Source organism: Rhodopseudomonas sp. BR0G17 (assembly GCF_010907025.1).
GTDB lineage: Bacteria > Pseudomonadota > Alphaproteobacteria > Rhizobiales > Xanthobacteraceae > Rhodopseudomonas > Rhodopseudomonas palustris_H.
This window is the reverse complement of record NZ_QUML01000039.1, coordinates 1-47,913: the sequence shown is the minus strand read 5'-3', so window position 1 is coordinate 47,913 and position 47,913 is coordinate 1. Positions and strand designations below refer to the sequence as shown.

The window sequence follows — 47,913 nt, the reverse complement described above, 5'->3', positions numbered from 1 at the left end:
CACTTGCACTGTGCCCGCGTCGCCCCCACCCCTGCCCTCTCCCGCAAGCGGGAGAGGGAGCAGTCTGTGTGCGGGGAGAGGCATTGCTCCGCGCATGCTCACGCCCCCACCGCCTTCAGCCGCTGCGCGGCGCCGCGGTGGTGGGCGTGGGTGATGGCGATCGCCAGCGCATCGGCGGCGTCGGCGCTTTTCGGATCGGCTTTGGGCAGCAGGATCTTCAGCATCATCTGGATCTGGGTCTTGTCGGCATGGCCGGCGCCGACCACCGTCTTCTTCACAAGATTGGGCGCGTATTCGGCGACCAGGAGGCCGCGCATCGCCGGCACCAGCATCGCGACGCCGCGCGCCTGGCCGAGCTTCAGTGTCGCGGCGCCATCCTTGTTGACGAACGTCTGCTCGACCGCGGCCTCAGCCGGCGCGTGCTCAGCCAGAACTTTTGTCAGCCCGTCATGGATCGCCAGCAGCCGCTCGGCCAGCGGCAACGTATCACGCGGTTCCACCGTGCCGCACGCGACATAGACCAGCCGATTGCCCTCGCTCTCGACCACGCCCCAGCCGGTGCGGCGAAGGCCGGGGTCGATGCCAAGGATGCGGATCGGGCTACGAATCGACGCTGGGGTCATGTTCATGTGATAGCGCCGAAAATCTTAAGAACAAAATAGCAACGGCGCGCTGAGCTGAGCTCTCCCCAGCGCCGCATCGAGAGTCCCCGGCAAACGCGGCGCCCCTGGTGCAAACCCGAGGTGAGCGGATTGTGTTTTACAACCTAAAGTTGTGATGATTGCATAGCGCTATCGGAGATAGCCGATAGGAGAGCATCATGAGCCGAGTTATCACTCACGGTCAGGTTAAACGGGTTGCGGAAACTGACGCCTACGCAGTGCCGGTGGAGAGCCTGACTTTTCCCACTCTCGCGCCGGTCGGCCCTTTGCCACCGGCCGGAACAGCGGGCGTGCTCATCACCCAACGCGTGCCGAACACGCCTTACACGCCGGCTCCGCCGCCGCCACCACCGGTGCCGGCGAACCAGACCATCATCTACGAGGACGGAAACAACAACAACACCATCTACATGCGAGTGGTGTCGGTGGTCGGGCCTGCGAAGTACAACATCGCGGTGCTTTAAAGCGACAAGTCATGGATGCGCGGCCGAGCGGCCGCGCAGTCCTGATCAGCCGGCCATCTTCGCCATCAGGGCGTCGGAGACTTCGAAGTTGGCGTAGACGTTCTGAACGTCATCGTGGTCGTTGAGAGCGTCCATCAGCTTGAACAGCTTCTCGCCGGTCTCGTCATCGACCGCGACCGTGTTCTGCGGCTTCCAGATCACCGCCGCCTTGCGGGCCTCGCCGAACTTGGCTTCGAGCGCCTTGGCGACATCACGGAAGGTTTCCTGCGAGGCATAGACCTCGTGGCCGGCCTCCGACGACACCACGTCGTCCGCGCCGGCTTCGATCGCCGCATCGAGCATATCGTCGGCCGAGGCCTTGTCGGCGTCGTATTCGACGATACCGACGCGGTCGAACATGAACGACACCGAGCCGGTTTCGCCGAGGTTGCCGCCCGACTTGGTGAAGAACGAGCGGATATCCGACGCGGCACGATTCCGGTTGTCGGTCAGCGCTTCGACGATCACCGCGACGCCGCCGGGGCCGTAGCCCTCGTAGCGGATCTCATCGTAGTTCTCGCTGTCGCCGCCGATCGCCTTCTTGATCGCGCGCTCGATGTTGTCCTTCGGCATGTTTTCCGCACGCGCCGCCAGCACCGCGGCCCGCAGCCGGGGGTTCATCGCCGGGTCGGGGGTGCCGAGCTTGGCGGCGACGGTGATTTCGCGGGCGAGCTTGCTGAACAGCTTGGACCGCTGTGCGTCCTGGCGGCCCTTGCGGTGCATAATGTTCTTAAATTGCGAATGTCCGGCCATGCGCTCTCTCTCGCGGGTCGATCCGTTGGAATTTCGGGCTGCGGCGCGGGGTTATAAGCGGCGCATCCGCCAAAATCAAAGACTTGCCGCCGCCGTCCGGCGCGAAATCCGTAATTCCACTGAAAGAAAATTTAACCGTAACTTCACGGGGCGCCGCGAGAGTAGCAGGCTATGTTCTAGTTCTGCGGGAGGAACCATGGCGTTCGGCCTATTTCGCAAGCGGTCGCCGGAAACGGCGGCCCTGAACGTCGTGGTAGCTTCGCCTCCGGCAGCCGCCGAACCGACGGTCGCGGAGGCCGATTCCGCCCGCGAAATCCTCGAATTGCTGGAGTTGGAGCTCGGCTCGCTGATTCGGCAGCTCGAACGCGCCGCCCATTCCGTGACCACCGGCGTGCAGTCGACCACCGCGACGCTGCACACCATCCGCGAGCGCACCGACGCCCTCACCGGCCGGACCAGCGCGGCCCAGGCGACCGCCAGCTCGTTCTCCGAGGCCGCCGACAAATTCACCCATTCGGCCCACGGCATCGGCGCCCAGGTCCGCCAGGCGTCACAGCTCGCCGACGACGCCAGCGCGGCCGCCAATGAGGCTACGGCCAATGTCGAGCGGCTGCGCGATTCGTCGGCCGCGATTGGCAACGTGGTCAATCTGATCTCCCAGATCGCCCGCCAGACCACGCTGCTGGCATTGAACTCGACGATCGAGGCGGCGCGCGCGGGCGCGGCCGGCCGCGGCTTTGCCGTGGTGGCGACCGAGGTGAAGGCGCTGGCGGTGCAAACCCAGGAGGCAACCGAGGAGATCAAGCGCAAGATCGACGCGTTGCAGCGGGATGCCTCCAGTTCGGCCGATGCCGTCCATCGCATCACCAGCGCGATCGCGGCGATCAGGCCGGTGTTCGACACCGTCAACGGCGCGGTGGCCGAGCAGAACGCCACCACCGGCGACATCGCCGGCAACGCCACCTCGGCCTCGACCTTCATCGCCTCGGTCGGCGACAGCGCCGCAGAAATCGACAGCGCCACCCGCGAAGCCGAACAGCACGGCGACGAGGTCGCCCGCGCCGGCCAGAACGTTACCAACTTCGCCGACAAGCTGCGGGCGCGTACCGCAGTTCTGCTCAAGCTCGGCGACCGCGAGGATGTTCGGCGGCGCGAGAAGCTGCCGTGCCATCTGCAGATCAATCTCGACACCCCGCGCGGCAGGATCACCGCGCCGGTGTACGAGATCTCGATGGAAGGCGTGCTGATCAGCGGCCCGGCCACCGACACGCTGGCGACCGGCCAACAACTGGCCGCTGAGCTTCAGGACATCGGCGCCTGCCGCGTCCGCATCGCCGAGCAGGGCAAGGCCGGCGCCCTGGCGCGCTTCGTCGCGCCCGACGCGGGCCTGCAGGAGCGGATCGAGGACCGGCTGTGGGCGATCCGCGACGAGAACACCGAGTTCGTCACCCGCGCGATCGAGGCCGGGCATGAACTTGCGAAGATCTTCGAACGCGGCATTGCGTCCGGCGCGCTGACGCTGGAGCAGATGTTCGACGAAAACTACGTCGAGATCGCCGGCACCGATCCGAAGCAATACCGCACGCAATACCTCGATTGGGCCGACCGCGCGTTGCCGCCGTTCCAGGAAAGCTTCCTGGCCAAGGATCCACGGATGGCGTTCTGCGTGATGATCGACCGTAACGGCTATCTGCCGGTGCACAACAAGCTGTATTCGCAGCCGCAGCGGCCGGGGGATGTCGCCTTCAACACCGCCAATTCACGTAATCGCCGGATATTCAACGACCCGGCCGGGCTTGCCGCAGGACGCAATACCCGCTCGTTCCTGATCCAGAGCTACGCCCGTGACATGGGCGGCGGCCAGACCGTGATGATGCGCGAGATCGACGTGCCGGTGCGCGTACGTGGCCGGCACTGGGGAGGCTTCCGCACCGCCTACAAGCTTTAAGCAAAGGGCGACGCTAGCCGGCGAGGCGGTAGCGACCGCTGATCACCGGGTCGCCCTCGGTGGCGACAACACCGCGCATGACCAGATCTTCCAGATGCGCCAGCACCGAGTAACCGGCGGCGCTGACGAGCCGCGGGTCGATGCCGATATAGATCGCCCGCACCATGCTGGGGATATCGGTCTCGCCCTTGCCGAGGCGATGCAGGATCGAAGCTTCCCGCGCCAGCCGGTGCCGCTTCAGGAACCGCGAGTAGCGCGGGCCCTCGGGGATCTCGGCGCCGTGACCGGAGAGATAGAGCTGCTCATCGCGGCCGATCAGCCGGTCGAGCGACGCCATGTAGTCCGGCATCGAGCCGTCCGGCGGCGCCACGATGGTAGTCGACCAACCCATGATATGATCGCCGACGAACAGCGCATCACCCTCGCGCCATGCGAACGCCATGTGGTTGGCGGTGTGGCCGGGCGTCGCCACCGACTCGATGGTCCAGCCGTCGCCTTCGATCATGTCGCCGTCGCGGATTTCGACGTCCGGCTTGAAGTTGCGGTCGGCGCCGGACTCGGTCGACACCGTCTCGCTCTCGAAATACGGCCGCGACGCCCGATGCGGCCCTTCGGCATAGACGGTGGCGCCGGTCGCCTGCTTGATCAGCGGCGTGCCGGGCGAATGGTCCTTGTGGGTGTGGGTAACCAGGATGTGCGTGACGGTCTCGCCTTTGACGGCGTCCAGCAGCGCATTGGCATGGGCCTCGTCCGCAGGACCCGGATCGATGATCGCCACCTTGCCCCGGCCGACGATGTAGCTGACGGTGCCGGTGAAGGTGAACGGCGACGGGTTGTTGCACAACACGCGGCGCAGGCCGGGACGGATTTCCTCGACGACGCCCGGCTGCAATCCGAACTCGCGATTGAACGGAACGTCGTCCTCGGGGCGATTCTCGTCGCTCATGGCGTTTCCAACCAAATTTGATTGTTATTGGTTCTTACCAACTTACCCGGAAAGTCATCCCCCGCATATGCGGGGGATCCAGTACTCACCGCCATCGCATATAGCGGACGCTCTGGGATACTGGGTCGCCCGCCTACGTGGGCGATGACGGCAGAGCGGGAAACAGTGGGCGCGGACTTACGCCCCGTCCTACGCGAATGCCTGCAGCCCAGTGATGGCGCGGCCGAGGATCAGCGCGTGCACGTCGTGGGTGCCCTCGTAGGTGTTCACCGTCTCGAGGTTCTGGGCGTGGCGCATCACGTGGTACTCGATCTGGATGCCGTTGCCGCCGTGCATGTCGCGGGCCATGCGGGCGATGTCCAGCGCCTTGCCGCAATTGTTGCGCTTGACGATCGAGATCATCTCCGGGGCCATCTTGCCCTCGTCCATCAACCGGCCGACGCGCAAGCTGGCCTGCAGGCCGAGGGTGATCTCGGTCTCCATGTCGGCGAGCTTCTTCTGCACCAGCTGGGTCGCAGCCAGCGGACGATTGAACTGCTTACGGTCGAGCGTGTACTGCCGGGCGCGGTGGAAGCAATCCTCCGCGGCCCCCATCGCGCCCCAGGAGATGCCGTAGCGCGCGCGGTTGAGGCAACCGAACGGACCCTTGAGGCCCGACACGTTCGGCAGCAGCGCGTCTTCCGGAACGACCACGCCGTCCATCACGATCTCGCCGGTGATCGAGGCGCGCAAGGAGAGCTTGCCGCCGACCTTCGGAGCCGACAGGCCCTTCATGCCCTTCTCGAGGATGAAGCCGCGGATCTGGTTGTCGTGCGCGGCCGACTTCGCCCACACCACAAACACATCGGCGATCGGCGCGTTCGAGATCCACATCTTGCTGCCGGTGAGGCGATAGCCGTCGGCAACCTTCTCCGCCTTGGTCTTCATGCCGCCGGGATCAGAGCCGGCGTCCGGCTCGGTCAGGCCGAAGCAGCCGACCCATTCGCCGGAGGCGAGCTTGGGCAGATACTTCTTGCGCTGGTTCTCATCGCCATAGGCGTAGATCGGATACATCACCAGCGACGACTGCACGCTGTTCATCGAGCGATAGCCGCTGTCGACCCGCTCGATCTCGCGCGCCACCAGGCCGTAGGCGACGTAGCTGGCATTGGCGCAGCCGTATTCTTCCGGCAGCGTGACGCCGATCAGGCCGAGCGAGCCCATCTCATTGAAGATCTCGCGATCGGTCTTCTCTTCGAGATACGCCTGATTGACGCGGGGCAGAAGTTTGTCCTGAGCATAAGCGCGCGCGGTATCGCGGATCATCCGCTCGTCTTCGGTGAGCTGGTCTTCCAGCAGCAGCGGATCGTCCCACTTGAAGCTCGCCGGAGCCGGCTTGTCCTTGGTTTGCGCGCGCACGCTCATCGATTGTCCTTTCAGACCTTGCCGCATCGGGCGACGTTGATGGGGAGGGTAAGACCTCGGTCAGGTGCCTTCAAGGTGCTCGTTGCCGACGATTTCGATGCCGAAACCGGACAGGCCCTTGTAGTCGATCTGCGACGTGGTGAGATGACGGATCGACGTCACGCCGAGATCACGCAGGATCTGCGCACCAACGCCGATCTCGCGCCATTGCCGATGCCGGTCGGCTTCGGCGGTCTTCTGCTCGTCGAGCGGAGCGACCGGCACACCCGCAGCGCCGTCGCGCAGATAGATCAGCACGCCGGAACCGTTCGCCTTGAAATGGTCGAGCACGGCCTGCATCCGCCGAGCCCCAGTGAACAGCTCCTTGACGATGTTCGGCTTGTGGAACCGGGTCAGCACATTCTTGCCGTCGCCGATCCCATTGTAGACGCAGGCCACATGGGCGATCTCGTCGAACGGCGAGCGGTAAGCATACCCCTGCATCGGCCCGATCGGACTGTCGATCGGAAACGTCGCGACGCGCTCGATCAGCTTCTCGCGCGCCTGACGGTACGAAATCAGATCCGCGATCGTGACCAGCTTGAGATTGTGCTTCTTGGCAAACTCGACGACCTGCGCACCCTTGGTGACGGTGCCGTCGTCGTTCATCAGTTCGCTGATGACGCCGACCGGCGGCAGCCCGGCGAGCTTGCAGAGGTCAACCGCGGCCTCGGTGTGGCCGGAACGGAGCAGCACGCCGCCCTCGCGCGCGATCAGCGGGAAGATGTGGCCGGGCCGGGCGAAGTCGTTGGCGCCGGCGTTCGGATTGGCCAGCGCGCGGCAGCACGAGGCGCGCTCGTCCGCCGAGATGCCGGTGCCGTTGTCCGGCTTGTAGTCGATCGAGACCGTGAACGCGGTGGTATGGTTGCTGTCGTTGTGTGCCACCATCGGGTCGAGCCGCAGTCGCCGCGCATCGTCCATGGTGATCGGCGCGCAGACGATGCCCGAGGTGTGGCGGATGATGAACGCCATCTTCTCCGCGGTGCACAGCGAGGCGGCGACCACCAGATCGCCTTCTCCCTCACGATCGTCGTCATCGGTGACGACGACAATTTCGCCGGCGGAAAAGGCTTGCAGAACTTCTTGGATGGGGTGCGCCATGGTCGGATCTCTGAGACAGGACCCGACCATATGACGCAGCGCGGGCGGCGACGCAAGGCGCGCGACGGAGCGGCCGCCTTGCGTGAAATTCCCTACCGCAGAGCGGAATTGAAGGGCCGCGCGCGGTTGGCGGTTACTCCGCAGGCGAAGCCGCTGCGGCCTTCTTCTTGACGAACTGATCGTAAGCCTCGACCGCCTGGGCGGCATACATCACGCTCGGGCCAGCGCCCATGTAGATCGCCATGCCCATCGTCTCCATCACCTCGTCGCGGGTCGCGCCGTGCTTCACCGCAGCTTCAGCGTGGAAGCCGATGCAGCCGTCGCACCGCGTCGCCACGGAGATCGCCAGAGCGATAAGCTCCTTGGTCTTGGTATCGAGCGCATTGGCCTTGAGCGCGGCCTGGGCGATCGCCGAGAAGCCCTTCATGACGTCCGGCGCGCCGGTGCGGACTTCGCGCAGCGCCACCGACAACTCGCCCGTCAGATCGATCCAGTTCTTGTGCATGGTTTCACCTATTCAACAAAGGCAACTCCCGGGAGCGGGCTGCGCCGCCCCGAGAGCCACACTTGGGTAGTGACGTCAAGACTTGGTCGAGCAGGTCTTGATGCCGAGCAGCGTGTAGGCCGGGCAGAAGCCGATGCCCGCGGTCAGCAGCGGGACGACGCCGATCCAGGCCCAGATCGGACCGCCGGTCAGCGCCCAGTAGATCAGGCCGGCGCCGACGATGGCGCGCAGCAGACGGTCGATCATTCCCATGTTCACAGTCATCTTCGTTTCCCCTCGCTCGGTTGAGTGACACGCTCGTTCTAGGGCGGGCCACCATCACGGTCTGTGACCAAGTCACCGGCGACGAAGGATCGGTCGAAAATCTGCGAATAGAGGTTCAGCGGGCGGCTTGCGCGGCAGCCCGCAGCGGGGCGGCATTGCGCAGTTCGACACGTCCGCGTCCGAGGCTGACCCAGCCGCGGCGCTCGAACGTCTTGAGATGACGGCTGACGACTTCGCGCGCCGAGCCGATCTCGGCGGCCAGTTGGGCGTGGGTGATCGACAATTCGCGGCCATCCGCCGCAAGTGCCAGCAGGCGTGAGGCCAGCCGCGTCTCGATCGAGGCGAACGCCACGTTTTGGATCACCGCCATCAGATCCGCCATCCGTGCCGCCTGGGCATTGAATACGAAACTGCGGAATTGCGCCGAGCGGCCCATCAGGTCGTGGAAGGTCGCAGCGGGCAGGCCCACCGCTTCCACCGGGCTTTCGGTCACCGCGAATGCGCTGTAGCTGTCCGAGGCGAGCAGCGCCAAGGTGGTGAGAATGCAGATGCTTCCCGGGCCGAGCCGGTACAGCACGATCTCGTTGCCGGCCGGATCGAGCTGAAACACGCGGACCGTGCCGCGGCACACCAGGATGAACATGCCGCAGGGTTGGTCCGGCGCGAACACCGAAGCGCCGGCAGGCAGGCTCATAGCCATGGCTGCCTGCGCAAGCGAGGTTCGTTCCGTCTCCGGCAGTTCCCCCAGGGCCGGGAAACCGCGCAACCAATCCAATGCAGGCAAGCTCATCGCGACCAACCAGGTTCACGCTCGACCTGCCGAAGATAGGGGCCAGGACCGCAGCGCCCGGTTGATCTTAATCAACCAGGCACTGTGGCGACCAGCCGCGGCCTGATGCGCGAAGTTGCTCGCGGACGTGTGAACGTCGATAGACGCTTACGGATTGTCCGTCGCCGTCGACGGGCCGGAGATGACGTCGCCGTCGCGATGGCGCCAATAGCGGGCCCGCAGGCGGGGAGCGATCCACCACGCAATCGGCGCAGCCAGAATGAAGCTCGCGATAACCGCCATCGGCACCCAGTCCATGGCGTTCCGCGCCAAAGCCGGTATCGTCATGATCGACACCATGCCAATGCCGAACAGCACGGCGTTGGTCATCATGTACACGAGCGAAGCGATACGCAATCGGTTGGACATTTGAACCTCCTGTTGCGGGTTCAATGTCCTCGTAGCGCCGCTTGTTCCGGCGGAACCGCGACCTCGCGGTCGCAGGAGTGCTCGTGAGCTACCGCGTGGGCTCGGAGGGCCGATCCCCGCCGCTATGCTGCGTTTGATTTCCCGGCCGCGAGGAGAACAGCCATCTCATCCAGTGCCGTAAAGACCTCCACGGAGGCCTTTTCCATCTTGTCGGCAGCGATCACAGCGGCCTCGAAATCGCCCGCCTGGAATCGCGTGACGGCTTCTTTCCCCGCAGCGTGGACAAGCAGATGCGGGTCGTGGATGCGACGGTAGGCCGGACTGTTCTTCAACGCTGGATCTTTCAGGCTCTCGTACCACTTGCCGAACCGGCAATCGTGATGATCCGGCAGGTCGCTGGCCTTCACCTCACCGCGTCGATTCAATGTGTCGATCACGCGCTTTTTGAAACTGGCGTGATCGGATCTGGCGAGTTGAACCTGCGTACGGTCGTCCACTTCCTGCGCGCGAGCCCGAAGCCGTGGCTGCACCACTTGGCCGACCCTATCCATGGTCACGGCGAGGCGTTCGATGGCCGACAGAGCATGGTTTGACATATTTGCCGTGGCGGTAATCGCCTGATCAACCTCCGTCGTCGCAGCCATCTGCTGCTGAACGACCGCTGCGACGGTTGCCATATTGTGCGAGACACGATTGACGGCCTCATTGATGCTCTTGATCATCGTCCCGGCGCCTTGAACGGAAGCGGATCCCGATTCGACGGTCTCGCCGCTTTCCCGCATCGCAGACACGATGTCCTTCATTCCGGACTGAAGCCCCAAGATCCGCTGCCGAATGTCCTCGGTCGCCTGCGCGGTCTGCGTCGAAAGAGCTTTGACCTCACCTGCAACGACCGAGAAGCCTCGGCCCGCTTCGCCGGCTCGGGCGGCCTCGATCGTGGCATTGAGGGCGAGGAGATTGGTCTGCCGGGCGATGGCGTCGATGGCCTTCACGATACCTGCGATGTCCTCGATCGAGCCATTCAAGGCGTCGACCTTGTGGCTGAGACCGCCTACCGCATCGGCCGACCGGCCAATCGAATCCACGGCCTGATCAGCCGCCACAACGCTCTCGTTCACGCGGTTGTGGACGTCGATGGCCTCATTCGCGACTTCCCCCGTCGCACGCCCGATCTCTGCGATCGATGACGAGAGCTCACTGACCGCGCCGGCGACCGCCTGCGTGCGACAACCAAGGTCCTGCATATCGGCATTCATCCGGGCGATGGCGAGCAGCGGCGTGGTCTGCGCGACCCATATATCCGCCAGCACAGAGAGCGAGGCAAAATGGTTGTCGTCGAGCATGGTGACGATCGGGAGAAGAGTCTTGGCGACCTCGTCCTCAGCCGCCTCTATCGGAGCGTGATCTCCATTGACGAGAAATCGGACAAGCTCCTGCAGGCGGGGCAGGACGTCGTCCTGCGGCTCGTTCTCGATTTCGGGCTGCGGTTTCTTGTTACGCCAATGATTGAACATGATGAGTCGTCTTCTGTGAGAGGCCGTGAGCGCGATCAGGTTCGGATGACCAAGAAGGGACGAGGCCGTTGTGAGTGTTATGCCTCGATATAAGCGGAGTGCTTTCGGGAGCTTAATGATCCCGCCCCGGTTAAGGCGCCCTCGTTGCACAGCGTCTCAGGACTTAGCACTGCGTCCAAATCGGACGTGACGCATCAATCGATGCCGCAAGTATCAACTTTTGGATAGTCGGCCTCTAACGGCTATCCACCGTCTATCCCGGCTCTGCTTTCAGTAGATTTATGATCAGAGGTCTCCGTCAGTACGGCCTCCGCCGCGATCGATTCGCGAAGGCTCTGATGGTGCTACGACGCCTGCCGGAAATCGCCTCGCGATCGCGGTGACGCCAGCCGATACTCCAGCCGGAATAAGCTCGCCGCAACCGGCGCCAAGTCTATGGCGTTCCGCGCTACAGCCTGATGTGATCATCGACATCATGCCGATACCGAACAGCACAGCGTTGGTTCTCATGGACCCGCGCGAGCGATGAGAAAACGGTTGGACATCTGAACCTCCTGTTGCGGGTTCAGCATCAATGATGCGAGAGTTGCCCCGAGAGGAACAGGACGTCCGCCTTCGACGTATCGCCACAGCGCGATAGTCAAAGGGCGGGTACTGGCATCGTCCGGTACGCGACTGACGTCGTACACCCAGCTCCGGCGCCCCTCAATCGCACGACGGTGCGATATTACTGACCGCTGTTGATTTTCGAAGTACTCGATGCTGTCGACAAGATCCTCAGGACTTCAACGCGATGTCTGATTTCCAGAGAATGCTGCTGGTCGGTGCCGCCGTGATGCTCGCCGACCCGGTGCAGGCGCAACTGTCGCCTAACCCGCGGGCGGTCAATGACTGCACGCTGCTGACCGACCCCACGGCGCTGCGCCGCTGCATCGAGAAGCAGCAGGGCGTGACGACATTCTCCGAGACGCCGCCGCCGCGGAGCGACGTTTCGCCGTTGCTGAAACGCGAGCGTGACTATTACCGCAACAGGGCCAACAAGCCGAAGCGCAGGCGCCACCGCATACCATGACGGCCGCATCGGCTGATCCGCACGACATCTTCGACCTGAAGCTTCAATACGCCGTCTGCAGAATGCAGCTGCGTCCGCCGGCCGCGACCGAGGCACACAGCTCCGCCTCGGCGGTCGGCTTCTTTGCGCCCTTGCGACCGGCCTCGGCGCGCGACGTTGCGCGCGGGACGGTCGGCGTTATCGCCGCGGCAGTCGCGCGGGGTGACGCGGCCGTTGCAAACGACGTGATCGGCGGCTTGGCAGGCACGGCTGCCGTGATAGCCGTCGCGTCGGCCCGGTTGGCGGCCCAATCCTCGGCACTGAAGCCAGTGATACGCAGCACGTAATCCTTGGTCTCGGCAGGCAGGTCGGAGCTGCCGCGCAGCCAGGCCGACACCCGACCGGCGCCGGCATTATAGGCGGCGGCGGCGAGGCCGAGATTGCCGAACTGGCGGCGCAAGTCGGCCAGGTAGCGTGCCGCAGCAGGGATCGCTTTGAATGGATCGAACGGATCGTCGAGCCCGCGCGCTGCGGCGGTCCCGGGCATGAATTGGGCGATGCCCATGGCGCCGGCGCGGCTCACCGCGAGCGTGAACATGGTGCTTTCCTGATTGAGCAGGCGGGTCAGGAATGCCGGCGGCAGGCCGTTGTCCTGCGCGGCTTGCGCGATTACGTGCGCCCATGGGGCGGTCGGGGCAACGGGCGCATCAAACGACGAGGCGCCGGCGCGCGCCGTCACCACCAAGCCGCCGGCATCGGCGACGCGCTGCTGCGCCATCGCACCGCCGCAACTCGCACCGATCGCGACCGCGGCAAGTGCCACTGTCCATAACCAGGCGAGACTGGCCCGCGCTGCCATGGTCAGCTCCGCGGCGCCCATTCCGGCGAATGATCGATCTTCTCCGCCTCGATCCGCTCCTCCTTGGTGAGATACGGCTTCATGAACGCCGGCTGCGGCTTGTCGCGGTCGAGATAGTCGCGGATCAACTTGGCTTCCATCACCGGATCGGAGAACCGCCACAGCTTGTCGCGCGCGCCCTCCATGATGGTAGAATACACTGCGAGGTCGATCGCCTGCCGCACAGCAAGCTGGGTCGGCTCGGTGCGGGTGATGCCGGCTTCGATCTGCAGCAGCTTGTCGAGCGCGACGTATTTGTACGTGTTGCCCTGCAACGACACCGAGTACACCGTCTTGGTGGTGGTGACGCTGGTCAGCACCTCGCCGGTCTGCACCGAGGCGACCCGCAGGGCAACGGTCACCATGTCGCGGCGAAACTTGGTGTCGGCGCCGATGCCGAGATAGTTGGCGCCGATGCCGCCGGTCATGTAGTTGGCATCGAACGCCACGATGCCGCCCTCGATCAGAAGTCCGGCGAAGCGCATCGGCGGCAGCGGCTTGGCGCGGTCGCGGTCGAACTCCTGGCGGGTGGCGCGCACCAATTGCCGCTCCTGCAGCAGATCGTTGAGGCCGTTACGCTCGACGACGCGGAACCAGGCGCCACCACCGGCGCGCTTCAACGCATCGATCGCCAGCCCGGCGCCGCCCTGGGTCACGGCACGCGAGAACACCGCCACGTTGTCGTTGGGCTCGTTCTTGCCGGTGAGATCGGGGAATTGATAGATCGCGATGTCGATCTTCTGCTTCGGCGGCGGCAAGGTCTCGAGATTGACACCAGTCGGCGACGGCGGCGTCACCACCGGCGGCTCCTCGAAGAACGCGTCGCGATGGCCGGGGCGCGTGCAGCCGGCGAGCAGAGCGGCCACTGCGGCGAGGCCAATGATCGATCTGAAATAACGTGTCACGCGAAATATCCTCAAACAACCTCCGGCCAACGCCGGCAGGTGAACACAGGGTCAATGCGTCACGGTCGGCAGACTGATCTGGGTGACGGTCGAACCGTCGTTGATCGTGATGTTGGTCTGACCGTCGACTTTGGCGAAGCTGATCGTGGTGCCCTGGAACGTGAAGGTGCCACTCTGCTGCGCGTTGGTGCCGAAGATCGCCTGGGTGACCTGGTTGGCGAGCGAGGCGTAGAGCTGGCTCTGCAGCTGCTGGGCAAAGATCTGCGACTGCGTCAGCTGCTGCGGCCCGCTGGTGGGCGCCGCGCGGTTGAAGTGATTGCCCGCGGTCGCCTGCTGCATCTGCCACGACCCGTTCAGCGGGCTGCCGCCGAACGCCGGATTGGTCGGGGTGTAAACCAGGCTGCCCGCATCCGCCCCGGCGGCACTGGCGCACAAGGCGAAGGCAGCGAGAATGCCGGCGTATTTCATCGATGACCTCCCATTTGTACGATGACGGCCCCGCCATTGTTGCCGACCTGGCTGAGGCCGTAGCTGAGATTGCTGCCGATCTGGGTGCTGCTGTAGGCGTTGCGGTTGCCGGTGACGTCAATCCTAGCGCTGTTGTTGTCGCCGATCTGACTGTTGTGCAGCACGTTCTGATTGCCGTTGACGGTGAAACTGGAGTCATTGCCGGAGCCGAGCTGCGACTGCAGCGTCACGTTCAACGAGCCGCGCACGTCGGACGTCGCGGAGTTCGCATTGCCGGTCTGGCTGACGATCGCCGTATTGTGGCTGCCGCTCGGCAGCGCGCCGTCGGCGACCGCCCCCTGCTGCGCCCGGTTCACAAGATAACCGGAAAAATCGGTGTAGAGATCGGCCGACTGCGCCGATGCCGTACCGACAAACGCCAAGCCCCCGAGCATCGCCGCGGCTACTCGCAGCACGGCTGTTCGCATCGCTCGCGTTGATGCGGTCATTTGACTGTCTCCGGATCGAGATCGCATTGAATGGTGATGTTGCCGAACGACACGTCCAGCTTGGCGGCGTATCGATTGGCGGTGCTGTAATCGAGCACGACGTTGCCGACGGTCACGCGCTGTTCGGCGACGGCGCTGAAGGCGCCAGCTTGTTTGATCCGCGAGGTCCCGGCTGCGCCGGTCTTGTCGACGGCCAGCGTGTAGCTGCCGCCACCGTCGCGCGCCGCAGTGATGACGCCGCGCAACGTGACATGGCCGCCACTGACCGCAGCCTCGACCTCACACTGAACAACCGGCGGGACTTGATCCACAGCCATGTGACTCTCCGCAACACGCCTACGGTTGTTTCAGTGCTGGGTCACCTTGATGACGTTGTGCACGCCGGTCTGATTGGTGACGGAGCGGTTGCCGTTGCCGGTCTGCGTCAGCGTCAGGCCGTTCAGGCTGCCGACCTGTGCGTACTGGGCCGTGTTGCCATTGCCGGTCTGTTCGGCGGTGACGGTGTTGAGCAGGCCGCCGGACTGCGACCCGTTGATGCTGTTGCCGTTGCCGTTCTGGGTCAGATAAGCGTCGTCGCCACCGCCGGACTGGCTACTGACAATGGTGTTTCCATACGAAGTCGATGTCTGCGAATAGCGGAGATATTCGCCGGCGCCGCTTTGGTTCGACGTCACGCTGTTGCCGATGCCCTTCTGCGTCCCGGTCAACTCGTTAACACTGCCCGATTGAATGTTGAGGGCGACGTTGAACGAACCGATCTGCGTCCCGTTGGCCGAGTTGCCGGTCCCCGACTGGAAGTTGCTGTAGCTGTTGTTGTCGCCGGTCTGCTTGATCGGCGTATCCGGCCCGAGCAGCGTGCGCTGTCCGGCGGCATTGCCGTTGTCGGTCTGCGACGAATAGAAGACGTTGCCGGAGCCGGACTGGTTGACGCCAGCGTTGAGCAGCGAGCCGTTCTGTCCAATCGTCACGTGATTGCCGTCGCCGCCGCCCTGCGCCACCGCAGCATAGGTCCAGCCCGACGTCGTGGTCTGGTTGACATCGATTGTACTGTTGTTGCCGGCGCTCGACTTGTAAGGCTTCGGGTTGCGGAGCGTCGTGTCGGGCAGACTGGTGTCCTGGCGGACATAGACCATGCCGTTGTTGCCGCTCTGCGACGCGTTGGTACGGTTGCCGGTACCGCCTTGGGCGATGTCGAACACGTTGTTCTTGCCGTTCTGCTGCAACGTGACCGCGCTGCCGTTGGCCGTGCCGTCCTGGCGAATGCCGTCGGTGATCGGGCCGTTGGTCCACGGAAGAAATGCGACGCCGTTCTTGGTGCCGGTCTGCTGCAGGTCGACGCTTGAATTATAGCCCGCCTGCGAAACCTCCGCCGAGTTCTGTTTACCGGATTGGAAGCCGGGCAGGCTCACGGCGAAGCGATTGTGATCGCCCGACTGCGTCACCGTCAGCGTGTTGCGGCCGCTGCCGCTACCGTTGTACTGACTGAACGGATTCGCCGCGGTGCCGACCTGATTGAAGCCGGCATGCGACTGGGTAATCGTCGCGTCCTGCGAGGTACCGGACTGATCGAGATAGACGACGTTGGAATCGGCCGAGGCCGAAACGGTCTGCAGCGCCAGCGCGCTGACGGAAATCAGGAAGATCGAACGTTTCACGGGCAATGCCCCCAAATCAAAATTCACCGAACGGTTCACGACGTCGAGCGGCCGGAAAATCCCGGCCGCCCTCGCGCCCGGACTGGAGCAAGGCGCGTACGCCTCACTCCGAAATCCGAACCAGGCGAAAATCGTCACTTCTGGATGATGGTCGCGATGCTGCCGATCCCGCTCTGAACGGTGTTCGACTGATTGTTATTGCCAGTCTGGGTCAGGTTCAGTTGGAGACCTGTGCCGCTCTGAGCGTAGTTCGCGTAGTTGTTGGTGCCGTACGCGACCCCATTCACGCCCTGATCGATGCTCACGGTGTTGCCACCACCATACTGGTAGCCGACGCTTCGGTTGTTGTAACCGATCTGGTAGATCCGAGCTTTCTCGTTGCCGTACTGAGTGCTGTCGATCTGGTTGTAGCTGCCGATCTGCGAAAAGTCACTCTTGTTCGCGTTGCCTGACTGCGTGGACTTGATCTGATTGTAATAGTACCCGTAGGTTCCGTCGTAGTAGAGCGCCTGCTGGATAGTCAACTCGTTCGAATTGCCCGACTGCGTGGCGGTGACGTTGTTCTGGTAGCCGCCCTGGCTGATGCTGAACAGATTGCTGTTCCCGCCCTGGCTGAGCGTGACATTGCTCTGATAGGCAGTGCCGTTCTGGGTGATCACATCGCTCGGCCCCACGTTCGACGTGGGCCGACCGTTGTCGTTCCCGTACTGCTGCAGCACGATGTTGCTGGCATAGCCGCTTTGGGTCAGGTGCGCCGTATTGTTGCTGCCGTACTGATAGCCGTTGGAAGTGCTGGCATTCGACGTGGACGTCTGGCTCACCGAGAGATAGTTACCAGCGTCACCGCTGGCGAGGGCTGCCTGGATGAACCAGCCGTTGTTGCCAACTGAGCTGGCCGCCCCTTCCTGGGTGATGTCGGCCTTCTGCTCCGTGCCGGATTGATTGAGATACACCGTGTTGTCGCTCGCCATCGCGGCGGTTGCGGACAGGGCCAGCACACTGGCCGTTACAAAAAACAGATTACGCTTCATCGACAAATACTCCCCTGTTGAAAGATCAATGCCGTATGTCCAGCAGGCCTTTGCCCGTCTGGAGCCCCGAATTGTTAGGGGGAAGCCAAAGGTTAAACAATGATTAAGTTGTGTCATTATGGGGCAAAACATGCTTTTAGCGATGTACACTTCATGAGTGAACTATACACTTCTAAGTAATTATCTCCTATTTCCCGAAATAGAACAGTTGATATTATCAGCCACACATCGATTAGCTGCTACTAATCAAGTAATAATTGTTGAGACCACTAGACGGCAGCAAGATTGGACTCGCGCCCTTCGAAGTTTCGGACTAGAAATTAACTAAGCGCCCAACCATGGGTGGTATCAAAATGATCCGTTTGATCTATGCGGCAGTGCTGGCTTCGAGTGCGGTCGGGGCGGCTCATGCACAGTCTTCACAGCCCGCTCCGGCGTCGAAGCCGGGGGCTGTCAACGTTGGTGGTAATCAATCACCATCGAGCCCCGGGCCGGCGGCCGCCGATTCGCCGAAATGCCCGGAAGCGTGCGTGCGCGCCAACAACGAGAAGGCCTCGGCGATCTGCGCCCGCAAGATCGAGGCGCAGGCTCCCGGCGACTTCGAGTGGATCAGCAGGCCCTTCTCCGGCATTTTCCAGCAGGCCGACCCATCCAAGCCGGACAACGCAATCGTCAATTATCGTGGCGACTCGATCCGCTTCCTGTCACCGCAGAAGGAGTGGGTTCGGGTCTCGTATGAATGCGCGTTCGATGCAGAGCGAGGCGCCGTGGTCGGCGTCCGCGTCCGCCCCGGCCGGCTCGACCAGCCAATGGCGCTGCAGGCCCCGCCGAGCGCCAATGGCCAGCCGCAACAGACTGGCCCGGTCAAGGCCGGTCCGTTGGCCGAGGCGATCCTGAAGGCCGCCAAGCAGCGTGGCGCACAACCGCAAAAGCCGCCGCCGCCCAAGGTCGGCGAACCAAGCCCGATCGACTTCACCCAGATCGATTCCCGCCGCGGCAGTTGGTGAATGCTGCGTCGGCGCAGCGATGCGCTCGTCCGCGTAAAGCAGCGGCCGCGTCGTGATGCTGAGAAGCGAAGAAGGGATCGGGAAAAGCGAGGGGAAATCGCTGGAAATCTTGGTCGGAGTGGCAGGATTCGAACCTGCGACCCCTGCGTCCCGAACGCAGTGCTCTACCGGGCTGAGCCACACTCCGACAAGAGGCCCGGCTTATAGCGTCCGCCTTCCGGCTTCGCAAGCGTTCCAATGGGGATAATGAGAGGATTTTTATCCAACCGCCGCCCTCCGGTCAGGGGCGGCGGTCGCGGGCCTGAAAGCTCAGCCCTGGAGGGGCTTGAAGCCGTAGAGACGATAGGCGTTGTCGGTGAAAACGCGGTCGCGCGCGGCCGCATCGGGCACCCAATCGGCGAGCAGATCGAGCAGCTCGCCGACATTCATCATGTGCTGCCAGGTCGCGACATGCGGCCAGTCGCTGCCCCAGACGCAACGATCCGGCGCCGTCTCGTGCAGCAGGCGGGCGAACGGAATGGTGTCGCGATACGGAAATCCCGCGACCGTATTCCGATAGGCGCCCGACAACTTCACCCAGGCGCCGTCGCGCACCAGCGACACCAGCGTCTGGAAGCCTGGATCGTCGATCCCGCGCGACACCGGGAAGTGCCCCCAGTGATCGACGATGAACGGCACCGGCAGATCCCCGAGCTGCGGCGCCAGCGGCACCAGATCCTTGGCGTCAATCAGGAACTGCAGATGCCAGCCGAGCTCCTTGGCCATCGCCGCATATTCGCCGACGCGCTCGAACCCGATGCCGCCGCCATACAGGATGTTCAGGCGGAGGCCGACGACGCCGGCATCCTTCAGCGCCGCCAGCTCCTTGTCCGGCAGCCCGAGCGGGATCACCGCAATGCCCTTCAGCCGATCGCGATGGGCCTGCAGCGTCTCCAGCATCAGCCGATTATCGGTGCCGTGCACGCTGACCTGCACCAGCACGCCGTAGGTCATGCCGGTGGCATCGAGCATCGCCAGATACGATTCCGGCGTTGCGGCGGGCGGGGTGTAACTGCGGGCGCCGACGAATGGATAAGTCGGCGGCAACCCGATGACGTGGGCGTGGGTATCGACCGCGCCGGGCGGGACGACGTAACGCGTCGGCCGTCGCGGCGCCGGATCCGGCCCCGGACATGCCGGAGCCGGTTCCTTGGAGGTATCAGCCTTACTCATCGGCGCTCAGCACCGTGCCGCGGGTCTCCGGCAGCGCATAGGCGGCGGCGAAGAACAGTACATAGGCGAACACTGCGAACAGGCAGATCGCATTGGCGAGTGTCGTGACCTGCGACAGATAGCCGACCAGGAACGGGAACAGCGCGCCGACGCCCCGGCCGAAATTGTAGCAGAAGCCCTGCCCCGAGCCGCGCAGGCTGGTCGGGAACAGCTCCGTCAGGAACGCGCCCATGCCCGAGAAGTAACCCGAAGCGAAGAAGCCGAGCGGGAAGCCGAGCACCCACAGCATCTCGTTCGACAGTGGAAGCTGGGTATAGGCGAGCACCACCACCATCGCGCCGAGCGAGAACGCCAGGAACAGGCTCCGGCGGCCGAACCGATCGGCGAACCATGCGCCGACCAGATAGCCGACGAACGAGCCGACGATCAGCGTCGCCAGATAGCCGGTCGAGCCGACGATCGAGAGCTTGCGCTCGGTGGTGAGGAAGCGCGGCACCCAGAAGGTGATCGCGTAGTAACCGCCCTGGCAGCCGGTGGCTACCAGCGAAGCCAGGATGGTGGTCTTGAGAATCCGGCCCTGGAAGATCGCCAGGATCGAGCGGCTGCCGCCCGCCGCGGTGACTTTGGCGCGGGCTTCAACGGCGACCTGCGGCTCCTTCACATAGGCGCGCAGATACAGCACCAGCAGCGCCGGCAGCGCGCCGATCGCGAACATCCAGCGCCAAGCTTGGTCGGCCGGCAGCAGCGAGAACAGCGCAGCCTGCGCCAGCACCGCCATGCCCCAGCCGACCGCCCAGCCCGACTGCACCGAGCCGACCGCGCGGCCGCGATACTGCGGACGAATCGTCTCGCCGATCAGCACGGCGCCGGCCGCCCATTCGCCGCCGAAGCCGAAGCCAAGCAGCGCGCGCAGGATCAGCAGCTGTTCGAAGTTCTGCGCGAACGCGCACAGCAGCGAGAACAGCGAGAACCAGATGATGGTGAGCTGCAGCGTGCGAACGCGGCCGATCCGGTCCGCCAGATAACCGGCGGCCCAGCCACCGACTGCGGAGGCCAGCAGCGTCACGGTGCCGGCGAGGCCGGCCGAACCGGCGTCGACCTTCCACAGCGCGATGATCGTGCCGATCACCAGCGGGTAGATCATGAAGTCCATGCCGTCGAGCGCCCAGCCCGTGGCACAGGCCCAGAACGTGCGCTTCTCGGCAACGGTCATGTCTTTGTAGAAGCCGGTCAGGCTGGTGTCCGTAATCGGCGCGACCGTGCTCGAAGATGTCGTCATACGTATCCTCCCTCGCTCGCCTTCACCGGGCGATCGCTCACGGCCGACAGATTTCCCAATCGCGACAACGCGTCTGCCGGAAAATTGTCAGCGTCCCGCGGTGTCCGCGGCTTTCTGTCGAAAAATTACTCGCGCCCGCGCTGCGCCCGGCGATACCGGGCGGGGCTTTCACCGGTGACCTGGCGGAACGCGACGCCGAAATGCGACTGCGACGAGAAGCCGACGCCCAGCGCGATCTCGACGATCGGTAGATCCGACGTCTCGAGCAGCCGCCGGGCGGCAGCGACGCGCTGTTCCACCACGAAACGATGCGGCGTCATGCCGGTGGAACGCTTGAAGCTGCGGATGAAGCAGGACGGGCTCATGCCCGCGACCTCGGCCATCGCCGCCAGCGTGATCGGCGCGCCGAGATCGGCACGGACGAACTCAGTGATACGGTCGCGGACCGGCGCCTCAAGCGGTGCAGATTGGTCCGCTGTCGCGGCGCGCGGCGCCGAATAGCGGTCCGTCAGATGCAGTGCGAGCGTATAGGCCAGTTGCTCGGCCAGCAGCGCATTCGGCCGGTCGCCGCTATCGCTTGCCTCGACCAGGCGCTTGGCCGACACTTCGAGTAGCGGATCGTCAACGTCCCAAGCGGTGTCGCGCAAGCTGATCGGACCGGCGGAGCCCAGCGATGCCCCGACTTCTCTCAGCAGCGGCTCGCCGAGATACAGCAGCAGCAGCTTGCCCCACTGGGTATCCGGAATTGCATCCACCACCACGCGCCGGCCCGGTTGGCCGATGCGAAACCGCCCGGACCGCACCGGCGCGTCGCGGCGCACCTTGCCGTTTTCCATCAGAACGTGGCGGCGCACGTCGTACAGCGTGATCGCCACGGTCGGCACCGGCAGCTCGCCGAACTCGTAGATATGCGGCCCCGTCACCTCGCTGACGGCCGCGGCAAATCCCGTGGTCGACCACAGATCGATCAAGGCCGATTGCCTTCGGCCGGTGACGCGTTCGGCATGAAGGAGGGGATTGAGCTGCATCAGAAGGGGCGCCTGTTTGAACGAACTATCCTCACTCTATATTGGAGGGGCTTGCAAGCCCCGGGCCCGAAACGCCACCTAACCTGCGAGTTTGACGGGGGTTTTCGCGTGCGGACGGGCCGGATTCGCGGTTTGCGCGAGGCCGTCAGCCACAAAGCGCGGTCGCAGAACTTCCTCGCGCGGTGCATCGCAGCGCGTCGACTTTGCTACTTCGCAACCGCGCGATTTGCGATATGAAACCCGAAATGATGCTCGACCTGATCACCAAGACGCTGGCCGCGACCGATGCGGACGAAGCTGCGCGCGTGCTGCGCGGCGGCGGGCTGGTCGCGTTCCCCACCGAGACGGTGTACGGGCTCGGTGCTGATGCGGCCAATGCTGAAGCGGTGGCGCGGCTCTACGCGGCGAAGGGTCGGCCGTCGTTCAATCCATTGATCGCTCACGTCGCCAGCCTCGAAGCCGCACGCACGGTCGCGCGGTTCGACGCCGCCGCGCTGCGCCTCGCCGAAGCGTTCTGGCCGGGACCGCTGACGTTGGTACTGCCGAAGGCGACGAATTGCTCCGTGTGCGATCTCGCCACCGCCGGCCTCGACAGCGTCGCACTCCGCGTGCCGTCGCATCCGGTGGCGCAAGCCCTGCTGCGCACCTTCGGCGGGCCCGTGGTGGCGCCGTCCGCCAACAGATCCGGTCACGTATCGCCGACCACCGCCGCCCACGTTGCGACCGATCTCGACGGCCGGATCGACGTCATCGTCGACGGTGGGCCGGTGATGGTCGGCGTCGAATCGACGATCGTCAGTTGCCTCGGCGCACCAGTCTTGCTCCGCCCCGGCGGCGTGCCACGCGAAGCGATCGAACGCGTGCTCGGTCATAAGCTAGGCGCACCAGCGGCTACTAACAACACCGATGATCACGCGCCGCTGGCACCTGGTATGCTGGCCTCGCACTACGCGCCGCGCGCAACGGTGCGGCTGAACGCGACCGAGGTGAAGCCGGGCGAAGCTCTGCTCGCATTCGGTCCTGATGTGCTGCCGGGTGCTGAGACGGCCGTCGCCGTGCACAACCTGTCGCCCGGCGGCGATCTCACAGAAGCTGCCGCACATCTGTTCGGCGCTCTCCGCGCGCTTGATGATCACGGCGCACGCGGCATCGCGGTGATGCCGATCCCGCACCACGGGCTCGGTGAAGCGATCAACGATCGCCTGCGCCGTGCAGCGGCGCCGCGCCCATGACCAACAAACAAACCCATCGCGACGTCGTCGCAAGCGAAACGAACCGATTCAAAAGCGTCTAAGACGCGCTTCGCATCGGCTCGCTTCGCTCCTCGCAACGACAGGGAAGAGGAAACACCATGAATATCGTCAGCCCGCTCTCGCCCGCACCGCTTTCGCCCGAACTGATCGCGCGCTTCACCGCGATCGTCGGCGACAAGCACGCGCTGACCGATCCTCTCGAGCTCGAAGCCTACATCACCGAGGAGCGCAATCTGTATCGCGGCCACTCGCCGCTGGTGCTGCGTCCGGGTTCGACCGAGGAAGTCGTGGCGATCTGCAAGCTGGCGAATGAGGCGCGCGTCGCGCTGGTGCCGCAGGGCGGCAACACCGGCCTTGTCGGCGGACAGACGCCGCACAATGGCGAGGTGGTGATTTCGCTGAAGCGGATGGACAAGATCCGCGAGGTCGATACCTCGTCGAACACCATGACGGTCGAAGCCGGCGTGATCCTGCAGCGCGCGCAGGAGAAAGCCGCGGAGGTCGACCGACTGTTTCCGCTGTCGCTCGGCGCCCAGGGAAGCTGCACGATCGGCGGCAACCTCTCGACCAATGCCGGCGGCACTGCGGCGCTGGCCTATGGCCTGGCACGGGACATGGCGCTCGGCGTCGAGGTCGTGCTCGCCGACGGCCGGGTACTGAACTTGCTGTCCAAGCTGAAGAAGGACAACACCGGCTACGATCTGCGCGATCTGTTCATCGGTGCCGAAGGCACGCTCGGCATCATCACTGCGGCAACCCTCAAGCTGTTCCCGAAGCCACGCGCGGTCGAGACCGCGTTCGTCGGGCTGCAATCGCCGGACGACGCGCTGAAGCTGCTTGGCATCGCGCAAGGAGAGGCGGCCGGCAACCTGACCAGCTTCGAGCTGATCGCCGAGACCCCGCTCGATTTCTCGGTGCGCCACGCCAACAACCGCGATCCGCTCGAGGCGCGCTACCCGTGGTACGTGCTGATCGAATTGTCGTCCCCCCGCGACGACGCCCGCGCCGCACTGGAGTCGATCCTCGAGCGCGGCTTCGAAGACGGCATCGTGGTGGACGCGGCGATCGCAAGCTCGGTGCAGCAGCAGCAGGCGTTCTGGAAGCTGCGCGAGGAGATCTCGCCGGCACAGAAGCCGGAAGGCGGCTCGATCAAACACGACATCTCGGTGCCAGTCGCCGCGGTGCCGCAGTTCATCGAACAAGCCAACGCCGCGGTGGTGGAACTGATCCCAGGCTCTCGTCCGGTGCCGTTCGGCCATCTCGGCGACGGCAACATTCACTACAACGTCACCCAGCCGGTTGGGGCCGACAAGGCGGAATTCCTGGCGCGCTGGCACGACGTCAACAAGGTGGTGTTCGACGTCGTGCTGCGGCTCGGCGGCTCGATCTCGGCCGAGCACGGCATCGGCGTGATGAAGCGCGACGAACTCCCCGAGGTCAAGGACAAGACCGCGATCGAGCTGATGCGATCGATCAAGGCCCTGCTCGACCCGCACGGCATCATGAATCCCGGCAAGGTGGTGTAGCTCTCTCCACCGTCATTGCGAGGAGCGAAGCGACGAAGCAATCCAGCGCTCAGTGCTCGGCACTGCTGGATTGCTTCGCTTCGCTCGCAATGACGTTGCTAACTGCCGTCAGAACAACGAGCCCTGCCCGCTGTCATCCGCCGAGATCTTGGGCCGCGCCGCGCGCTTCGGTGGCGACGGCTTCGCAACGGCTGGCGGCGGAGCCTCGATCTCCTCCGCGGTAATCGGCAGGATCAGTTGCGGATTGTCATTGGCGGTGCGGTTGACCGCGGTCGACACCGGGTGCCAGACGAACTCGCCCTCGCCCGGCGGGCGTAACAGGGCGATCACCTCCCCGGCATCTGTTTCATCGGTCTCCAGCCAGCGCGCGAATTGATGCGGCGCGATCGTGACCGGCACGCGGTCATGCAGATCGGCGAGGCCGCCGCGCGCCGCGGTGGTGACGATCGCCACCGTATCGAGCTCCTCGCCGTTGGGGCCGGTCCAGGTCTCCCACAGCGCCGCAAAGCCGATCGGGCCACCGCCGGCCGGATGGATGAAGTACGGCTGCTTGCGCGAGCCGCCGGCCTTCCACTCGTAGTAGCCATCGGCCGGTACCAGGCAGCGCCGGCGCCTGAACGCGTTGCGGAAGGCCGGCTTGTCCTGGACGGTCTCGGCGCGCGCGTTGATCAGCAGCGAAAATGTCCGCGGATCCTTCACCCAGGACGGGATCAGCCCCCAGCGCATCAGCCTGAACCGCCGGGCGCCTTCGTCGACGATCACCACAGGAATCGGCTGGGTCGGGGCGATGTTGTAGCGTGACGGAAAATTAGGCTGATCGGCGTAGCCAAAGAGCTGTCGGATAGCGGCGGGAGCCGAGGTGATCACGAAGCGTCCGCACATGCTGTCAGGACCCGGTGGCGTGTTCAGTGCTTGTTAACTTCGGTAAACAAAAATGCCGCCGATGGCGTCGAGTGAATCCACAGCTGCGCAAAGTGCGCCCTCCCGTTACGACGAGGCGCGCGCCGCTCAGCTTGCTGCCGCCAATATCAATCCAAAGACCGGGCTGGCCACCGACTACCTGAATCATTTCAACGAAGCCGTGATGCTGCTCGAAATGATTCCGGACATGCCGGAATGCTCGGAAGACTTCCTGTCCTGGCATCCCCTCTCCTACGCGGAACACTTCAAGGCCTCGAACTTCAAGGCCCGCGATCTCGCAATCGAAGCCTATGACACAGCCGATCCCGGGATTAGATCGGATTTCGACGACATCACCAACAATATGACGGCGATCCTGACTGCGGTCGGCGAAGCGATGCGCCAGGCCTCGCAGGACGCCACCCGGGCCAAGCTCGCCGAGAGCGCGGTCGGCTGGATCAAGCCGTTGATCGGCCGCGCCGGCGGCATCATCAACGGACAGGGCTCCGAAGCCGACGTCGACTTCATCATGGCGCATTGACCGTCGTGACCGAAGCCGCACCGGCGCAGCCGCGCCATCCGCAATTGGCCGTCAGCGCCGCGGTCTTCCGGGAGGGCCGCCTCCTGCTGGTGCGCCGGGCCAGGATGCCCGGCAAGGGCCTGTACTCGCTGCCTGGCGGCCGGGTCGAATTCGGCGAGACGCTGGAGCAGGCGGTCGTGCGGGAAGTCGCCGAGGAAACCGCGCTGTCGATCGAGATCGTCAGCCTTGCCGGCCGGCGCGAGGTGCTGCCGTCCGCCGCCAGTGCGGCCGGGCATTACGTCATCATGGTGTTTGCCGCGCGCTGGGCAGGCGGCGAGCCGCAGCTCAACGGCGAACTCGACGACGCCCGCTGGATCAGCCCCGACGAACTGGCCAACTTCTCGACCACCGAGGGGCTGGCCGAGCTGGTCGAAGGTGCCCGTGAGTTGATCGGAACCTGATGCCGCTTTCGGGAACCGGCAACTCCTTGCTGCGGCCGATGAAACGGCCTATCAGGCCGGCCATGCTGAAGCGTTTCCTTGCCGTGCTGATGATCCTCGCCTGCTGCGGGCTCGCCGCGGCGCGCGCCGAGGACGGCGCGGCGCCATTCGACGCTGAATTGCAGCGGCTGGCCGAGATTCTCGGGACGCTGCATTATCTTCGCGGGATCTGCGGCGGCACCGACGGCGCCAAATGGCGCACTGAGATGCAGGCGCTGATCGACGCCGAGACGCCCTCGGGCGAGCGCCGGACCCGGCTGATTGCCGCTTTCAATCGTGGGTACAACGGGTTCCAGCAGACCTACCGAACCTGTACGCCGGCAGCGACCGTGGCGATTCGGCGGTATCTGGAGGAAGGTTCGAAGCTCTCGCGCGACCTGACCGCTCGATACGCGAACTGACCGCTCTATGGCTGCGGGTTTATCCCAGGCCGTTAACCTTTCCTAAAGAACTGCCTAGGCGTTCGGCAGCCGCGTGCTAACACTACCCCATCGCGCTTCGCGGTGGAGCGCGCCGAGACTGCTGAAGTTCATGAGCCTGACGACCTTCCCCATCGATCGCGAAGTGCAATCCGACCGAGAGCAGAAGCAAACTGCGCTCACCTATCTCAGCGAGGCATGGGCCGAAGCCCTCCACGACGGGGTCGACGGCGATTGCTTGGCGCAAGCCAGTCTGTTCACTGCTTTTGCCGAGCTCGTCGCCACCTATGGCGAGGATGCGGTGGCCAAATTCGTGGAAGGCCTGCCCGGCCGCGTGCTCAACGGCGAGTTCTCGGTCGGCTTGGCGAAGCAGTAACGCGAATCAGTCGGCGACGATCAGGTGCGGGCGAACGCCTGCAGTCCCTTGAATGTCAGCCGCTTCGGATCGCGGACGCCGGCGAGATAGAACCGCCGGATGAATTCGGCCACGACGGCCCGGTCATAGCCGGTCAATGCGACGATCGCTTCCACCGCGGTCTTTTGAGCTTCCATCTGGAATCCCCTTTCGGCGTATCGGTCAATCGACGATCCCGGCGATCGTGCGACGCGAAATGCTGCGCCTGTTGCGTTGCTTTCCTGTTAACCACCGGTCCTGCCGCGACCTCGCGCGGGCCGAATCGTTCTGGCCTCGATCATCGCGGATGATGATCGCGCAGTGGATACGCAAAATACCCCACCGGAGTTCCACGGAGGCACGGACAAAACGACGCGGGTGCTAACCGGGATGATCGCTGCTGATCTTGAGCAGCAGCGCCCAGAGATCTAGGGGACAACGGCCCGTTGGCGCCATCAACCGCCGTATCAATCCGTGCCTATCACGGGCGTCCCGGTTCACGGCAGGTATCTGGAGGCTGTTACTACGCAGCGGATTTTGGAACCGGCGTGCCGCTTACCAGCACTTCATAAGGGCGTTGTTTGCCCCTCAACGCCAAGGCGGAGCTGCCGCGCGTGACGCGCAAGCCCTAGAAAACAACACTGCTGGGCGCCGCGCCGCTTACGGCTTCAACGTCTCCAGAAACCGCACCGGCTCGCCGCGCGACGGCGTGGTCAGTTCGCCCTGCCACATCACCTTGGCGCCGCGCACGAAGGTACCGACCGGCCAGCCGGTAACGCGGACGCCGTCATAGGGCGTCCAGCCGGCGCGCGAGGCAACCCAGTCGTTGGTGATGGTTTCGCTGCGCTTGAGATCGACCACCGTGAAGTCGGCGTCGAAGCCGGCGGCGATGCGGCCCTTGCAGGCGATATTGAACAATCGCGCCGGTCCGGCGCTGGTGAGATCGACGAAGCGCGCCAGCGACAGCCGGCCGGCATTGACGTGATCCAGCATGGTCGGCACCAGCGTCTGCACGCCGGTCATGCCCGACGGCGAGGCCGGATAGGTCTTGGCCTTTTCTTCCAGCGTATGCGGCGCGTGGTCGGAGCCAAGCACGTCGACCACGCCCTGCGCCAGGCCGTGCCAGATGCCGTCGCGGTGCCAGGCATCGCGCACCGGCGGATTCATCTGCGCTTTGGTGCCAAGGCGTTCGTAGCACTCCGGCGCCACCAGCGTCAGGTGATGCGGCGTGACTTCGACCGAGGCGACATCTTTGTGCTCGCGCAGAAACTCCATTTCCTGCCGGGTCGAGACGTGCAGCACATGGATGCGCTTGCCGGTCTCGCGCGCGATCGCCACCAACCGCTGCGTCGCCTGCAGGGCGGCAACGTCGTCGCGCCACACCGGATGTGAGCGTGGATCGCCCTCGATGCGCTCGCCCTTGCGGTCGTTGAGCCGGTACTCGTCCTCGGCGTGGAACGCGGCACGCCGCTGGATCACCGACAGGATGCGCTTGAGGCTCGGATCGTCTTCAACCAGCAAGCTTCCGGTCGACGAGCCGATGAACACCTTGACGCCGCAGCAGCCGCGGGCGCGCTCGAGCTTGGGCAGTTCCTCGACATTGTCGCGGGTGCCGCCGATGAAGAACGCGAAGTCGCAATGCATGCGGTGCTCGGCGCGCTTCACCTTGTCGGTGAAGGTCTCTTCGGTGATCGTCAGCGGATTGGTGTTCGGCATTTCGAACACCGCTGTCACGCCACCCATCACGGCACTGCGCGAGCCGGTTTCGAGATCTTCCTTGTGGGTCAGGCCGGGCTCACGGAAATGCACCTGGGTATCGATCACACCCGGCAGCACGTGCAGGCCGCGGCAATCGATCGTCTCGCCCGCCTTTTCGGCGCCGAGCGAACCCAGCGCGGCGATGCGGCCGTCCTTGATGCCGATGTCACCGACGCCCTCGCCGTCCTGGTTGACGATGGTGCCGCCCTTCAGAATGGTGTCGAATGTGCCGGTCATGACGTCCTCGGGTGCCCGTTTTGGAGCCAAGCGGCGCGAGTCTTGCAAAGCCTTGTTGACCAGCGCCCGGCCGCCTAACTTGGGATGTCTTAGTCGGCCGGACCGTTAACGCAAGGATGTTTCCGGCCGGCGTCACGAGAGAGATCAATGAAGGCAGCCTTCCTCGCCGACCGTGGCGTTCTCAAGATCAGCGGCCCCGACGCGCGGCACTTGCTGAACGGCCTGATCACCACCGATCTGAATAGGCTCGAACCCGGCGCCGGGCGTTTTGGCGCCCTGCTGACGCCGCAGGGCAAGATTGTCACTGATTTCCTGATCACCGAGCTGGCGGCCGAAGACGACGGCGGTTTCCTACTGGATTGTCCGAAACCGCTCACCGAAGCGCTGGCGACGAAGCTGAAATTCTACAAGCTGCGCGCCAAGGCGCTGATCGAGAACCTGTCGGATCGGATCGGCGTGCTGGCGCTCTGGGGCGGCGAACCGTCGCAGCCGCCGGAGATGGGCTTCCGCGATCCGCGGGGCGATCAGCTCGGCTGGCGCATCCTGGTGCCGGAGATCCTGGCCACCGCGACCGCCGAGGCACTCGGTGCCACGATGGTGGCGGCGGACGAGTACGAAGCACATCGCATCGCCTGCGGCGTCCCGGCCGGCGGCCTCGACTTCGGCTATGCCGACGCGTTTCCGCACGAAGCCAATATGGATCGTCTGTCCGGCGTCGATTTCAACAAGGGCTGCTACATCGGCCAGGAAGTGGTGTCGCGAATGCACCACCGCGGCACCGCGCGCACCCGGATCGTGCGCGTCACCTTCGATGGCCCGGCGCCGCAACCGGGCAGCGAGATCACCGCCGGTGAAAAGAGCGTCGGCATCATGGGATCGTCGGCAACTGGCCGCGGGCTGGCGCTGCTGCGGATCGACCGCGTCGCCGAAGCGCGCGAAACATCCCTGCCGCTGAGTGCTGGCGGCGTCACCTTGCAGATCGCCGATCCCGAGGAGCTGACACCGGCGCAGCGGAAGACCGGCACATGATCCGCTCCGCGCGCGTCGGAGCTGACGGCCTCGTCCGCTGCCCGTGGCCAGGCGACGATCTGCTTTATGTCGCGTATCACGACACCGAATGGGGCGTGCCGGAATACGACGACCGCGCGCTGTACGAGAAGCTGATCCTCGACGGCTTCCAGGCCGGACTGTCGTGGATCACCATCCTGCGCAAGCGCGATAACTTCCGCCGCGCCTTCGACGATTTCGATCCGGCCAAGATCGCGCGCTACGACGCCGACAAGATCGCGGAGCTGATGAACGATGTCGGTATCGTCCGCAATCGCGCCAAGATCGACGGCACGATCGGCAGCGCCAAAGCGTGGCTGAAGATTCAAGAAGAAGGTCCGGGCTTCTCGAAGCTGTTGTGGGACTTCGTCGGCGGTGCGCCGAAGGTCAACAGCTTCAAGACTATCGCGAGCGTCCCGGCCTCGACCCCACTGTCGGTGAAAATTTCCAAGGATCTGGCGGGACGCGGCTTCAAGTTCGTCGGCCCGACGATCGTGTACGCGTTCATGCAGGCCGTCGGGATGGTCAACGACCATCTGGTCGACTGCCACTGCCACGCCACCTGCGGACAGATGAAGAAACCGGCGCGGCGTTCTGCGGCGCCGGTGAAGAGGGCTCCGTTACATCAGCGCTGAGATTCTTTCAGCGCTGACCGGCGACCCGCTTCATCACCAGTTCGGAGAGGCTGACGACGAGTTCCTTCAGCGTCTCGTTTTCCTTCTCCAGATCACGCGGCGCGATCGTTGGTGCGGTTCGTTCGTCCGCATCATGGCACTGCAACCGCTCCCCATCGCGGCGATCCAATCTCCCCATCGTGTATCCCCCTTGGTGCAATACGCCCACCAGCACAAGGACACCGATCGTACTCTCAAGATCGTGCAGAACTGGGCCGAGACGGTGGCTTAGTTCGGGCAAGGCTGCCTATATGGCGGTCATCGCTGCGGCCGCCGCGGCGCGTCTGCACAAGCTGTCCCATTTCGAATCGTCATGCCGTCTTCGCCGAAGAAATCGTCGCAAGCCTCCAGCCGTGTCTGGCAGCGCATGCTGTCCGGCCGCAGGCTCGATCTGCTCGACCCGTCGCCGCTCGATGTCGAATTCGCCGACATTGCGCACGGGCTCGCCCGGGTGGCGCGGTGGAACGGCCAGACCAGCGGCGCCCACATCTTTTCGGTGGCGCAGCACACTTTGCTGGTCGAGGCGGTGATGCGGGAAAAGAATCCACGGATCAACGCCAAGCTGCGGCTCGCCGCGCTGCTGCACGACGCCCCGGAATACGTGATCGGCGACATGATCTCGCCGTTCAAGGCGGTAATCGGCGAATCCTACAAGCGGGTCGAAAAGCGCCTGCTCGGCGCGATCCACATCCGGTTCGGCCTGCCGGCGGTGCTGGATGAGGCGATCGAACGCCAGATCAAGGCCGCCGACCGCGGCTCCGCCTACCTCGAAGCGATTCACCTGGCCGGGTTCACCAAGGCCGAGGCCAAGCGGCTGTTCGGCAACGATCCGGGCCTCCCGGAGGCGATGGTCGAGGATTATCTGACGCCCTGGCCGGCCGGAAAGGCCGAAAAGCGCCTGCTGGCCCGGTTCGAGAGCCTGAAGGCCTAAGTCCCGTCATCGCGCTTTCACCGCCCGCGGCGCAGGATTAAGATCGCGCCAACCTCGGAAAGGCCCATGATTCACGTCTGCTCGCTCGCAGCCTTGCATCCGACCGTTGCGGCGACCGAGGCCAGCCATGTGCTCTCGGTGATGGCCAATGTCGGTCAGGTGCAACGCCCGGCCACCGTGCTCGAATCCAATCATTTGCGGATCGAGATGGACGACATCACCGAGGTGATGGACGGCTTCAACGCGCCGAATCTCGATCACATCACCCAGGTGCTCGACTTCGTCCGAAGCTGGGACCGGTCGGCTCCCCTGGTGGTGCATTGCTACGCCGGCATCAGCCGCTCCACCGCCAGTGCGTTTGCGGCTGCCTGCGCGCTCAATCCGCACCGCGACGAGGTGACGATCGCGCGCCAGATCCGCCGGGCCTCTCCCTGCGCTTCGCCGAACCGATTGATCGTGGCGCTGGCCGACCGGGCGCTGGGGCGGCAGGGGCGGATGCTGCGCGCCCTCGAAGTGATCGGCCCAGGCGATCTCAGCATCGAGGGCGTGCCGTTTCGCGTCGATCTCGAATGAGCCTGCCCTTCGAGATGAGCGACAAGTCGACCGTTCCGATCGAGATCGGGCTGACCGCGGCGATCGTCGCGATCGAGGCCAACCAACCGATGATCCTGACCGCCTCGGGCGACGGCGGCGGTAGCCTCGCCGGTCTTCCTTCCGGCCCGTTCGACGCCATCACCCACCGCACCCTGGAAATCGGGCTGCGCGCCTGGGTGGAAGAGCAGACCGGCCTGCGGCTCGGCTATGTCGAGCAGCTCTACACCTTCGGCGACCGCGGCCGCCACGCGCGGCTCGGCGATACCGAAGTCCACGTCGCATCGATCGGCTATCTGGCGTTGACCCGAGCCGCCGACAACGCCGCACGCGCGGCGGGCGCCACCTTCGAACCCTGGTATCGTTTCTTCCCGTGGGAAGACTGGCGCGAACAGCAGCCGGCGATCATCGCCCGTGACATCATCCCCGAACTCACCGCCTGGGCCGCCCAGGCCGAGGAGCCGGGCATGGCGCGGGCGCTGGCGCGGCGCGATCGAGTGCGGCTGTTCTTCGGCATGGATGGCGCGCCGTGGGACGAGGAGCGCGTGCTCGACCGCTACGAGCTGCTCTACGAGGCCGGGCTGATCGAAGAGGCGCGCCGCGACGGCCGCCCGGCGGCACTGTCGCGCAGCAAGATGCCGACGCTCGGCGTCGCGATGCGCTTCGATCACCGCCGCATCCTCGCCACCGCGATCGCGCGGCTGCGCGCCAAGCTGAAATACCGCCCAGTGGTCTTCGAACTTCTGCCCCCCGAGTTCACACTCACCGAATTGCAGCACACCGTCGAGGCGATTTCCGGCCGGCATCTGCACAAGCAAAATTTCCGCCGCCTGGTGGAAGCCGGCGCGCTGGTCGAACCGACCGGCGAGATGTCGACACGAACCGGCGGGCGCCCCGCCGCCCTGTTCCGTTTCCGCCGCGAGGTGCTGCAGGAACGCCCCGCCCCCGGCCTGCGCGTGCGCGGCCGGAGGTAAGTCAGTCAAAGCGAGACGCCCAACCACCCGGGCCGCTCGGCTGGAGGTTGGATGTTCGAGTTACTGGCTTTTGCGATCGCCATCGTCGCCCTGGTGATCGCCCGCAAGACGCAGACCCAGATCGTTCAGCTACGCGCCCGGCTCGACGCCCTCACCGCTGGACAGCCCCTCCCCGCGACGCCCCCAGCCGCCACGCCCGCGCCCGCCGCGATCAACGAAGCTCCGCTGGCTCCTGACACCGAGCCTGTGCCGGAGATGGCGGCGACAGTCACAGCCCAAGCGCCAGCTTCCGAAACAACACCCGCCTCCTCCGCCGAGGCGGCGCCGGAAGTTGCGAAGCCTGGTTTCGAAGAGCGGATCGGCACCCGTTGGGTGGTGTGGATCGGCGGCCTGACGCTGGCGCTCGGCGGCTTCTTCATGGTGCGCTACTCGATCGAGCAGGGCCTGCTCGGACCCGGCGTGCGGGTGCTGCTCGGCGGCCTGTTCGCTCTGGCGCTGCTGATCGCCGGCGAAGTCACGCGTCGCAAGGAAAGCGTCGCGCAGCTCGCCGCGCTGCCGATCGCCAACATCCCGGCGATCCTCACCGCCGCCGGCACCGCGGTGGCTTTTGCGACCGTGTATGCGGCTTACGCGTTGTACGATTTCCTCGCGCCCGCGACCGCCTTCATCCTGCTAGGGCTCGTCGCACTCGGGACGCTCGCCGCAGCACTGCTCCACGGACCGGCACTCGCCGGGCTCGGCGTCGTCGCCGGCTTCGCGACACCGGTGCTGGTGTCGTCGGGCGAGCCCGATTACTGGGCGCTGTATATCTATCTGGCGGTCGTCACAGCCGCTTCGTTCGCGCTCGCCCGCATCCGGCTGTGGCGCTGGCTGGCGGTGACGACGGTCATTCTTGCCCTGCTGTGGACGCTGCCTGGCCTCGAAGGCGCCGCAACGCTCGTCGCGCCGCATGCCTTCCACGTCATCGCTGGCTTCGCACTCGCCGCACTCTTGGTGGTGTGCGGCCTGCTGTTCGGCCCCGCGATCGAGCCGGGCCGGATCGAGCCGGTGTCATCAGTCACGCTCGCGACCTATTTGCTCGGCGCCGCGCTGATCGTGGTGGCCAGCACGCACGGCGATGCGGCGCTGATCGTGTTCGCTGTGCTGGTCGCCGCCACGCTCGGCATCGCCTGGCAGGCTGCGTCCGCCACTGCCGCGGTCGGCGCTGCGGCTGGCCTGGTCGGTCTGGTGTTTCTGTCGTGGGTGGTGCGCGGCAGTCCCGAGCTGCTCGTCCTTCCTGGCGGAGCGCTGCCGGGCATCGGCGCCGACCCGCTGTCGGGTCCGGTGACGACGCATCTGATTGCCGCCGCAGTGTTCGGCCTCGGCTTCGCAGGCTTCGGCATCCTGGCGCAGGGACGATCTTCGAGCGCAGCTGTTCCGGTGATCTGGGCTGCAGCCGGCGTGTTCACACCGCTGGCGCTGCTGATCGCACTGTACGCACGGATCGCGCATCTCGACCGCTCGATTCCGTTCGCGATCGTCGCCGTCGTGCTCGCCGCCGCGTTCGGTTTCGCCACCGAGCATCTCAGCAAGCGTGATAACCGACCGGGGCTGCCGATCTCGATCGCGCTGTTCGCAACCGGAACGCTCGGCGCGCTGGCGCTGGGGCTGACCTTCGCGCTGGAGAAGGGCTGGCTCACTATCGCGCTGGCGCTGATGGCGGCAGGCACCGCGTGGATCTCGCTGCAACGACCGATCCCCTTCCTGCGCTGGCTCGCCGCGATCCTCGCCGGCATCGTGGTGGCGCGGATCGGCTGGGAGCCGCGGATCGTCGGCGACGCGGTCGGCACCACACCGGTGTTCAACTGGCTGCTGTGGGGCTACGGCGTGCCGGCGGCCTCGTTCTGGCTGGCTAGCATCTGGATGCGCCGGCGCGGCGACGACAAACCGCTCCGCATGGTGGAATCCGCCGCGCTCCTGTTCACGGTGCTACTGGCCTTTATGGAAATCCGTCATGCCGTAAACGGCGGCGACGTCTATCGCGACACCGCGGGGCTCACCGAAGTCGCGCTGCAGGTTTGCGTCACGCTGGCCATGGCGATCGGCCTGGAACGGCTGCGGCTGCGCAGCCACAGCCCCGTCCACAATATCGCTGCGATCCTGCTCGCGATCTTCGCCGCATTGGGCAGTGTGTTCGGCCTGCTGCTGTGGGAGAACCCGACGTTCTGGGCCACCGATGTCGGCGGGCTGATCATCAACCGCCTCGTGCTCGCTTACGCGCTGCCGGCCGTGCTGGCGCTGCTGCTGTCCTATGCGGTCGCAGGCGTGCGGCGCCCGGTCTACGGCAACGGCTTCGCCGTATTGGCGCTGATCATGGGGCTCGCTTACGTGACGCTGCAGGTGCAGCGCGTGTATCACGGCCCGATTCTGTCGTACGGACCGACCACCGATGCCGAACAATACACCTACTCGGTAGCGTGGCTGATCTGCGGTGTGATCCTGCTCGGTGCCGGATTGCTGTTCAACTCACAGCGCGCGCGACTGGCGTCGGCGGTGGTGATCGGCCTCACCGTGCTGAAGGTGTTCGTGATCGACATGTCGACGCTGACCGGCGTGTACCGGGCGTTGTCGTTCATGGGCCTCGGCGTAGTGCTGGTGGCGATCGGTTGGCTGTATCAGCGCATCTTGTTCCGGCCGCGCGGCACAGCGGCGGCGGACGCGCCATCGCAGCCTCCGCCGTCGTCGGGGGCTTAACTGATCATGAGATCAGAAGCAGGAACGATCAGTGTTAGTCCGTCGAGCGGCGCAGTTCGGACGCGGCTTCGATCTTTGCGGTCTCGGCCCTCGGCGGATCGAGCCGGGCCGACTCGACGCGCGGCGTCGGAACGCTGGCGGTGACTTCGGCACGCTGCTGAGTGCCCGGCACGTGCAGCGAGCGCGGCCGGCTCTGCGCGTGAGAATGCGAAATGGCGCGCGCGAGCTGGATCCGGCCCTGATGGCGGAAGTCGCAATACGCAAAGCCCATCCCCGACACCGAACCGCGGAAGCTGCGCTCGCTGGTCTTGTTGAGGTTGAAGCAGGGCTCGAACGGAATGCCCTTGATCGACGCGCAGATCGCCTCGCCGCGAACCTGCAGCGTGTTGCCGGGCAGCCGCATGAAACGGTTGGGACCGGAGCCGGAGAACTGGACCTGGCCGGCGGCGCCGCCATCGTCGAACACGCGGCCTGCGCCGCGGGTTCCGTCGAAGCAGGTGAACGCGAACACCTTGTTGGCGACGAATTTGCGCGCCTCGTCCGCATTCATCGAACCGGCCATCGCCGGAAGGACCGCAGCGCCGGATATCACAGCGCCGACAACGAAACGCGCAAACATGCCTGTACTCCTACTGGGAGCGGGTGAAACTCGCTTAACCCGATCCTTACCATACAAACTGCGGCAAGAATGGCGCAGCTTGGTTGGTAAAGTCTGAACGAAGTAACCGATCCCCTACGAAATTTTCACCACGATGCGGCCGCGGACCTGACCGGCCAGCACCTTGGCGCCGGCGTCGATGACCTGGTCGAGGGAAATTTCCTGCGTGATTTCCGCAAGTTTTGCCGGATCGAGGTCGGTTGCGAGTCGCTCCCAGGCGCGCTTCCGCTCCGGCAGCGGGCACATCACCGAGTCGATGCCGTAAAGACACACTCCACGCAAAATGAACGGGGCGACCGAGCTGGGCAGGTCCATGCCGGCTGCGAGGCCGCAGGCCGCGATGGCGCCACGGTACTTGGTCATCGACAGCAGATTGGCCAGCGTGGTCGAGCCGACGCTGTCGATGCCGCCGGCCCAGCGCTCCTTCGCCAGCGGCTTGGCCGGACCGGACAACTCGTTGCGGTCGATGATCTCGGCGGCCCCAAGCTGGCGCAAGTAAGCCTCTTCGGATGCCCGGCCGGTCGAAGCGATGACGTGATAGCCGAGCTTCGACAACAGCGCGATCGCCACCGAGCCGACGCCTCCGGCCGCGCCGGTGACCACCACAGGTCCATCCTGCGGGGTGAGCCCGTGCTTCTCCAGCGCCAGCACGCTGAGCATCGCGGTGTAGCCGGCGGTGCCGATCGCCATCGCGTCTCGCGCGCTCAGCGACTGCGGCAACCGCACCAGCCAGTTGCCCTTGACGCGGGCCTTCTCCGCATAGGCGCCGAGGTGCGTTTCACCCATGCCCCAGCCGTTGCACACCACCTTGTCGCCGGCCTTCCAGTCGGGATGCGACGACTCCAGCACAGTGCCGTCGAAATCGATCCCGGCGATCATCGGAAAACGGCGCACCACGGGCGCCTTGCCGGTGAGGGCGAGACCATCCTTGTAGTTGAGGGTCGACCACTCGACCGCGACCGTGACGTCGCCGTCCATCAGCTCGGCCTCGTCGAATTGGGTCAGCGCCGCAACGGTGCCCTTCTCGGCCTTGTCGATCCGGATCGCCTTGAACGTCGCCATTGTCGCTCCCCCTTGAATTGTGCTTGCAGATGCCGACGTGAGTTAGAGAAAGCGCAGGCTCGCTGTAAAGATCGCTGCGCTGCAGCGATGCAAATGCGTGACTCTGGTGTGACGATTTAGCCCTTTCGGCCTCTGGCGGAACCTGGAGCCACGTGTTATATTAGTTATGCTCTGAATGAGGATAAGTGTTTCCTCATAGGTTCCTGAAAGCGGGGCGCGGGGACGCGAAGGCTTTAGGGAAGCGGTTCATCGCAGCGGTTGGAAAGTTGCCGGCCCATCGTGGCCGGATTTCTCAAACCCAGCATATGCTCAAACTGAGTATATATTGGAGCGCGGTACAAGGAGGCGTCGATGCCGCTTGCTGAACTCTACGGTCCGGAGAATTTCGGCCTGCCGCCGCATGCGCGCCAAGGATCGCTTCCGCGCGCGCCGCTGAGTGCCACTGAACGCGCCCGCGCGCTGCCGATGCCGTCCTTGGAATGGACGCCGGAGGTCGAGGCCGCCACGGCGCACCTGTACGAGAAGGTGCAGACCGTCATTCCGCCGGTCGAGTGGCCGTTCATGGCGCCCTACGTCAAGGCGATCAATGAGCTGAAGCGCGAGCGCGACGCCGTGATCCTGGCGCACAACTACCAGACGCCGGAAATCTTCCACTGCGTCGCCGACATCGTCGGCGACTCGCTGCAACTCGCGATCGAAGCCACCAAGGTGAAGGCTTCGACCATCGTGCAGTGCGGCGTGCACTTCATGGCCGAGACGTCGAAGATCCTGAATCCGGAGAAGCGCGTGCTGATCCCGGATTCCCGCGCCGGCTGCTCGCTCGCCTCTTCCATCACCGGCGCCGACGTTCGTCTGCTGCGCGAGAAATTCCCCGGCGTGCCGGTGGTCGCTTATGTCAACACCTCGGCCGACGTGAAGGCCGAGGTCGATATCTGCTGCACCTCGTCGAACGCCGTGCAGGTGGTCGAAAGCCTCGGCGTCGATCGCGTCATCATGGTGCCGGATCAGTATCTGGCGAAGTACGTCGCCTCCCAGACCAAGGTGAAGATCATCGCCTGGAAGGGCGCCTGCGAGGTCCACGAGCGATTCACCGGCGACGAGCTGCGCGTCTATCGCGAGGCCGATCCGAACGTGAAGATCATCGCGCATCCGGAATGTCCGCCGGACGTACTGGCCGAAGCCGACTTCACCGGCTCGACCGCGCACATGATCAACTGGGTCAAGACCCAGCATCCGAAGCGCGTGGTGATGATCACCGAGTGCTCGATGGCCGACAACGTCCAGGCCGAGCTGCGCGACGTGGAAATGGTGCGGCCGTGCAATCTGTGCCCGCACATGAAGCGGATCACGCTGGCGAAGATCCTCGACAGCCTGGTGTATCTGCGTGAGGAAGTGACGGTCGATCCCGCCATCATCGCGCCGGCCCGGCGCTCGGTGGAGCGGATGATCAACCTGAACAACTGAGCCTCAGGGCTTGCGACGAATGGCGGCGTCCGTGCCGCCATCGCTGTGCATCGAAGGCGTTCGCGGACAATCGCGTGAGAGTTGGATCGCCGCATGAGCACCACGCCCGAGTTCGCACATCTTGGCGTCCATGGTGACGTCGTTATCGTCGGCGGCGGTCTCGCCGGCCTGTTCTGCGCGCTGAAGCTGGCGCCGCGTCCGGTGACGGTGATCAGCGCCGCACCGCTCGGCGAAGGCGCCTCCACCGCCTGGGCGCAGGGCGGCATCGCCGCTGCGGTCGGCGAAGGCGACAGCGCCGAATCGCACGCGGCGGACACCATCGCAGTTGGTGCCGGACTGGTCGACGAGGCGGTGGCGCATCGCCTGGCCGGCGAAGCCGCCGCACGCATCCACGATCTCCTCAGCTACGGCGTGCCGTTCGACCGCGACCTCGAAGGCCGGCTGGCTGTCGCGCGCGAGGCGGCGCATTCGGCGCGGCGCATCGTCCACGTCCGCGGCGACATGGCTGGCCAAGCGATCATCAGCGCGCTCACTGACGCGGTGCGCAAGACGCCGTCGATCAAGGTGATCGAAGGCTGGTTCGCCGACGGGCTGCTGATGCACGACGACTCGGTCGCCGGACTACGGCTGCGCAAGGTCGGCAACGCCGCCGGCGCGCCGATGCACATCGCCGCGCGTGCCGTGGTGCTCGCCACCGGCGGCATCGGCCATCTCTATGCCGTAACTACCAATCCGATCGAAGCCCGCGGCGTCGGACTGGCGATCGCGGCCCGCGCCGGCGCGCGAATCGCCGACCCGGAATTCGTGCAGTTCCATCCGACCGCCATCATGGTCGGTCGCGATCCGGCGCCGCTTGCCACCGAGGCGCTGCGCGGCGAAGGCGCGATCCTGATCAACGGCCAGGGCGAGCGCTTCATGCTCGCGGCGCATCCGCTCGCCGAGCTGGCGCCGCGCGATATCGTCGCCCGCGGTGTGTTCGCCGAAGTCGCCTCCGGCCGCGGCGCTTATCTCGACGCCACCAAGGCGCTGGGCACGCATTTCGCCGAGCATTTCCCGACCGTGTACGAGAGCTGCATCTCGGCCGGGATCGATCCCGCGACCCAGCCAATCCCGATCGCGCCGGCGGCGCACTACCACATGGGCGGCATCGCTGTGGATATGCACGGCCGCAGCTCGCTGCGTGGGCTGTGGGCGGCGGGCGAAGTGTCCTGCACCGGCGCTCATGGCGCCAACCGGCTTGCTTCGAATTCGCTGCTCGAAGCGGTGGTGTACGCGGCACGGATCGCCGAGGACATCGCCGGCACCGAACTCGCTGCCACCAAGTCGCGGCTTGACGTGCACGAGACGCAAAGCACGCCGATCGATCCGGCGCAGGAGCAGTTGCTGCGGCAGACCATGGCCGGCAAGGTCGGCGTGATCCGCGATCGTGACGGGTTGACCGAAGCAGTGCGCACCTTTGCGGCGCTCGAAGCCGAGACCTCGTCGACCACGCTCGCCAATATGGCGACGACCGCGCTGCTGGTCGCCACCGCGGCGCTGGCACGGACCGAGAGCCGCGGCGCGCATTACCGCGCCGACTATCCGACCGAGAACCCGGCGCAGGCCAAGCGCACCACCACGTCGCTGGCGCAGGCCCGCGAACGCGCTGCCGCGCTCGGCGACGCTGCCCCGCGCGCGCCACGCCTCGCCGCGCAATCCCTCGCCTGATCAGGACCACCTTTCATGTTGCCGTCTGCCCTGCTGCATCCCGATGCATTCCTGTCGCCATTGGCGATCACCGATGCGGTGCGCCGCGCGCTCGATGAGGATCTCGGCCGCGCCGGCGATGTCACCTCGGTCGCGACCATCCCGGAGGCGACCCAAGCCCACGCCATCCTGGTGGCGCGCCAGGCCGGCGTGATCGCCGGGCTGCCGCTGGCGATCGAGACCTTCCGCCAGCTCTCGACAGAAGTCGCCATCACCGCCCATGTGCGCGACGGCGACACGGTGGCGGCCGGCATTCAGGTGCTGACGATCTCCGGCCCGGCCCGCGCCGTGCTGACCGGCGAGCGCACCGCGCTGAACTTCGTCGGCCGGCTCTCTGGCATCGCGACGCTGACGGCAGACTACGTCCGCCACACCGCCGGCACCAAGATGCGGATTTGCTGCACCCGCAAGACCACGCCCGGCCTGCGCGCGCTGGAGAAGTATGCGGTGCGCTGCGGCGGCGGCTTCAACCACCGCTTCGGCCTCGACGACGCCATCCTGATCAAGGACAACCACATCGCGGTGGCCGGCGGTATTCGCCCGGTGCTCGAAGCGGCGCGCGCCAAGATCGGCCATCTGGTCAAGATCGAGATCGAAGTCGACACTCTCGATCAGCTTCGCGAGGTGCTCGACACCGGCCTCGCCGACGTCGTGCTGCTCGACAACATGAACCTCGACACCTTGAAGCAGGCCGTCGCGATGAGTGGCGGCCGCGTCGTGCTCGAAGCCTCCGGCGGCGTCACCCGTGAGTCGATCAGCAGCATCGCCGCCACCGGCGTCGACTACGCCTCCTCCGGCGCACTGACGCACTCGGCCCCGAACTTCGACGTCGCGCTGGATATCGACGCGTAGGCAGACGGTTAGCCGAGACGCTTTCGGCTAAAGTCAGACTCCGCCATGTCATTCCGGGGCGCGCGAAGCGCGAGCCCGGAATCCATAACCACCGTCATCGCGTTGAGGCACAGCGCAATAACCGCTTCGACCAAAGCGCAAGCGCAGAGGCTATGGATTCCGGGCCTGCGCTGCTCCGCAGCGCATCCCGGAATGACGAAAGCTGAAGGTGTCATTCCGGGGCGCTCGCGAGAGCGAGCGAACCCGGAATCTGAAGCGGGGCAAAGCGCCGCCTTCCAAACCGAGAGATTCCGGGTTCGCGCTTCGCGCGCCCCGGAATGACATGCTTGGGGCATGTGGACGATACCACCGACCGCGGGGCGATGCCCGCACACCACGATGCGCTTAGTTGCCCTTCGCCTGAATCTCCGCAGAACTCTTGGCGGCTTCGGCGAGTTGGGCGGCGATCGAGGCGGTTTCGGCGGCGGTGCCCCAGCTCGGGGCGTCGCTGCCGTCGCCCCAGGCGCGCGGACGATAGAAGGTGTGTACGCCGAACTTGTACATCTTCTTCATCTCGTGGACCCAGGACGGCCGCACCCAGTACGCGTGGTAGTGAGTCGACTTGCCGACTTCGGGCAGCCACAGCTTGCCGTCGAGCATTGCGCGCGCGATCTTGCGAGCGCGATCCCACATCTCCGGCTCGCGCACCACGTCGGCGATGTTGTCGCAGGCGAAGGTGAACTGGCAGGCGTAGCGGCGGTTCTTGTTCTGATAGACCACGCCGCAGACGTTGGTCGGATAGAAGCCGGAGAACGCGCGGTTGAGCACCACCTGCGCCACCGCGATTTGGCCGCGCACCTTTTCGCCGCGCGATTCGAAATACACGGCTTCCGCCAGGCACTTCTCGTGCTTGGCGCGAAGCTTGGAGTCATTGGCGAGGCCAAGCCGCTCGGCCGGCGTCTTGACGTGGTGATCGGCGTTGACCTGGCCCTTGCCGGCGATGGTCTCGCCCGACGCAGATGGGTCGAGCGCAGCGGTTTGCGGCAGCGGCGACTTCATGTCGGGATCGGCTGCGTTCGGCGACACGATGATCGGCTCTTCGCCCGGCTGCCATTGCTCGAGCGACTCATCCATGCCGCCAAGCGAGCCGGTGCCGAAGAACAGGCTGGCGGTCTTGAACGAGAACGGATCGCGCGGCCGCGGCGCGACAGCGGCCGCCTCGTGGTCCTTATCGAGCGACAGCGAGCCGTCGTATTGCGGCAGCGGGTCGGACTTCAGCGCCTCGGCAAGCTCCGGATCGAGCGCCGGCGAAGCTTCGGCCGCGTGGACCGCGCCGTTCTGATCGGAACCCGGGAATTGGTCGGCGGTCTTGGCGCCAGCAACGTTCGGCGCCTGAGCTCCGCCATCCTCCGGCGTCGGCGCGACCTCGAGGGTCGGCGACTGGTCGGGCTTGGCAAGCGCGAGGCGGTCGCCCTTCAGGGTGCGGTCGACCTTCGGGTAGTCGGACGCCTGGTAACGGGACGGCGCCTGCAGCAGCGGATTGTGGGTCGCAGCGAGACCGCCGCTGCGGCCTTCGATGCTGACCAGGCGCGACGAGCCGAGCTGCGGAGTCCAGGTTCCGAGCGGCCGGCCGAACGAGAACGTCGCGACCTGCACCGAGCCGAGCGAGGACGCGAACATCCGCTTCTGCCAGCGCTCGGTGACGCCCGTCTGCCGAACCAGCAGCGACGCAATATCCTGGTGTCCGATTTCGTTGGGCAGCGCCGCGAAGACACAGACCCCGAGGCCGAAGGACGCAATCCGCGCGCCCTTCGACCGGTTACGCATGACTGACATCGATACGCTCACGCAACGCTTACTCGCGATCAAGTCCGACGGTTTCGGACAAGTTGATCGTTTCTGTTGTTATCCGATTAAAGTTGCCCGTGCGTTAATGGCCGATGCATCCGCGCAACACGCAACGCCAAGCTGTCAGTTCGTGGAACCGGCTGCGAATGTGGTGAATCAGCGCTTCATAACGGTGGTTAAGAATGCGTTGTGCGACGTCGTTAACAAGACATTGCACGTGAGCCGCGCCGCTGGTTACCAGCGCGCAAATACAAATGGCCGGGACGAAGCCCGGCCATTCGAAATCTGATCAGTCTTGCGAGGCGCGATTACGCCTGGCTGGCGATGCCCTTGCCGAGCGCAGCCTGCGCGGCGGCGAGCCGCGCGATCGGCACGCGGTACGGCGAGCACGACACGTAGTCGAGGCCGACCTCGTGGCAGAACGCCACCGACGCCGGATCGCCGCCGTGTTCGCCGCAGATGCCGACCTTGAGCTTGGCGCGAGTCTTGCGGCCGCGCTCGACGCCGATGCGGACCAGCTCGCCGACGCCGTCGCGGTCCACCGACACGAACGGATCGACCGAGAAGATGCCCTTCTCGATATAGGTGCCGAGGAAGCTGGCAGCGTCGTCGCGGCTGATGCCGAACGTCGTCTGGGTCAGGTCGTTGGTGCCGAACGAGAAGAACTCGGCGCTCTCGGCGATATCGCCGGCCATCAGGCAGGCGCGCGGCAGCTCGATCATGGTGCCGACATGGTACTTCAGATTGCTGCCGGTATCGCGGTTCACCGCCTGCGCGGTGGCGTCGATCCGGGCCTTGACCAGCTCGAACTCGGCGCGGGTCGCGATCAGCGGCACCATCACTTCGAGACCGACCTGCTCGCCGGTGCGCTTCTCGGCCTCGACCGCGGCCTCGAAGATCGCGCGGGCCTGCATCTCGGCGATCTCCGGATAGGCGATCGCCAGACGGCAGCCGCGGAAGCCGAGCATCGGATTGAACTCGGCGAGCTCGCGGGCGCGATCGGCAAGCCGGCGCGGATCGGCGTTCATCGCCCGCGCCACTTCCTCGATCTCCGCCTGGGTGTGCGGCAGGAACTCGTGCAGCGGCGGATCGAGCAGGCGCACCGTCACCGGCAGGCCCTTCATGATCTCGAACAGCTCGACGAAGTCGGCGCGCTGCATCGGCAGCAGCTTGGCGAGCGCGGAGCGACGCGACTGCTCGTCTTCGGCGAGGATCATCTCGCGAACGGTGCGGATGCGGGTCTCTTCGAAGAACATGTGCTCGGTCCGGCACAGGCCGATACCTTCGGCGCCGAACTTGATCGCGGTGCGGGCGTCGGCCGGGGTGTCGGCGTTGACGCGGACCTTGAGCTTGCGGACTTCGTCGGCCCAGCCCATCAGCGTGTTGAAGTCGCCCGACAGTTCCGGCTCGATCATCGGCATCTTGCCGGCCAGCACCTGGCCGGTGCCGCCGTCGATGGTGATGATGTCGCCGGCTTTGAAGGTACGGTTGCCGATCATCATCGTGCCGCGGCCGTAGTCGACGCGGATCGCGCCGCAGCCGGAGACGCAGGGCTTGCCCATGCCGCGCGCCACCACGGCGGCGTGCGAGGTCATGCCGCCGCGGGTGGTGAGAATGCCTTCCGAGGCATGCATGCCGTGGATGTCTTCCGGGCTGGTCTCGATGCGCACCAGCACGACCTTGCGGCCGTCGGCATGCAGCTTGGCGGCCTCATCCGACGAGAACACGATCTCACCCGAGGCGGCGCCGGGCGAGGCCGGCAGGCCGGTGGCGATCACGTCGCGCTTGGCGTTCGGATCGATGGTCGGGTGCAGCAGCTGGTCGAGCGAGCCGGGCTCGATCCGAGTCACGGCGTCCTTGCGATTGATCAGGCCTTCGTTAGCGAGCTCGACCGCGATCCGCAGCGCCGCCTTGGCGGTGCGCTTGCCGCCGCGGGTCTGCAGCATCCAGAGCTTGCCCTGCTCGATCGTGAACTCCATGTCCTGCATGTCGCGATAGTGCTTCTCAAGCAGGGTATAGATCCGGGTCAGCTCCTTGAACGCCTCCGGCATCGCCATTTCCATCGACGGCTTGTCGGAGCCGGATTCGATGCGGGCGTGCTCGGTGATGTCCTGCGGGGTGCGGATGCCGGCGACGACGTCTTCACCCTGCGCGTTGATCAGGAACTCGCCGTACAGCCGGCTTTCGCCGGTCGACGGGTTACGGGTGAAGGCGACGCCGGTCGCCGAGGTCTCACCCATATTGCCGAACACCATCGCCTGGACGTTGACGGCGGTGCCCCAGGATTCCGGAATGTCGTGCAGGCGGCGGTAGGTCACCGCGCGCGCGTTCATCCACGACGAGAACACCGCGCCGATCGCGCCCCACAGCTGGGCATGCGGATCCTGCGGGAAGTCCTCGCCGGTCTCGCGCGCCACGGCTTCCTTGTACTGGCCGACCAGATCGACCCAGTCGTCGGCATCGAGGTCGGTGTCGAGCGTGAAGCCCTTGGCGTCCTTATAGGCGTCGAGGATTTCCTCGAAGTGATGGTGCTCGAAGCCGAGCACCACGTCCGAGTACATCGTGATGAAGCGGCGATAGCTGTCATAGGCGAAGCGGCGATCGCCCGACTTCTCGGCCAGCGCTTCGACCGTCTCGTCGTTGAGGCCGAGGTTGAGCACGGTGTCCATCATGCCCGGCATCGAGGCGCGGGCGCCGGAGCGCACCGACACCAGCAGCGGGTTCTTGGCGTCGCCGAACTTCTTGTTGGTGAGCTTGCCGACGTGCTCGAGCGCGCGCTCGACCTGCGACTGCAGCTCCTTCGGATAGGTTTTGCCGTTGGCGTAGAAGTAGGTGCAGACCGAGGTCGGGATGGTGAAGCCCGGAGGCACCGGCAGGCCGAGATTGGCCATCTCGGCGAGGTTGGCGCCCTTGCCGCCGAGCAGGTCGCGCATGTTGGCGCGGCCTTCGGCCTTGCCGTCACCGAAGGTGTAGACCCACTTGCCGGCCTTCGGCGCGGCAACGGCCTTGGCGGCGGGCTTCTTGGCGGGCTTCGCAGCTGCCTTGGCCACCGCCTTGGCGGCCGGCTTGGTCGCTGGCTTAGCTGCCGGCTTGGCCGCAGCCTTGGTCACCGTCTTGGTGGCGGGCTTGGTCACCGCTTTCGACTTCGCGGCGGGCTTTGCAGCGGGCTTGGCGGCCGGCTTGCTAACAGCCTTCTTGGCCGGCTTCGGCGGGCTCTTCGCCACTGCCTTGCGTGCACTCGACGCGGCAGCGCCCTTTCCACGCGCAGTCCCGGAAGACTTGGATTTCGGGGCGGTCTTCTTCTTCGAAGCGGCTTTGGCCATGGCTCTCAACGGTCCGCGAAAGAGGAACAGAAAACGGGCGCTTTAGACCACGTTTTAGCGGTCTCAAGCAAGCTGGCGGAACCCGAGCCGACTAAAGATGCAGGAAACGCAACGCGCCCAGACCGATCAGTCCGACGCAGATCAGATAGATCGCGACGATGAAGTTCAGCAGCCGCGGCATCACCAGAATCAGGATACCGGCGATCAACGCGACGATGGCTGGAATGTGGGCAGTGGTGATTGTCATGGCAGTCTCCGGCGGAGGGAAGCGATCGGATCGAATCGCAGGCGGATTGGTAGCGGACGCAGACAAGGAGCGATACCGGCGGCTGATGACGCCGCTGCGTGGCTCAGGGTTCCCTGACCGGCAAAAATCCGGACCACTGCGACATCGCTGCGCGGAACATCGCGCGCGGGCGGGCATTGCCTCAGCAGACCGAGCGGCGCAGCCGACAGGCCGCTGCTCTTTGATCGTTCAGGTGGACGCGCAATTCGCTTGAACGTGGGTCCGGACGCCACCGACGCGGCCGGATCGGAGAGCCCCGTCCCGTTCCCCCGCCGGGCGGGGCTCTTCCATGTCCGGCGCGGCAGATCGAGATCGCTTCTCCCACCTCCCGCTGGCTGCTAGAGTTCCGTGCCGGCACGGTTCGCGTGCCGGCGGCGCG

The 47,913-nt window shown here is 65.3% G+C and carries 49 protein-coding genes and 1 tRNA gene; 20 read left to right on the top strand and 30 right to left on the bottom strand.

Features of this window, described 5'->3' with window-relative positions:
• Window positions 1-98: 98 nt before the first annotated feature.
• A complete protein-coding gene (gene ruvC / locus DY467_RS22370) occupies window positions 99-623 on the bottom strand; it encodes a crossover junction endodeoxyribonuclease RuvC (protein ID WP_107357407.1) in 525 nt (174 codons plus the stop codon).
• Between the two features lie 329 nt (window positions 624-952).
• On the opposite strand from ruvC, the gene DY467_RS26575 reads away from it, so the two are divergent.
• Entirely contained in the window at window positions 953-1,126 is a 174-nt protein-coding gene (locus DY467_RS26575; RefSeq protein WP_234820117.1) for a hypothetical protein, read from the top strand.
• A 45-nt stretch (window positions 1,127-1,171) separates the two neighbouring features.
• Here the strand turns inward: DY467_RS26575 and DY467_RS22360 are convergent, their stop codons facing one another.
• Window positions 1,172-1,918 (bottom strand): YebC/PmpR family DNA-binding transcriptional regulator, encoded by a 747-nt coding sequence (locus tag DY467_RS22360; RefSeq protein ID WP_164573973.1) that lies wholly within the window; start codon window positions 1,916-1,918, stop codon window positions 1,172-1,174.
• Between the two features lie 196 nt (window positions 1,919-2,114).
• Between DY467_RS22360 and DY467_RS22355 the strand changes: the two genes are divergently transcribed.
• Window positions 2,115-3,866 (top strand): methyl-accepting chemotaxis protein, encoded by a 1,752-nt coding sequence (locus DY467_RS22355; protein ID WP_164639041.1) that lies wholly within the window; start codon window positions 2,115-2,117, stop codon window positions 3,864-3,866.
• A 13-nt stretch (window positions 3,867-3,879) separates the two neighbouring features.
• Here DY467_RS22355 and DY467_RS22350 read toward each other — a convergent pair whose 3' ends face one another.
• The 8 genes from DY467_RS22350 to DY467_RS22315 form a co-directional block, all read right to left on the bottom strand.
• Entirely contained in the window at window positions 3,880-4,812 is a 933-nt protein-coding gene (locus tag DY467_RS22350) for an MBL fold metallo-hydrolase (protein WP_164639040.1), read from the bottom strand.
• Window positions 4,813-5,001: 189 nt separating this feature from the next.
• Window positions 5,002-6,216 carry an acyl-CoA dehydrogenase gene (locus DY467_RS22345; RefSeq protein ID WP_107343256.1) on the bottom strand — a complete coding sequence of 405 codons (1,215 nt, stop codon included), beginning with the start codon at window positions 6,214-6,216 and terminating at the stop codon, window positions 5,002-5,004.
• 60 nt (window positions 6,217-6,276) lie between these two features.
• Window positions 6,277-7,356 carry a 3,4-dihydroxy-2-butanone-4-phosphate synthase gene (gene ribB, locus DY467_RS22340; protein WP_164639038.1) on the bottom strand — a complete coding sequence of 360 codons (1,080 nt, stop codon included), beginning with the start codon at window positions 7,354-7,356 and terminating at the stop codon, window positions 6,277-6,279.
• Between the two features lie 133 nt (window positions 7,357-7,489).
• A complete protein-coding gene (locus DY467_RS22335; protein ID WP_011156656.1) occupies window positions 7,490-7,861 on the bottom strand; it encodes a carboxymuconolactone decarboxylase family protein in 372 nt (123 codons plus the stop codon).
• A gap of 75 nt (window positions 7,862-7,936) precedes the next feature.
• Window positions 7,937-8,125: a YgaP family membrane protein gene (locus tag DY467_RS22330; RefSeq protein ID WP_107343254.1), complete on the bottom strand. Its 189-nt coding sequence runs from the start codon at window positions 8,123-8,125 to the stop codon at window positions 7,937-7,939.
• Window positions 8,126-8,240: 115 nt separating this feature from the next.
• The gene (locus tag DY467_RS22325) at window positions 8,241-8,915 is read right to left on the bottom strand and encodes a Crp/Fnr family transcriptional regulator (RefSeq protein WP_164573897.1); all 675 of its coding nucleotides are present in this window, start codon (window positions 8,913-8,915) and stop codon (window positions 8,241-8,243) included.
• Window positions 8,916-9,062: 147 nt separating this feature from the next.
• Window positions 9,063-9,323: a PH domain-containing protein gene (locus DY467_RS22320; protein WP_164639036.1), complete on the bottom strand. Its 261-nt coding sequence runs from the start codon at window positions 9,321-9,323 to the stop codon at window positions 9,063-9,065.
• A 122-nt stretch (window positions 9,324-9,445) separates the two neighbouring features.
• Window positions 9,446-10,837, bottom strand: coding sequence for a methyl-accepting chemotaxis protein (locus DY467_RS22315; protein ID WP_164639034.1), 1,392 nt, complete (start codon window positions 10,835-10,837; stop codon window positions 9,446-9,448).
• A gap of 793 nt (window positions 10,838-11,630) precedes the next feature.
• Between DY467_RS22315 and DY467_RS22310 the strand changes: the two genes are divergently transcribed.
• The gene (locus tag DY467_RS22310; RefSeq protein ID WP_164639032.1) at window positions 11,631-11,909 is read left to right on the top strand and encodes a hypothetical protein; all 279 of its coding nucleotides are present in this window, start codon (window positions 11,631-11,633) and stop codon (window positions 11,907-11,909) included.
• Window positions 11,910-11,952: 43 nt separating this feature from the next.
• On the opposite strand, the gene DY467_RS22305 is transcribed toward DY467_RS22310, so the two are convergent.
• The 7 genes from DY467_RS22305 to DY467_RS22275 form a co-directional block, all read right to left on the bottom strand.
• On the bottom strand, window positions 11,953-12,747 hold the full coding sequence (locus DY467_RS22305; RefSeq protein ID WP_164639030.1) for a lytic transglycosylase domain-containing protein: 795 nt from the start codon (window positions 12,745-12,747) through the stop codon (window positions 11,953-11,955).
• Between the two features lie 2 nt (window positions 12,748-12,749).
• Window positions 12,750-13,691: a CsgG/HfaB family protein gene (locus tag DY467_RS22300; protein WP_107343249.1), complete on the bottom strand. Its 942-nt coding sequence runs from the start codon at window positions 13,689-13,691 to the stop codon at window positions 12,750-12,752.
• 51 nt (window positions 13,692-13,742) lie between these two features.
• On the bottom strand, window positions 13,743-14,159 hold the full coding sequence (locus tag DY467_RS22295; RefSeq protein ID WP_107343248.1) for a curli production assembly/transport component CsgF: 417 nt from the start codon (window positions 14,157-14,159) through the stop codon (window positions 13,743-13,745).
• On the bottom strand, window positions 14,156-14,674 hold the full coding sequence (locus tag DY467_RS22290) for a curlin subunit CsgB (RefSeq protein WP_246701609.1): 519 nt from the start codon (window positions 14,672-14,674) through the stop codon (window positions 14,156-14,158). Before DY467_RS22290 ends, DY467_RS22295 begins: the two co-directional genes overlap by 4 nt.
• Window positions 14,644-14,964, bottom strand: a complete 321-nt coding sequence (gene csgH, locus DY467_RS22285) for a curli-like amyloid fiber formation chaperone CsgH (RefSeq protein WP_012494809.1) — start codon at window positions 14,962-14,964, stop codon at window positions 14,644-14,646. The genes DY467_RS22290 and csgH overlap by 31 nt, the downstream gene beginning before the upstream one ends.
• 30 nt (window positions 14,965-14,994) lie before the next feature.
• Window positions 14,995-16,302: a curlin gene (locus DY467_RS26815; RefSeq protein WP_164639027.1), complete on the bottom strand. Its 1,308-nt coding sequence runs from the start codon at window positions 16,300-16,302 to the stop codon at window positions 14,995-14,997.
• Between the two features lie 134 nt (window positions 16,303-16,436).
• Complete coding sequence (locus DY467_RS22275; RefSeq protein WP_164639023.1) at window positions 16,437-17,333, bottom strand: hypothetical protein; 897 nt, start codon at window positions 17,331-17,333, stop codon at window positions 16,437-16,439.
• 530 nt (window positions 17,334-17,863) lie between these two features.
• Between DY467_RS22275 and DY467_RS22270 the strand changes: the two genes are divergently transcribed.
• Complete coding sequence (locus DY467_RS22270) at window positions 17,864-18,340, top strand: hypothetical protein (protein ID WP_246701608.1); 477 nt, start codon at window positions 17,864-17,866, stop codon at window positions 18,338-18,340.
• A 110-nt stretch (window positions 18,341-18,450) separates the two neighbouring features.
• On the opposite strand, the gene DY467_RS22265 is transcribed toward DY467_RS22270, so the two are convergent.
• The 4 genes from DY467_RS22265 to DY467_RS22250 form a co-directional block, all read right to left on the bottom strand.
• Window positions 18,451-18,527 (bottom strand) — tRNA-Pro (locus DY467_RS22265).
• Between the two features lie 122 nt (window positions 18,528-18,649).
• A complete protein-coding gene (locus DY467_RS22260; RefSeq protein WP_164639019.1) occupies window positions 18,650-19,552 on the bottom strand; it encodes an amidohydrolase family protein in 903 nt (300 codons plus the stop codon).
• A complete protein-coding gene (locus DY467_RS22255; RefSeq protein ID WP_164639017.1) occupies window positions 19,545-20,831 on the bottom strand; it encodes an MFS transporter in 1,287 nt (428 codons plus the stop codon). The genes DY467_RS22260 and DY467_RS22255 overlap by 8 nt, the downstream gene beginning before the upstream one ends.
• 125 nt (window positions 20,832-20,956) lie before the next feature.
• Complete coding sequence (locus DY467_RS22250; RefSeq protein WP_164639015.1) at window positions 20,957-21,859, bottom strand: helix-turn-helix domain-containing protein; 903 nt, start codon at window positions 21,857-21,859, stop codon at window positions 20,957-20,959.
• Between the two features lie 245 nt (window positions 21,860-22,104).
• Between DY467_RS22250 and DY467_RS22245 the strand changes: the two genes are divergently transcribed.
• Window positions 22,105-23,091, top strand: coding sequence for an L-threonylcarbamoyladenylate synthase (locus DY467_RS22245; protein WP_164639013.1), 987 nt, complete (start codon window positions 22,105-22,107; stop codon window positions 23,089-23,091).
• Window positions 23,092-23,210: 119 nt separating this feature from the next.
• Window positions 23,211-24,638, top strand: coding sequence for an FAD-binding oxidoreductase (locus tag DY467_RS22240; RefSeq protein WP_164571556.1), 1,428 nt, complete (start codon window positions 23,211-23,213; stop codon window positions 24,636-24,638).
• 108 nt (window positions 24,639-24,746) lie between these two features.
• On the opposite strand, the gene DY467_RS22235 is transcribed toward DY467_RS22240, so the two are convergent.
• The gene (locus DY467_RS22235) at window positions 24,747-25,520 is read right to left on the bottom strand and encodes an SOS response-associated peptidase (protein WP_164639011.1); all 774 of its coding nucleotides are present in this window, start codon (window positions 25,518-25,520) and stop codon (window positions 24,747-24,749) included.
• A 61-nt stretch (window positions 25,521-25,581) separates the two neighbouring features.
• Here DY467_RS22235 and DY467_RS22230 point away from each other — a divergent pair, with 61 nt between their 5' ends.
• From DY467_RS22230 to DY467_RS22215, 4 genes are all read left to right on the top strand, one after another.
• A complete protein-coding gene (locus DY467_RS22230) occupies window positions 25,582-26,079 on the top strand; it encodes a hypothetical protein (protein ID WP_164639009.1) in 498 nt (165 codons plus the stop codon).
• A complete protein-coding gene (locus tag DY467_RS22225; RefSeq protein ID WP_164639007.1) occupies window positions 26,076-26,519 on the top strand; it encodes an NUDIX hydrolase in 444 nt (147 codons plus the stop codon). The genes DY467_RS22230 and DY467_RS22225 overlap by 4 nt, the downstream gene beginning before the upstream one ends.
• Before the next feature lie 62 nt (window positions 26,520-26,581).
• On the top strand, window positions 26,582-26,959 hold the full coding sequence (locus tag DY467_RS22220) for a TIGR02301 family protein (protein ID WP_164639045.1): 378 nt from the start codon (window positions 26,582-26,584) through the stop codon (window positions 26,957-26,959).
• A gap of 130 nt (window positions 26,960-27,089) precedes the next feature.
• Window positions 27,090-27,353, top strand: a complete 264-nt coding sequence (locus DY467_RS22215; RefSeq protein WP_011156635.1) for a hypothetical protein — start codon at window positions 27,090-27,092, stop codon at window positions 27,351-27,353.
• A 20-nt stretch (window positions 27,354-27,373) separates the two neighbouring features.
• Here DY467_RS22215 and DY467_RS26270 read toward each other — a convergent pair whose 3' ends face one another.
• Both DY467_RS26270 and DY467_RS22210 read right to left on the bottom strand, forming a co-directional pair.
• Window positions 27,374-27,529, bottom strand: coding sequence for a hypothetical protein (locus DY467_RS26270; RefSeq protein WP_011156634.1), 156 nt, complete (start codon window positions 27,527-27,529; stop codon window positions 27,374-27,376).
• A 502-nt stretch (window positions 27,530-28,031) separates the two neighbouring features.
• On the bottom strand, window positions 28,032-29,366 hold the full coding sequence (locus DY467_RS22210) for a dihydroorotase (protein WP_164639005.1): 1,335 nt from the start codon (window positions 29,364-29,366) through the stop codon (window positions 28,032-28,034).
• Between the two features lie 147 nt (window positions 29,367-29,513).
• Here DY467_RS22210 and ygfZ point away from each other — a divergent pair, with 147 nt between their 5' ends.
• On the top strand, window positions 29,514-30,395 hold the full coding sequence (ygfZ, locus tag DY467_RS22205; protein WP_164639004.1) for a CAF17-like 4Fe-4S cluster assembly/insertion protein YgfZ: 882 nt from the start codon (window positions 29,514-29,516) through the stop codon (window positions 30,393-30,395).
• Window positions 30,392-31,048, top strand: coding sequence for a DNA-3-methyladenine glycosylase I (locus DY467_RS22200; protein WP_107343236.1), 657 nt, complete (start codon window positions 30,392-30,394; stop codon window positions 31,046-31,048). Before ygfZ ends, DY467_RS22200 begins: the two co-directional genes overlap by 4 nt.
• 7 nt (window positions 31,049-31,055) lie before the next feature.
• Here the strand turns inward: DY467_RS22200 and DY467_RS22195 are convergent, their stop codons facing one another.
• Window positions 31,056-31,217, bottom strand: coding sequence for a hypothetical protein (locus tag DY467_RS22195; RefSeq protein WP_164638985.1), 162 nt, complete (start codon window positions 31,215-31,217; stop codon window positions 31,056-31,058).
• 183 nt (window positions 31,218-31,400) lie between these two features.
• On the opposite strand from DY467_RS22195, the gene DY467_RS22190 reads away from it, so the two are divergent.
• The 4 genes from DY467_RS22190 (at window position 31,401) to DY467_RS22175 (ending at window position 36,316) form a co-directional block, all read left to right on the top strand.
• The gene (locus DY467_RS22190; RefSeq protein WP_164639002.1) at window positions 31,401-32,018 is read left to right on the top strand and encodes a YfbR-like 5'-deoxynucleotidase; all 618 of its coding nucleotides are present in this window, start codon (window positions 31,401-31,403) and stop codon (window positions 32,016-32,018) included.
• A 66-nt stretch (window positions 32,019-32,084) separates the two neighbouring features.
• Complete coding sequence (locus DY467_RS22185) at window positions 32,085-32,591, top strand: tyrosine phosphatase family protein (RefSeq protein ID WP_107343233.1); 507 nt, start codon at window positions 32,085-32,087, stop codon at window positions 32,589-32,591.
• Window positions 32,588-33,583 carry an NUDIX hydrolase gene (locus tag DY467_RS22180; RefSeq protein ID WP_107343232.1) on the top strand — a complete coding sequence of 332 codons (996 nt, stop codon included), beginning with the start codon at window positions 32,588-32,590 and terminating at the stop codon, window positions 33,581-33,583. Before DY467_RS22185 ends, DY467_RS22180 begins: the two co-directional genes overlap by 4 nt.
• 51 nt (window positions 33,584-33,634) lie before the next feature.
• Window positions 33,635-36,316, top strand: coding sequence for a DUF2339 domain-containing protein (locus tag DY467_RS22175; protein WP_164639000.1), 2,682 nt, complete (start codon window positions 33,635-33,637; stop codon window positions 36,314-36,316).
• A gap of 34 nt (window positions 36,317-36,350) precedes the next feature.
• On the opposite strand, the gene DY467_RS22170 is transcribed toward DY467_RS22175, so the two are convergent.
• The gene (locus tag DY467_RS22170) at window positions 36,351-36,935 is read right to left on the bottom strand and encodes a hypothetical protein (protein ID WP_164638998.1); all 585 of its coding nucleotides are present in this window, start codon (window positions 36,933-36,935) and stop codon (window positions 36,351-36,353) included.
• A 114-nt stretch (window positions 36,936-37,049) separates the two neighbouring features.
• Window positions 37,050-38,036: an acrylyl-CoA reductase (NADPH) gene (gene acuI, locus DY467_RS22165; RefSeq protein WP_164638996.1), complete on the bottom strand. Its 987-nt coding sequence runs from the start codon at window positions 38,034-38,036 to the stop codon at window positions 37,050-37,052.
• 351 nt (window positions 38,037-38,387) lie between these two features.
• Here acuI and nadA point away from each other — a divergent pair, with 351 nt between their 5' ends.
• The 3 genes from nadA to nadC all read left to right on the top strand — a co-directional run bounded on the left by nadA (window position 38,388) and on the right by nadC (window position 42,098).
• Window positions 38,388-39,500, top strand: coding sequence for a quinolinate synthase NadA (gene nadA / locus DY467_RS22160; protein WP_012494788.1), 1,113 nt, complete (start codon window positions 38,388-38,390; stop codon window positions 39,498-39,500).
• Window positions 39,501-39,593: 93 nt separating this feature from the next.
• Window positions 39,594-41,207, top strand: coding sequence for an L-aspartate oxidase (locus DY467_RS22155; protein ID WP_164638994.1), 1,614 nt, complete (start codon window positions 39,594-39,596; stop codon window positions 41,205-41,207).
• 15 nt (window positions 41,208-41,222) lie between these two features.
• Window positions 41,223-42,098 (top strand): carboxylating nicotinate-nucleotide diphosphorylase, encoded by an 876-nt coding sequence (gene nadC, locus DY467_RS22150; protein WP_164638992.1) that lies wholly within the window; start codon window positions 41,223-41,225, stop codon window positions 42,096-42,098.
• A gap of 384 nt (window positions 42,099-42,482) precedes the next feature.
• Here the strand turns inward: nadC and DY467_RS22145 are convergent, their stop codons facing one another.
• The gene (locus DY467_RS22145) at window positions 42,483-43,913 is read right to left on the bottom strand and encodes a cell wall hydrolase (protein ID WP_164638990.1); all 1,431 of its coding nucleotides are present in this window, start codon (window positions 43,911-43,913) and stop codon (window positions 42,483-42,485) included.
• Between DY467_RS22145 and DY467_RS22140 the strand changes: the two genes are divergently transcribed.
• Complete coding sequence (locus DY467_RS22140) at window positions 43,903-44,214, top strand: hypothetical protein (RefSeq protein WP_164638989.1); 312 nt, start codon at window positions 43,903-43,905, stop codon at window positions 44,212-44,214. The two genes, DY467_RS22145 and DY467_RS22140, sit on opposite strands and share 11 nt — an antisense overlap.
• Window positions 44,215-44,233: 19 nt before the next feature.
• Here DY467_RS22140 and ppdK read toward each other — a convergent pair whose 3' ends face one another.
• Both ppdK and DY467_RS22130 read right to left on the bottom strand, forming a co-directional pair.
• On the bottom strand, window positions 44,234-47,248 hold the full coding sequence (ppdK, locus tag DY467_RS22135) for a pyruvate, phosphate dikinase (RefSeq protein WP_164638987.1): 3,015 nt from the start codon (window positions 47,246-47,248) through the stop codon (window positions 44,234-44,236).
• A gap of 91 nt (window positions 47,249-47,339) precedes the next feature.
• Window positions 47,340-47,495, bottom strand: a complete 156-nt coding sequence (locus DY467_RS22130) for a DUF3096 domain-containing protein (protein WP_013500996.1) — start codon at window positions 47,493-47,495, stop codon at window positions 47,340-47,342.
• Window positions 47,496-47,913: the final 418 nt, after the last annotated feature.

Coding starts and splice junctions, on each gene's coding strand:
- DY467_RS22170 (WP_164638998.1), bottom strand. CDS start 36,935: ATGTTTGCGCGTTTCGTTGTCGGCGCTGTGATATCCGGCGCTGCGGTC.
- DY467_RS22180 (WP_107343232.1), top strand. CDS start 32,588: ATGAGCCTGCCCTTCGAGATGAGCGACAAGTCGACCGTTCCGATCGAG.
- DY467_RS22330 (WP_107343254.1), bottom strand. CDS start 8,125: ATGACTGTGAACATGGGAATGATCGACCGTCTGCTGCGCGCCATCGTC.
- csgH (WP_012494809.1), bottom strand. CDS start 14,964: ATGGCTGTGGATCAAGTCCCGCCGGTTGTTCAGTGTGAGGTCGAGGCT.
- DY467_RS22350 (WP_164639040.1), bottom strand. CDS start 4,812: ATGAGCGACGAGAATCGCCCCGAGGACGACGTTCCGTTCAATCGCGAG.
- nadC (WP_164638992.1), top strand. CDS start 41,223: ATGTTGCCGTCTGCCCTGCTGCATCCCGATGCATTCCTGTCGCCATTG.
- DY467_RS22320 (WP_164639036.1), bottom strand. CDS start 9,323: ATGTCCAACCGATTGCGTATCGCTTCGCTCGTGTACATGATGACCAAC.
- acuI (WP_164638996.1), bottom strand. CDS start 38,036: ATGGCGACGTTCAAGGCGATCCGGATCGACAAGGCCGAGAAGGGCACC.
- DY467_RS22250 (WP_164639015.1), bottom strand. CDS start 21,859: ATGCAGCTCAATCCCCTCCTTCATGCCGAACGCGTCACCGGCCGAAGG.
- DY467_RS22230 (WP_164639009.1), top strand. CDS start 25,582: ATGGCGTCGAGTGAATCCACAGCTGCGCAAAGTGCGCCCTCCCGTTAC.
- DY467_RS22345 (WP_107343256.1), bottom strand. CDS start 6,216: ATGAGCGTGCGCGCGCAAACCAAGGACAAGCCGGCTCCGGCGAGCTTC.
- DY467_RS22235 (WP_164639011.1), bottom strand. CDS start 25,520: ATGTGCGGACGCTTCGTGATCACCTCGGCTCCCGCCGCTATCCGACAG.
- DY467_RS22210 (WP_164639005.1), bottom strand. CDS start 29,366: ATGACCGGCACATTCGACACCATTCTGAAGGGCGGCACCATCGTCAAC.
- DY467_RS22215 (WP_011156635.1), top strand. CDS start 27,090: ATGAGCCTGACGACCTTCCCCATCGATCGCGAAGTGCAATCCGACCGA.
- DY467_RS22275 (WP_164639023.1), bottom strand. CDS start 17,333: ATGAAGCGTAATCTGTTTTTTGTAACGGCCAGTGTGCTGGCCCTGTCC.
- DY467_RS22200 (WP_107343236.1), top strand. CDS start 30,392: ATGATCCGCTCCGCGCGCGTCGGAGCTGACGGCCTCGTCCGCTGCCCG.
- DY467_RS22220 (WP_164639045.1), top strand. CDS start 26,582: ATGCTGAAGCGTTTCCTTGCCGTGCTGATGATCCTCGCCTGCTGCGGG.
- DY467_RS22255 (WP_164639017.1), bottom strand. CDS start 20,831: ATGACGACATCTTCGAGCACGGTCGCGCCGATTACGGACACCAGCCTG.
- DY467_RS22185 (WP_107343233.1), top strand. CDS start 32,085: ATGATTCACGTCTGCTCGCTCGCAGCCTTGCATCCGACCGTTGCGGCG.
- DY467_RS22260 (WP_164639019.1), bottom strand. CDS start 19,552: ATGAGTAAGGCTGATACCTCCAAGGAACCGGCTCCGGCATGTCCGGGG.
- DY467_RS22175 (WP_164639000.1), top strand. CDS start 33,635: ATGTTCGAGTTACTGGCTTTTGCGATCGCCATCGTCGCCCTGGTGATC.
- DY467_RS22360 (WP_164573973.1), bottom strand. CDS start 1,918: ATGGCCGGACATTCGCAATTTAAGAACATTATGCACCGCAAGGGCCGC.
- DY467_RS22295 (WP_107343248.1), bottom strand. CDS start 14,159: ATGAAATACGCCGGCATTCTCGCTGCCTTCGCCTTGTGCGCCAGTGCC.
- DY467_RS22145 (WP_164638990.1), bottom strand. CDS start 43,913: ATGTCAGTCATGCGTAACCGGTCGAAGGGCGCGCGGATTGCGTCCTTC.
- DY467_RS22130 (WP_013500996.1), bottom strand. CDS start 47,495: ATGACAATCACCACTGCCCACATTCCAGCCATCGTCGCGTTGATCGCC.
- DY467_RS22355 (WP_164639041.1), top strand. CDS start 2,115: ATGGCGTTCGGCCTATTTCGCAAGCGGTCGCCGGAAACGGCGGCCCTG.
- DY467_RS22240 (WP_164571556.1), top strand. CDS start 23,211: ATGAATATCGTCAGCCCGCTCTCGCCCGCACCGCTTTCGCCCGAACTG.
- ribB (WP_164639038.1), bottom strand. CDS start 7,356: ATGGCGCACCCCATCCAAGAAGTTCTGCAAGCCTTTTCCGCCGGCGAA.
- DY467_RS22245 (WP_164639013.1), top strand. CDS start 22,105: ATGATGCTCGACCTGATCACCAAGACGCTGGCCGCGACCGATGCGGAC.
- ppdK (WP_164638987.1), bottom strand. CDS start 47,248: ATGGCCAAAGCCGCTTCGAAGAAGAAGACCGCCCCGAAATCCAAGTCT.
- DY467_RS22140 (WP_164638989.1), top strand. CDS start 43,903: ATGACTGACATCGATACGCTCACGCAACGCTTACTCGCGATCAAGTCC.
- DY467_RS22305 (WP_164639030.1), bottom strand. CDS start 12,747: ATGGCAGCGCGGGCCAGTCTCGCCTGGTTATGGACAGTGGCACTTGCC.
- DY467_RS26270 (WP_011156634.1), bottom strand. CDS start 27,529: ATGGAAGCTCAAAAGACCGCGGTGGAAGCGATCGTCGCATTGACCGGC.
- DY467_RS22290 (WP_246701609.1), bottom strand. CDS start 14,674: ATGCGATCTCGATCCGGAGACAGTCAAATGACCGCATCAACGCGAGCG.
- DY467_RS22315 (WP_164639034.1), bottom strand. CDS start 10,837: ATGTTCAATCATTGGCGTAACAAGAAACCGCAGCCCGAAATCGAGAAC.
- DY467_RS22155 (WP_164638994.1), top strand. CDS start 39,594: ATGAGCACCACGCCCGAGTTCGCACATCTTGGCGTCCATGGTGACGTC.
- ruvC (WP_107357407.1), bottom strand. CDS start 623: ATGACCCCAGCGTCGATTCGTAGCCCGATCCGCATCCTTGGCATCGAC.
- ygfZ (WP_164639004.1), top strand. CDS start 29,514: ATGAAGGCAGCCTTCCTCGCCGACCGTGGCGTTCTCAAGATCAGCGGC.
- DY467_RS22190 (WP_164639002.1), top strand. CDS start 31,401: ATGCCGTCTTCGCCGAAGAAATCGTCGCAAGCCTCCAGCCGTGTCTGG.
- nadA (WP_012494788.1), top strand. CDS start 38,388: ATGCCGCTTGCTGAACTCTACGGTCCGGAGAATTTCGGCCTGCCGCCG.
- DY467_RS22325 (WP_164573897.1), bottom strand. CDS start 8,915: ATGAGCTTGCCTGCATTGGATTGGTTGCGCGGTTTCCCGGCCCTGGGG.
- DY467_RS22335 (WP_011156656.1), bottom strand. CDS start 7,861: ATGCACAAGAACTGGATCGATCTGACGGGCGAGTTGTCGGTGGCGCTG.
- DY467_RS22310 (WP_164639032.1), top strand. CDS start 11,631: ATGTCTGATTTCCAGAGAATGCTGCTGGTCGGTGCCGCCGTGATGCTC.